At 35.4% G+C, this 57,671-nt stretch carries 32 protein-coding genes, 48 tRNA genes, 9 rRNA genes, 1 other RNA gene and 1 other annotated feature (1 of these 91 running past the window's edge); of the genes, 88 read left to right on the plus strand and 2 right to left on the minus strand.

From position 1 onward, the window contains the following. The 30 genes from dnaA (at position 1) to ACTG44_RS00150 (ending at position 28,726) form a co-directional block, all read left to right on the plus strand. Entirely contained in the window at positions 1-1,320 is a 1,320-nt protein-coding gene (dnaA, locus tag ACTG44_RS00005; protein ID WP_021386592.1) for a chromosomal replication initiator protein DnaA, read from the plus strand. Between the two features lie 241 nt (positions 1,321-1,561). Next, positions 1,562-2,668: a DNA polymerase III subunit beta gene (gene dnaN, locus ACTG44_RS00010; protein WP_021386621.1), complete on the plus strand. Its 1,107-nt coding sequence runs from the start codon at positions 1,562-1,564 to the stop codon at positions 2,666-2,668. A gap of 137 nt (positions 2,669-2,805) precedes the next feature. Further along, positions 2,806-3,012, plus strand: a complete 207-nt coding sequence (gene yaaA / locus ACTG44_RS00015) for a S4 domain-containing protein YaaA (RefSeq protein WP_021386627.1) — start codon at positions 2,806-2,808, stop codon at positions 3,010-3,012. Positions 3,013-3,028: 16 nt separating this feature from the next. Beyond that, positions 3,029-4,144 carry a DNA replication/repair protein RecF gene (gene recF, locus ACTG44_RS00020; RefSeq protein WP_021386574.1) on the plus strand — a complete coding sequence of 372 codons (1,116 nt, stop codon included), beginning with the start codon at positions 3,029-3,031 and terminating at the stop codon, positions 4,142-4,144. After that, on the plus strand, positions 4,145-6,046 hold the full coding sequence (gene gyrB / locus ACTG44_RS00025; protein WP_479917847.1) for a DNA topoisomerase (ATP-hydrolyzing) subunit B: 1,902 nt from the start codon (positions 4,145-4,147) through the stop codon (positions 6,044-6,046). It abuts the gene before it with no gap. A 19-nt stretch (positions 6,047-6,065) separates the two neighbouring features. Next, entirely contained in the window at positions 6,066-8,492 is a 2,427-nt protein-coding gene (gyrA, locus tag ACTG44_RS00030) for a DNA gyrase subunit A (RefSeq protein ID WP_021386572.1), read from the plus strand. Between the two features lie 68 nt (positions 8,493-8,560). After that, positions 8,561-8,857 (plus strand): YtxH domain-containing protein, encoded by a 297-nt coding sequence (locus ACTG44_RS00035; RefSeq protein ID WP_021386570.1) that lies wholly within the window; start codon positions 8,561-8,563, stop codon positions 8,855-8,857. After that, positions 8,857-9,117 (plus strand): hypothetical protein, encoded by a 261-nt coding sequence (locus ACTG44_RS00040; protein WP_021386594.1) that lies wholly within the window; start codon positions 8,857-8,859, stop codon positions 9,115-9,117. The genes ACTG44_RS00035 and ACTG44_RS00040 overlap by 1 nt, the downstream gene beginning before the upstream one ends. An 11-nt stretch (positions 9,118-9,128) precedes the next feature. After that, positions 9,129-9,446, plus strand: a complete 318-nt coding sequence (locus ACTG44_RS00045) for an STAS domain-containing protein (protein ID WP_054268631.1) — start codon at positions 9,129-9,131, stop codon at positions 9,444-9,446. Positions 9,447-9,449: 3 nt separating this feature from the next. Further along, a complete protein-coding gene (locus tag ACTG44_RS00050) occupies positions 9,450-9,857 on the plus strand; it encodes an ATP-binding protein (RefSeq protein ID WP_021386612.1) in 408 nt (135 codons plus the stop codon). Continuing rightward, positions 9,857-10,630, plus strand: coding sequence for a SigB/SigF/SigG family RNA polymerase sigma factor (locus ACTG44_RS00055; protein ID WP_021386626.1), 774 nt, complete (start codon positions 9,857-9,859; stop codon positions 10,628-10,630). Before ACTG44_RS00050 ends, ACTG44_RS00055 begins: the two co-directional genes overlap by 1 nt. Before the next feature lie 180 nt (positions 10,631-10,810). After that, a 16S ribosomal RNA gene (locus ACTG44_RS00060) occupies positions 10,811-12,313 on the plus strand. Positions 12,314-12,657: 344 nt separating this feature from the next. Beyond that, positions 12,658-15,554, plus strand: a 23S ribosomal RNA gene (locus ACTG44_RS00065). 200 nt (positions 15,555-15,754) lie between these two features. After that, a 5S ribosomal RNA gene (gene rrf / locus ACTG44_RS00070) occupies positions 15,755-15,871 on the plus strand. Between the two features lie 5 nt (positions 15,872-15,876). Continuing rightward, a tRNA-Leu gene (locus ACTG44_RS00075) sits at positions 15,877-15,965 on the plus strand. An 11-nt stretch (positions 15,966-15,976) separates the two neighbouring features. Further along, positions 15,977-16,053 (plus strand) — tRNA-Ile (locus tag ACTG44_RS00080). A 110-nt stretch (positions 16,054-16,163) separates the two neighbouring features. Next, positions 16,164-17,666, plus strand: a 16S ribosomal RNA gene (locus ACTG44_RS00085). 55 nt (positions 17,667-17,721) lie between these two features. After that, positions 17,722-17,797, plus strand: a tRNA-Ala gene (locus ACTG44_RS00090). Between the two features lie 269 nt (positions 17,798-18,066). Further along, a 23S ribosomal RNA gene (locus ACTG44_RS00095) occupies positions 18,067-20,963 on the plus strand. 114 nt (positions 20,964-21,077) lie between these two features. Beyond that, positions 21,078-21,194 (plus strand): 5S ribosomal RNA (gene rrf / locus ACTG44_RS00100). The 16S, 23S and 5S rRNA genes sit together here with 3 tRNA genes alongside, the layout of an rRNA operon. Positions 21,195-21,320: 126 nt before the next feature. After that, complete coding sequence (locus tag ACTG44_RS00105) at positions 21,321-21,830, plus strand: 3H domain-containing protein (RefSeq protein ID WP_479917848.1); 510 nt, start codon at positions 21,321-21,323, stop codon at positions 21,828-21,830. An 11-nt stretch (positions 21,831-21,841) separates the two neighbouring features. Next, on the plus strand, positions 21,842-22,723 hold the full coding sequence (locus ACTG44_RS00110) for a mechanosensitive ion channel family protein (RefSeq protein ID WP_479917849.1): 882 nt from the start codon (positions 21,842-21,844) through the stop codon (positions 22,721-22,723). Between the two features lie 127 nt (positions 22,724-22,850). Further along, positions 22,851-23,056, plus strand: a binding site (T-box leader). 124 nt (positions 23,057-23,180) lie between these two features. After that, entirely contained in the window at positions 23,181-24,452 is a 1,272-nt protein-coding gene (gene serS, locus ACTG44_RS00115; RefSeq protein WP_479917850.1) for a serine--tRNA ligase, read from the plus strand. Between the two features lie 326 nt (positions 24,453-24,778). Next, positions 24,779-25,234: a nucleoside deaminase gene (locus tag ACTG44_RS00120; RefSeq protein WP_479917851.1), complete on the plus strand. Its 456-nt coding sequence runs from the start codon at positions 24,779-24,781 to the stop codon at positions 25,232-25,234. Then, positions 25,235-25,326: transfer RNA gene (locus ACTG44_RS00125), tRNA-Ser, on the plus strand. It abuts the gene before it with no gap. A gap of 37 nt (positions 25,327-25,363) precedes the next feature. Next, positions 25,364-25,628: signal recognition particle sRNA large type (ffs, locus tag ACTG44_RS00130), an RNA gene on the plus strand. A gap of 76 nt (positions 25,629-25,704) precedes the next feature. Next, positions 25,705-27,342 carry a DNA polymerase III subunit gamma/tau gene (dnaX, locus tag ACTG44_RS00135; protein ID WP_479917852.1) on the plus strand — a complete coding sequence of 546 codons (1,638 nt, stop codon included), beginning with the start codon at positions 25,705-25,707 and terminating at the stop codon, positions 27,340-27,342. 58 nt (positions 27,343-27,400) lie between these two features. After that, positions 27,401-27,751 (plus strand): YbaB/EbfC family nucleoid-associated protein, encoded by a 351-nt coding sequence (locus ACTG44_RS00140; RefSeq protein WP_021382454.1) that lies wholly within the window; start codon positions 27,401-27,403, stop codon positions 27,749-27,751. A 12-nt stretch (positions 27,752-27,763) separates the two neighbouring features. Beyond that, positions 27,764-28,363 (plus strand): recombination mediator RecR, encoded by a 600-nt coding sequence (gene recR, locus ACTG44_RS00145; RefSeq protein WP_479917853.1) that lies wholly within the window; start codon positions 27,764-27,766, stop codon positions 28,361-28,363. Positions 28,364-28,504: 141 nt separating this feature from the next. After that, positions 28,505-28,726, plus strand: a complete 222-nt coding sequence (locus tag ACTG44_RS00150) for a hypothetical protein (protein ID WP_021382448.1) — start codon at positions 28,505-28,507, stop codon at positions 28,724-28,726. Between the two features lie 68 nt (positions 28,727-28,794). On the opposite strand, the gene ugtA is transcribed toward ACTG44_RS00150, so the two are convergent. Beyond that, positions 28,795-30,000 (minus strand): glycolipid MHDRG biosynthesis glycosyltransferase UgtA, encoded by a 1,206-nt coding sequence (ugtA, locus tag ACTG44_RS00155; protein ID WP_021382451.1) that lies wholly within the window; start codon positions 29,998-30,000, stop codon positions 28,795-28,797. Between the two features lie 508 nt (positions 30,001-30,508). On the opposite strand from ugtA, the gene ACTG44_RS00160 reads away from it, so the two are divergent. The 58 genes from ACTG44_RS00160 (at position 30,509) to ACTG44_RS00445 (ending at position 56,689) form a co-directional block, all read left to right on the plus strand. Next, a 16S ribosomal RNA gene (locus ACTG44_RS00160) occupies positions 30,509-32,011 on the plus strand. A gap of 282 nt (positions 32,012-32,293) precedes the next feature. Beyond that, positions 32,294-35,190, plus strand: a 23S ribosomal RNA gene (locus tag ACTG44_RS00165). Between the two features lie 182 nt (positions 35,191-35,372). Continuing rightward, a 5S ribosomal RNA gene (gene rrf, locus ACTG44_RS00170) occupies positions 35,373-35,489 on the plus strand. Between the two features lie 6 nt (positions 35,490-35,495). After that, positions 35,496-35,570 (plus strand) — tRNA-Asn (locus tag ACTG44_RS00175). 5 nt (positions 35,571-35,575) lie between these two features. Then, positions 35,576-35,661 (plus strand) — tRNA-Leu (locus ACTG44_RS00180). Positions 35,662-35,676: 15 nt separating this feature from the next. Further along, positions 35,677-35,752 (plus strand) — tRNA-Met (locus ACTG44_RS00185). Positions 35,753-35,767: 15 nt separating this feature from the next. Further along, positions 35,768-35,842 (plus strand) — tRNA-Glu (locus ACTG44_RS00190). 9 nt (positions 35,843-35,851) lie between these two features. After that, a tRNA-Gly gene (locus ACTG44_RS00195) sits at positions 35,852-35,925 on the plus strand. 5 nt (positions 35,926-35,930) lie between these two features. Beyond that, a tRNA-Val gene (locus tag ACTG44_RS00200) sits at positions 35,931-36,006 on the plus strand. A 5-nt stretch (positions 36,007-36,011) separates the two neighbouring features. After that, positions 36,012-36,088 (plus strand) — tRNA-Asp (locus ACTG44_RS00205). An 11-nt stretch (positions 36,089-36,099) separates the two neighbouring features. Further along, positions 36,100-36,174, plus strand: a tRNA-Thr gene (locus ACTG44_RS00210). Positions 36,175-36,188: 14 nt separating this feature from the next. Continuing rightward, positions 36,189-36,273, plus strand: a tRNA-Tyr gene (locus ACTG44_RS00215). Between the two features lie 10 nt (positions 36,274-36,283). Next, a tRNA-Leu gene (locus ACTG44_RS00220) sits at positions 36,284-36,367 on the plus strand. Between the two features lie 30 nt (positions 36,368-36,397). Beyond that, a tRNA-Arg gene (locus ACTG44_RS00225) sits at positions 36,398-36,474 on the plus strand. A 7-nt stretch (positions 36,475-36,481) separates the two neighbouring features. Further along, a tRNA-Gln gene (locus ACTG44_RS00230) sits at positions 36,482-36,557 on the plus strand. A gap of 9 nt (positions 36,558-36,566) precedes the next feature. Then, a tRNA-Lys gene (locus ACTG44_RS00235) sits at positions 36,567-36,639 on the plus strand. 16 nt (positions 36,640-36,655) lie between these two features. Then, positions 36,656-36,744, plus strand: a tRNA-Ser gene (locus tag ACTG44_RS00240). 3 nt (positions 36,745-36,747) lie between these two features. Beyond that, a tRNA-Phe gene (locus ACTG44_RS00245) sits at positions 36,748-36,823 on the plus strand. Positions 36,824-36,829: 6 nt separating this feature from the next. Continuing rightward, positions 36,830-36,903, plus strand: a tRNA-Met gene (locus tag ACTG44_RS00250). 14 nt (positions 36,904-36,917) lie between these two features. Further along, positions 36,918-36,994: transfer RNA gene (locus tag ACTG44_RS00255), tRNA-Ile, on the plus strand. A 22-nt stretch (positions 36,995-37,016) separates the two neighbouring features. Further along, a tRNA-Pro gene (locus ACTG44_RS00260) sits at positions 37,017-37,093 on the plus strand. Between the two features lie 6 nt (positions 37,094-37,099). Further along, a tRNA-His gene (locus ACTG44_RS00265) sits at positions 37,100-37,176 on the plus strand. An 8-nt stretch (positions 37,177-37,184) separates the two neighbouring features. Next, a tRNA-Lys gene (locus tag ACTG44_RS00270) sits at positions 37,185-37,260 on the plus strand. A gap of 6 nt (positions 37,261-37,266) precedes the next feature. Further along, positions 37,267-37,340: transfer RNA gene (locus ACTG44_RS00275), tRNA-Cys, on the plus strand. A gap of 6 nt (positions 37,341-37,346) precedes the next feature. Then, positions 37,347-37,421, plus strand: a tRNA-Asn gene (locus tag ACTG44_RS00280). 5 nt (positions 37,422-37,426) lie between these two features. Beyond that, positions 37,427-37,512 (plus strand) — tRNA-Leu (locus ACTG44_RS00285). A 15-nt stretch (positions 37,513-37,527) separates the two neighbouring features. Further along, positions 37,528-37,603: transfer RNA gene (locus ACTG44_RS00290), tRNA-Met, on the plus strand. A 15-nt stretch (positions 37,604-37,618) separates the two neighbouring features. Then, positions 37,619-37,693 (plus strand) — tRNA-Glu (locus ACTG44_RS00295). Between the two features lie 9 nt (positions 37,694-37,702). Further along, positions 37,703-37,776: transfer RNA gene (locus ACTG44_RS00300), tRNA-Gly, on the plus strand. Positions 37,777-37,781: 5 nt separating this feature from the next. After that, a tRNA-Val gene (locus ACTG44_RS00305) sits at positions 37,782-37,857 on the plus strand. A gap of 5 nt (positions 37,858-37,862) precedes the next feature. Further along, positions 37,863-37,939: transfer RNA gene (locus ACTG44_RS00310), tRNA-Asp, on the plus strand. Positions 37,940-37,950: 11 nt separating this feature from the next. After that, positions 37,951-38,025: transfer RNA gene (locus tag ACTG44_RS00315), tRNA-Thr, on the plus strand. Positions 38,026-38,039: 14 nt separating this feature from the next. Beyond that, positions 38,040-38,124: transfer RNA gene (locus ACTG44_RS00320), tRNA-Tyr, on the plus strand. A 9-nt stretch (positions 38,125-38,133) separates the two neighbouring features. Further along, positions 38,134-38,217 (plus strand) — tRNA-Leu (locus ACTG44_RS00325). Between the two features lie 24 nt (positions 38,218-38,241). After that, a tRNA-Gly gene (locus ACTG44_RS00330) sits at positions 38,242-38,316 on the plus strand. A gap of 24 nt (positions 38,317-38,340) precedes the next feature. Beyond that, positions 38,341-38,417, plus strand: a tRNA-Arg gene (locus ACTG44_RS00335). 9 nt (positions 38,418-38,426) lie between these two features. After that, a tRNA-Gln gene (locus ACTG44_RS00340) sits at positions 38,427-38,502 on the plus strand. Positions 38,503-38,510: 8 nt separating this feature from the next. Next, positions 38,511-38,586 (plus strand) — tRNA-Lys (locus ACTG44_RS00345). Between the two features lie 2 nt (positions 38,587-38,588). Beyond that, a tRNA-Ser gene (locus ACTG44_RS00350) sits at positions 38,589-38,677 on the plus strand. Positions 38,678-38,680: 3 nt separating this feature from the next. Then, a tRNA-Phe gene (locus ACTG44_RS00355) sits at positions 38,681-38,756 on the plus strand. A 6-nt stretch (positions 38,757-38,762) separates the two neighbouring features. Further along, positions 38,763-38,836, plus strand: a tRNA-Met gene (locus tag ACTG44_RS00360). Between the two features lie 14 nt (positions 38,837-38,850). Further along, positions 38,851-38,927, plus strand: a tRNA-Ile gene (locus tag ACTG44_RS00365). Between the two features lie 20 nt (positions 38,928-38,947). Beyond that, positions 38,948-39,024: transfer RNA gene (locus tag ACTG44_RS00370), tRNA-His, on the plus strand. Positions 39,025-39,032: 8 nt separating this feature from the next. Continuing rightward, positions 39,033-39,108: transfer RNA gene (locus tag ACTG44_RS00375), tRNA-Lys, on the plus strand. A 7-nt stretch (positions 39,109-39,115) separates the two neighbouring features. Then, a tRNA-Cys gene (locus ACTG44_RS00380) sits at positions 39,116-39,189 on the plus strand. 9 nt (positions 39,190-39,198) lie between these two features. Continuing rightward, positions 39,199-39,275 (plus strand) — tRNA-Arg (locus tag ACTG44_RS00385). Between the two features lie 12 nt (positions 39,276-39,287). Next, positions 39,288-39,363: transfer RNA gene (locus ACTG44_RS00390), tRNA-Val, on the plus strand. A gap of 75 nt (positions 39,364-39,438) precedes the next feature. Continuing rightward, complete coding sequence (locus tag ACTG44_RS00395; RefSeq protein ID WP_021382496.1) at positions 39,439-39,852, plus strand: hypothetical protein; 414 nt, start codon at positions 39,439-39,441, stop codon at positions 39,850-39,852. 302 nt (positions 39,853-40,154) lie between these two features. Continuing rightward, positions 40,155-43,586: a pyruvate carboxylase gene (locus ACTG44_RS00400; RefSeq protein WP_479921105.1), complete on the plus strand. Its 3,432-nt coding sequence runs from the start codon at positions 40,155-40,157 to the stop codon at positions 43,584-43,586. Positions 43,587-43,827: 241 nt separating this feature from the next. Beyond that, complete coding sequence (locus ACTG44_RS00405) at positions 43,828-45,756, plus strand: elongation factor G (protein WP_021382497.1); 1,929 nt, start codon at positions 43,828-43,830, stop codon at positions 45,754-45,756. Between the two features lie 377 nt (positions 45,757-46,133). Next, a complete protein-coding gene (locus ACTG44_RS00410) occupies positions 46,134-46,598 on the plus strand; it encodes a CtsR family transcriptional regulator (protein ID WP_479917856.1) in 465 nt (154 codons plus the stop codon). Positions 46,599-46,604: 6 nt separating this feature from the next. Further along, a complete protein-coding gene (locus ACTG44_RS00415; protein ID WP_044211945.1) occupies positions 46,605-47,099 on the plus strand; it encodes a UvrB/UvrC motif-containing protein in 495 nt (164 codons plus the stop codon). A gap of 15 nt (positions 47,100-47,114) precedes the next feature. Further along, a complete protein-coding gene (locus ACTG44_RS00420; protein ID WP_479921106.1) occupies positions 47,115-48,140 on the plus strand; it encodes a protein arginine kinase in 1,026 nt (341 codons plus the stop codon). Further along, positions 48,127-50,574 (plus strand): ATP-dependent Clp protease ATP-binding subunit, encoded by a 2,448-nt coding sequence (locus ACTG44_RS00425; RefSeq protein ID WP_021382474.1) that lies wholly within the window; start codon positions 48,127-48,129, stop codon positions 50,572-50,574. Before ACTG44_RS00420 ends, ACTG44_RS00425 begins: the two co-directional genes overlap by 14 nt. 179 nt (positions 50,575-50,753) lie before the next feature. Then, a complete protein-coding gene (radA, locus tag ACTG44_RS00430) occupies positions 50,754-52,127 on the plus strand; it encodes a DNA repair protein RadA (RefSeq protein WP_021382493.1) in 1,374 nt (457 codons plus the stop codon). Positions 52,128-52,129: 2 nt separating this feature from the next. Beyond that, positions 52,130-53,200, plus strand: a complete 1,071-nt coding sequence (gene disA / locus ACTG44_RS00435) for a DNA integrity scanning diadenylate cyclase DisA (protein WP_021382461.1) — start codon at positions 52,130-52,132, stop codon at positions 53,198-53,200. 88 nt (positions 53,201-53,288) lie between these two features. Next, the gene (locus ACTG44_RS00440; RefSeq protein WP_021382466.1) at positions 53,289-54,383 is read left to right on the plus strand and encodes a PIN/TRAM domain-containing protein; all 1,095 of its coding nucleotides are present in this window, start codon (positions 53,289-53,291) and stop codon (positions 54,381-54,383) included. A gap of 128 nt (positions 54,384-54,511) precedes the next feature. Further along, positions 54,512-56,689 (plus strand): hypothetical protein, encoded by a 2,178-nt coding sequence (locus ACTG44_RS00445; RefSeq protein ID WP_479917859.1) that lies wholly within the window; start codon positions 54,512-54,514, stop codon positions 56,687-56,689. 143 nt (positions 56,690-56,832) lie between these two features. On the opposite strand, the gene ACTG44_RS00450 is transcribed toward ACTG44_RS00445, so the two are convergent. Continuing rightward, positions 56,833-57,671, minus strand: partial view of a sensor histidine kinase gene (locus tag ACTG44_RS00450; protein ID WP_479921107.1) — the 3' portion only. 259 nt of this gene lie beyond the right edge of the window; the window shows 839 of its 1,098 coding nt (coding positions 260-1,098); its start codon lies beyond the right edge, outside the window; the stop codon is at positions 56,833-56,835.

Raw genomic sequence — 57,671 nt, forward strand, 5'->3', positions numbered from 1 at the left:
ATGGATATAGTTTCTTTATGGGACAAAACCCTACAATTAATAAAAGGTGACTTAACTTCAGTAAGTTTTAATACCTTTTTTAAAAACATCGTACCATTAAAAATACATCTTAATGACTTAATACTCTTGGCTCCTAGTGATTTTAATAAAGATATCTTAGAAAATAGATATTTGCATTTAATTGAAGATGCCATCAGTCAGCTGTCACTAAAAAAATATAATATTAAATTTGTATTGAGCGAAAAAGAGGTTGCTGACCTAAATTCTGATAGTACAGATTTAAATTATAGAGTACTTTACCCTAACCTAAATCCAAAATACACATTTGATACGTTCGTTATTGGTAATAGCAATAGATTTGCTCACGCTGCATGTGTTGCAGTTGCTGAATCTCCAGCTAAAGCTTACAACCCGCTTTTTTTGTATGGAGGAGTTGGGCTAGGTAAAACTCACTTGATGCATGCTATAGGACATCACATTGTTAGTCAAAAAAAAGACTCAAAAGTTGTTTATGTTTCTTCAGAAAAATTTACTAATGAACTTATAAACTCTATAAAAGATGATAAAAACGAAGAATTTAGAAATAAGTATAGAAATGTAGATGTATTATTAATTGATGATATTCAATTTATAGCAGGAAAAGAAAGAACTCAAGAGGAGTTCTTCCATACGTTTAACACTCTTCATGAGGCAAATAAACAAATAATTATATCTAGTGATAGACCACCAAAAGACATACCTACACTAGAAGATAGACTAAGATCGAGATTTGAAATGGGACTTATAACTGATATTCAAGCACCAGACTTTGAAACAAGAATTGCTATACTTAGAAAAAAAGCTCAATTAGAACGCATCGAAGTACCAAATGAAGTTATGTCATATATAGCAAAAAATATCAAGTCAAATATAAGAGAACTAGAAGGTGCCTTAACTAGAGTAGTTGCTTATTCTTCTCTTAGTAATAGAGTGATATCTTTTGATCTTGCTACAGAAGCTTTGAAAGATATTATAACAACGTCTAAAAATGAAGAAATAAATGTTCTTAGAATAAAAGAAAAAGTATCTTCTGTATTTAATATAAAAATGGAAGACTTCAATTCTAAAAAAAGGACACGCTCAATAGCTTATCCTAGACAAATAGCTATGTATTTAACGCGCGAACTTACTGATTTATCCCTTCCTAAAATAGGAGAAGAGTTTGGGGGTAGAGACCATACAACAGTAATTCATGCTCATGATAAGGTATCTAAAGATATAGCAGAAAGCGAAGAAATTAAGACTAAAATAGACAAAATCATATCAGATTTAAAGGGATAATTTATACACAATTGTCTGTTTATATCTATTGGATAACTTGTTTATATCTTTTTTGAATAAAAATTATTAACAAATAATTAAGTCTCTAATAACAAAGATATTAACATATTATACACATGTTGATATCTTTGTATTTATAACGTTATACGTACTTATTAACATTATCAACAACACCTACTACTATTACTACTATGATTTTAACTTATTTTTTTATATAAAAGGCCAAAGGAGGTTATCCACATTGAAAATAATTTGTAATCAAAAAATCCTAGCAAATAGAATTGGGATTGCTCAAAAAGCTATTAATGGAAAAACAACTATAGAACTATTAAAAGGTATACTTATATCTACAGAAGAAGGTCAATTAAAACTTACAGGGTATGATGCTGAGATAGGAATAGAAACTTATGTACAAGCAGAGATTATAGAAAAAGGTGATGTTGTTGTAGATGCAAGATTATTTGGAGATATAATTAGAAAATTACCAGATTCTTTTGTTGAAATAGAAACAGATTCAGAAAATAATATTTACATAAATTGTGTAAATTCTAGATTCAAAATTAAAGGATATGCAGCTAAAGAATTTCCTAAACTACCAGAATTAAACGAAGAAGATTTATATAGCATACCTCAAGAAATTCTAAAAAATATGATTAAACAAACCGTATTTGCTATTTCCCAGGACCAAACAAAACCTATTTTGATGGGAGAACTTTTAGAAATTGTGGATAGAAATTTAAATTTAGTGGCTATTGATGGATATAGATTGGCTGTAAAAAGTTGTTCAGTGGATAGTTTAACTGAAAATATAAAAGTCATAATTCCTGGAAAGACGCTTATAGATGTAAATAGCTTACTTTCTGGAGAAGATAATGTTAAAGTTGGATTTAATGAAAAAAATGCTATTTTTATAATCAATGATACAAAGATTATTACAAGGTTACTTGAAGGAGATTTTATTGATTATAAAAAATTATTACCAAGAGAACATAATAGCAGAGTTAAATTAAACACTAAAGAACTTTTAAATAGTATAGAAAGAGCATCTTTATTGTCTCAATCAGAAAAAAATAATCTTATAAAATTATCTATAAGAGATAAAGTAATGGCAATTACTTCTAATACAGAAAAAGGAAATGTATATGAAGAAGTTGAAATAGATTTAGATGGAGATTATCTAGATATAGCTTTCAATTCTAGATACTTTATTGAAGGTTTGAAAAATATAGATAATGAGGAAATATTTATAGAATTTACTACAAATGTAAATCCTTGTATAATTAAACCAATAGATGATGTTAATTATATTTATTTACTACTTCCAGTAAGAATATCATCAAATATATAGCAGACATGAAGGAGTTGTCTTTTGTAGAAAAATTTTTCTAATATTAGACAACTCCTTTTATAAGTACATTTATGGTATAATATACTTTTAGTGTATCAATAGGAATTTGCCTAAAATAGTGACAAGGAGGAACTATTATGACTGAAATAACTATAGAATCAGAATATATAAAGTTGGACCAATTTCTTAAATTAGCAGACATTGCATCAACTGGAGGTCATGCAAAATTTTTAATTCAAGAAGGTTTAGTGACAGTAAATGATGAAATAGAACTAAGAAGAGGAAAAAAGATAAAATCAGGAGATATAGTTGAAATAGAAGGAACTAAAATAAAAGTATTGTAAAAAAGGAGAACTTTTTGTGAAACTTAAAAGTTTGCAACTTGTTAATTTTAGAAATTATGAAAAGTTGCATCTGGAATTTAATGGAAAAGTAAATCTTCTTGTTGGGAAAAATGGTCAAGGAAAGACAAATATAGTAGAATCTATTTATATGCTCTCTTTTGGGAAATCATTCAGAACCAACAAAGATAAAGAAATGGTTAGATTTAATAGTGAAAATTTATATATTGGAGGAAGTTTTTCAAAATATAATAAATATAGTCTAATAGAGCTAATTATTGGAAAAGATAAAAAGGGGATACGAATAAATAAAGTCCCTTTACAAAAAATACAGGAATTACTTGGCAACTTAAATGTTGTCATATTCTCTCCTGAAGATTTGAGACTGGTTAAAGAAGGACCTAAAGAGAGAAGGACATTTATAGATAAAGAGATTAGTCAGATTATGCCTAAATATTATAAATATCTTACCAATTATAATAAAACACTTTCTCAAAGAAGCAGAGTGCTTAAAAGCATGCATGTTGATGAGGCTTTATTAGATGTATATGATGATACATTAGCAAAGTATGGAAGTTATATTTATATTTTGCGTAGAGATTTTATAAAAAAGATAGCCAATATATCTGAGAATATGCATATGAATTTGACTAATGGAATTGAAAAATTGTCAATTAGATATAAGAATCAAATAAATATAACTGATGAAGATACTATAGAGACAGTATATAATAAATTTTTAGCCAAGTTGTCATCGAATAGACCTAATGATATAGAATCTAAGACTACCAGATATGGTATACACAAAGATGACTTAAATATATTCATAAATGATTTAGATGCAAGACTTTTTGGTTCACAAGGTCAACAAAGAACAGCTTCAATATCACTAAAGCTATCAGAAATAGAATTAATAAAAAATGAAGTTGAAGAATATCCAATATTAATTTTAGATGATGTTTTTAGTGAGTTAGATGAAGCACGACAAAAACTTTTAGTAAACAATTTAAGCAATGTTCAAATGTTTATAACAAGTGCTGAGGTTTCACATAAAAAAATATTTGATGAAAAGGATGTTACAATATTTAATATTGAAAATGGCGATGTTATTAGCATAGAGAATGGAGGAAATTAAATGAAACAAGAATACGGTGCAAGTCAGATACAAGTATTAGAGGGATTAGAAGCCGTTAGAAAAAGACCAGGTATGTATATTGGTAGTACAAGCCCTAGAGGTTTACATCACTTAGTTTATGAAGTTGTAGATAATAGTATAGATGAGGCTTTACAAGGATATTGTTCAGACATATATGTATCTATTAATGAAGATGGCAGTGTTTTAGTAAAGGACAATGGAAGAGGGATACCTGTTGAAATACATCCTAAGACTGGTAAATCGACTTTAGAAACAGTACTAACTAATCTTCATGCAGGAGGAAAGTTTGGAGGCGGAGGATACAAAGTATCTGGAGGTCTTCATGGAGTTGGTGTTTCTGTAGTTAATGCACTGTCAAAATGGATGCTAGCAGAGGTTTATTTAAATGGAAAAGTATACAAGCAGACATATGAGAAAGGATTACCAACATCTAAACTTGAAGTAGTTGGAGAATCACAAGACAAAGGAACCATGATTCAGTTCATGCCAGATGAGACAATATTTGATGAAATAGAATTCAAATATGAAACATTGGAGTATAGACTTAGAGAACTTTCTTTTTTGAATAAAGGGATAAAAATAGTATTTGAAGACAAAAGGGAAGGTCAACAAAAAAGAAAAGAATTCCACTATACAGGTGGTTTGGTAGAATATATTAAGTATTTAAATAAATCTAGAACTGGTATACATGACGACATAGTTTATATAGATAAAAAGGTTGACGATTGTTTTGTCGAACTAGCTATGCAATATACAGATGGTTACACAGAGAACATATATTCTTTTGCAAATAATATAAATACACATGAAGGTGGTTCTCATTTAAGTGGATTTAAAGCGGCTCTTACCAAAACTGTAAATGATTATGCTAAAAGAAATAAATTTTTAAAAGAAAATGATGTTAACTTACTTGGTGAAGATATAAGAGAAGGTCTTACAGCAGTAGTATCAGTTAAATTACCAGAACCTCAATTTGAAGGTCAAACTAAAACAAAACTAGGTAATAGTTTTATGAGAGGTCTAGTTGATAGTGTAACAGTTGATGAACTTGGTTCCTTCCTAGAAGAAAATCCAGCAACAGCAAGAATCATAGTTGATAAAGCTTTAAGAGCACAAAGAGCTAGAGAAGCCGCAAAAAAAGCAAGAGAGTTAACAAGAAGAAAAAGTGTATTAGAAAGCACATCTTTACCTGGAAAACTTGCAGATTGTGCAGAAAAAGACCCTGCTAAAAGTGAAATATTCTTAGTCGAAGGGGATTCAGCGGGAGGTTCAGCTAAACAAGGTAGAGATAGAAATAGTCAAGCTATACTTCCATTAAGAGGGAAGATACTTAATGTTGAAAAATCAAGACTAGATAGAATATTATCTTCAGATGAAATAAAAAATATGATAACAGCTTATGGTTGTGGTATTGGAGAAGATTTTGATATAGATAAGGCTAGATACCATAAAATTATAATTATGACCGATGCCGATGTAGATGGAGCTCATATAAGAACTTTATTATTAACATTCTTCTTTAGATATATGAGACCTCTTATAGATGAAGGATATGTTTATGCAGCACAACCACCTTTATATAAAGTTACAAAGCAAAAAAAGGAACATTATGTTTATTCAGATAAAGAACTAAATATCTTATTAGATGAAATTGGAAGAAATGGTGCAGAGCTTCAAAGATACAAAGGTCTTGGAGAGATGAATGCAGAGCAATTATGGGATACAACTATGAATCCTGATACAAGAACTTTATTACAAGTAACTGTAGAAGATGCTGCAATTGCAGATGAAGTATTTTCAATGCTTATGGGTGATAAAGTAGCTCCAAGAAAAGAATTTATAGAAGAAAATGCAAGATTTGTTAGAAACTTAGATATATAGAGAGAGGGGATTAGTATACATGGAAGAAAATAACAAAATACTCCCTATTGAAATAGCGGAAGAAATGAAAAAGTCATATATTGATTATTCGATGAGTGTTATAGCTGGACGTGCTCTTCCTGATGTTAGAGATGGTTTAAAGCCAGTTCATAGAAGAATATTATACTCAATGAGTGAATTAAATTTAACTCCAGATAAACCTTACAGAAAATCAGCTCGTATTGTTGGGGACGTTTTAGGTAAGTACCACCCTCATGGAGATACTGCTGTTTATTATGCAATGGTAAGAATGGCTCAAGACTTTTCAACTAGAGCACTTTTAGTAGATGGTCATGGTAACTTTGGTTCTGTTGATGGAGATTCACCAGCAGCTATGCGTTATACAGAAGCTAAAATGAGTAAATTATCATTAGAGTTATTGAGAGATATAGAAAAGGAAACTGTAGACTTTAAACCAAACTTTGACGAATCATTAAAAGAGCCTTCAGTATTACCAGCAAGATATCCTAATTTATTAGTAAATGGCTCTAATGGGATAGCTGTTGGTATGGCAACTTCAATACCTCCACATAACTTAGCTGAGGTAATTGATGCAACTATATATTTAATTGATAATCCAGAGTGTAGTGTAGATGATTTAATAAAATTTGTGCAAGGTCCAGATTTTCCTACAGCTGCAATTATAATGGGAAAAGAGAGTATAGCGGAAGCATATAGAACTGGAAGAGGAAAAGTTAAAGTTAGATCTAGGGCTTTTATTGAAGAACTTCCAAAAGGAAAACAACAAATAATAGTTACAGAAATACCTTATCAAGTAAATAAAGCTAAATTAGTTGAGAGAATAGCTGAGTTAGTTAAAGAAAAAAGAATAGAAGGTATATCAGATTTAAGAGACGAAAGTAATAGAAATGGTATGAGAATTGTTATAGAATTAAAGAGAGATGCTAATGCTAATATAGTATTAAATAATCTGTATAAACATTCTCAAATGGAAGATACTTTTAGTATAATAATGCTTGCACTTGTAGATGGGCAACCAAGAGTTTTAAATCTTAAGCAAATATTATTTCATTATATTAAACATCAAGAAGATGTTGTTACAAGAAGAACTAAATTTGAATTAAATAAAGCTGAAGCAAGAGCACATATTTTAGAAGGATTAAAAATTGCTTTAGATAATATAGATGCAGTTATAAGCCTGATAAGAGCTTCAAAAACAGGTCAAGAAGCTAAACAAGGCTTAATAGAAAAATTCAAGTTAACTGAAATTCAAGCTCAAGCTATATTAGATATGAGACTTCAAAGACTTACAGGTTTAGAAAGAGATAAGATAGATGCTGAATATGAAGAGTTAATTAAGAAGATAAATAGATTAAAAGAAATTCTAGCTGATGAAAGATTACTTTTAAATGTAATAAAAGATGAAATTACAATAATAAAAGAGAATTATTCTGATGAGAGAAGAACAGAGATAAGACATGCTGAAGGCGAAATAGATATGAGAGACCTTATAAGCGATGAAGAAATAGCAATAACTCTTACTCACTTTGGTTATATAAAGAGACTTCCATCGGACACTTACAAGAGTCAAAAAAGAGGTGGAAGAGGTATTTCAGCACTTACAACTAGAGAAGAAGATTTTGTAAGACATTTAATAACTACAACTACTCATAGTAGACTGTTATTCTTTACAAATAAAGGTAGAGTGTTTAAACTAAATGCATATGAAATACCTGAAGGTAAAAGACAAGCTAAAGGTACTGCTATAGTGAATTTACTTCAATTATCAGCAGATGAAAAAATTGCTACATTGATACCTATAGATGGCAATGATGAAAATGAATACTTACTACTTACAACAAAAAAAGGTATTGTTAAAAAGACTAAGAGAGAAGAGTTTAGAAATATAAATAAATCTGGTCTTATTGCTATAGGTTTAAGAGATGATGATGAACTTATTGGAGTAGAACTTACAGATGGAAAACAAGAAGTACTTTTAGTTACTAAAGATGGTATGTCTATAAGATTTGATGAAAATGATATAAGATATATGGGTAGAACAGCAATGGGTGTAAAAGGTATAACTTTAAGTAAAGACGATTTTGTTGTGTCTATGAACCTTTGTAGTAAAGGTACAGATGTATTAGTTGTAAGTAAAAATGGTTTTGGAAAAAGAACAAATATAGAAGAATATAGAAGCCAAATAAGAGCTGGTAAAGGAATTAAAACTTATAATATCTCTGAGAAGACTGGCACAATTGTAGGTGCAGATATGGTTAATGAAGATGATGAGATAATGATTATAAATTCTGATGGAGTTCTTATTAGAATAAGAGTTAATGAGATATCACTGTTTGGAAGGGTCACAAGTGGTGTTAAATTAATGAAAACTAATGATGAAGTCAATGTAGTTTCGATTGCCAAAATAAATATTGAAGAAGAATAGGATAAATATCCTATTCTTTTTGTATAATGTACTTAGATAAAAATTTAAAATTGAAAGGAGTAGTTGTTATGTGTAATAAAAAAAGTTGTAAAAAAGGTGGATTTTTATTAATAGGAGCTATTTTAGGTTTTGTATTTGGTCTGTTTTTTGCACCAAAAAAAGGTTCTGAATTAAGAAAAGAAACAAAAGAGAAGTTTAATGATGTGAAAGAAAATCCAAAAGAAGTTCTACATGAAACATTTAATGATGTCAAAGAGAGAATAATAAATTTAGTAGATGATGATAATAATGAAGAAGATATAAAGATTTCTGAAGAAGATATAGTAATAAGTAAAAGCTTTGATGACGAGGGAGATGTTAACTAATGAATGCATGGGGGTGGCAGATTGGAGCAGTGTTAGTAGGTAGTTCTGCTCTTATAGTAGCAATTTATTTAGCTAAAACTCTAAATAGCCTAAATAAGGTTGTTGAAAAGGCTTATAAGATTGTAGATTATAACGAAAGACACATACAGGATATTGTTGAAAATGCATCATCAATATCAAAGGGAATAGATGATATAGTTTATGTAATTAATAAAATAATGAGTATAGGAAATATATTTAAAATTATTAAGAGGAAATAGGAGGTTTTTACATGTCTATGAATATAGATTCAAATTTAGATTCTCAAAATAAATTTTGGAATGTTTGTCTTGATGGAGAACTTGATGTTTCTACTGCAGATAAACTAAAGGAACATTTGCATAACTTGATAGAAAAAAATATGTTAGATGTAAAAATTAATCTTAAAGATTTAGATTATATAGATTCAACAGGTTTAGGAGCTATGATAGGTGTATTAAAAAAATTAAAAATAAACGAAAAAGAGATATACATAGTAAATCCTAAGAGTAATGTCAGAAAGATTTTTACTATAACAGGTCTAGATAAAATATTTAAAGTGGAGGGATAGACTTTGGCTTGTGAGACTATAAAGATGGAAATTACTACAAATCCGGATTATGTTAGTATAATAAGATTAACAGCGTCTGGAATTGCTAATAAGATGGGATTTCCAATAGATGATATAGAAGATATAAAGGTAGCAGTATCAGAAGCGTGTACAAACGCAATAAAGCACAGTAAAGATGATGTGTTCAATATAGTATTTAATATCTTAGATAATGCAATTAATATAGAAATTCAGGATAATGGAAAAGGATATGATGTTAGCTCAATAAGTACACCAGATTTAGAGAATCCAAAAGAGAGTGGTCTTGGACTATTTATAATTAGAACTTTAATGGATGATGTAGATATTGAATCAGAACATAATCAAGGAACAAAAATAAAAATGACTAAATATTTAGGAGTTGATATTTAATGAAAAATGTAGCTAATGCTACACATTACCTAAATATGGATACAAAAGAGCTATTTAATTTATATAATAAAAATAAAAATGTAGATATTAGGAATATTCTTATTGAAAGGCATCTGTATTTAGCAAGATTGTTAGCTAAGAAGTATATAAATAAAGGTGTTGATTTTGAAGATATATATCAAGTTGCTTCATTAGCGTTAATTTATGCTATTGATAGATATGATGTTGAAAAAGGATTTGAATTCTCCAGTTTCGCGACACCAACTATAGTAGGAGAAATAAAAAAATATTTTAGAGATAAAGTGTGGACACTTAGAGTACCAAGAAGAATACAGGAACTAAGTAAAAAGATAAGTGATGCAAAGATTAAATTGGAACAAGAAAATAAAAAGCATCCGAAAGTAAAAGATATAGCTGATTATATAGGAGTTAGTGAAGAAGATGTTCTAGAGGCTATGGAAGCTTCTTACGGGTATCAACCTATGTCTTTAGATTCATCAAGTAATGATGATTCAGAAGATAAAGATATAACTCTTATTGACAAGATAGGAAAAGAAGAAGGTAATTTTGGAAGTATAGAGTATGAAGATTTTATTAATAAGTTTATTAAAACTTTGAATGAATTGGAAGTAAAAATATTTAAAGATAGATTTTTCTTTGATAAAACACAATCTAGTATAGCTAAGGAATTAGAGATATCTCAGATGACTGTTTCTAGACTGGAGAAAAAAGTAGTAGAAAAGCTAAAAAAAGAATATGAAAAGAATTTATAAAAAAATATAAAAAAGTATTGACCTACTGTTTTAAAGATGGTATAGTATTACTTGTCCTTGAAAAAAGGAAAAAGAAATAAACACGAACATTGAAAATTAAACAGTAGGTTAATTTATATTAAGAAACAAACCATAAAGCCAGATATTTTGATAACAATAGTATCTGAGCCTGATAAACTTTTATTTGAGAGTTTGATCCTGGCTCAGGATGAACGCTGGCGGCGTGCCTAACACATGCAAGTTGAGCGATTTACTTCGGTAAAGAGCGGCGGACGGGTGAGTAACGCGTGGGTAACCTACCCTGTACACACGGATAACATACCGAAAGGTATGCTAATACGGGATAACATATTTGAGAGGCATCTCTTAAATATCAAAGGTGAGCCAGTACAGGATGGACCCGCGTCTGATTAGCTAGTTGGTAAGGTAACGGCTTACCAAGGCGACGATCAGTAGCCGACCTGAGAGGGTGATCGGCCACATTGGAACTGAGACACGGTCCAAACTCCTACGGGAGGCAGCAGTGGGGAATATTGCACAATGGGCGAAAGCCTGATGCAGCAACGCCGCGTGAGTGATGAAGGCCTTCGGGTCGTAAAACTCTGTCCTCAAGGAAGATAATGACGGTACTTGAGGAGGAAGCCCCGGCTAACTACGTGCCAGCAGCCGCGGTAATACGTAGGGGGCTAGCGTTATCCGGATTTACTGGGCGTAAAGGGTGCGTAGGCGGTCTTTCAAGTCAGGAGTGAAAGGCTACGGCTCAACCGTAGTAAGCTCTTGAAACTGGGAGACTTGAGTGCAGGAGAGGAGAGTGGAATTCCTAGTGTAGCGGTGAAATGCGTAGATATTAGGAGGAACACCAGTTGCGAAGGCGGCTCTCTGGACTGTAACTGACGCTGAGGCACGAAAGCGTGGGGAGCAAACAGGATTAGATACCCTGGTAGTCCACGCTGTAAACGATGAGTACTAGGTGTCGGGGGTTACCCCCCTCGGTGCCGCAGCTAACGCATTAAGTACTCCGCCTGGGAAGTACGCTCGCAAGAGTGAAACTCAAAGGAATTGACGGGGACCCGCACAAGTAGCGGAGCATGTGGTTTAATTCGAAGCAACGCGAAGAACCTTACCTAAGCTTGACATCCCAATGACATCTCCTTAATCGGAGACTTCCCTTCGGGGACATTGGTGACAGGTGGTGCATGGTTGTCGTCAGCTCGTGTCGTGAGATGTTGGGTTAAGTCCCGCAACGAGCGCAACCCTTGTCTTTAGTTGCCATCATTAAGTTGGGCACTCTAGAGAGACTGCCAGGGATAACCTGGAGGAAGGTGGGGATGACGTCAAATCATCATGCCCCTTATGCTTAGGGCTACACACGTGCTACAATGGGTAGTACAGAGGGTTGCCAAGCCGTAAGGTGGAGCTAATCCCTTAAAGCTACTCTCAGTTCGGATTGTAGGCTGAAACTCGCCTACATGAAGCTGGAGTTACTAGTAATCGCAGATCAGAATGCTGCGGTGAATGCGTTCCCGGGTCTTGTACACACCGCCCGTCACACCACGGGAGTTGGAGACGCCCGAAGCCGATTATCTAACCTTTTGGAAGAAGTCGTCGAAGGTGGAATCAATAACTGGGGTGAAGTCGTAACAAGGTAGCCGTATCGGAAGGTGCGGCTGGATCACCTCCTTTCTAAGGAGAATTACCTACTGTTTAATTTTGAGGGTTCGTTTTTACGAATACTCAAAATTAGCACTTTAAGCAACAGAATAAACTGAACGAATGTGAAGTTTGTTTGTTGGCGCTGTGCCTTAGCACTTTAAGCAACAGAATAAACTAAGCGCATGCGAAGTTTGTTTGTTGGCGACGTGCGTTAGCACTTTAAGCAACGGGATTTATCCGTTGGCGCTGTGCCTTAGCACTTTGAAAACTGCATATATATTTAGTGATATGACATCTAATTTGTAATATATAAAGCTGATAACTTTTAAAAATTATCAAGTTGATAGACTTTAATCTATCAAACCTTTTTAACTGGTCAAGTTATTAAGGGTGCAGGGCGGATGCCTTGGCACTAGGAGCCGATGAAGGACGTGATAAGCTGCGATAAGCTTCGGGGAGTTGCACGTAAACTTTGATCCGAAGATTTCCGAATGAGGAAACTCACTTAGAGTAATGTCTAAGTATCATTAAGTGAATACATAGCTTAATGAGGGGAACTCAGGGAACTGAAACATCTAAGTACCTGAAGGAAGAGAAAGAAATTCGATTCCGTAAGTAGCGGCGAGCGAACGCGGAATAGCCCAAACCAATAAAGTTTTCTTTATTGGGGTTGCGGACATATCATAACGAAGAGGTATCGTAATTGAAGAGGTTTGGAAAGACCCACCACAGAAGGTAATAGTCCTGTATGTTAAACGAGAAGACTTCAGATATGATCCAGAGTACCACGGGACACGTGAAACCCTGTGGGAAGCAGGAGGGACCACCCTCCAAGGCTAAATACTACCTAGTGACCGATAGCGTATAGTACCGTGAGGGAAAGGTGAAAAGAACCCCGGGAGGGGAGTGAAATAGAACCTGAAACCCTGCACTTACAAGCTGTGGAAGCACATTTCTTGTGTGACCGCGTACTTTTTGTAGAACGGGCCAACGAGTTACGTTAAGTAGCAAGGTTAAGCACTTAAGGTGTGGAGCCGTAGCGAAAGCGAGTTTTAACTGAGCGTTCAGTTACTTGATGTAGACCCGAAACCGGGCGACCTACCCATGAGCAGGATGAAGCGAAAGTAAAATTTCGTGGAGGTCCGAACCCACGAGCGTTGAAAAGCTCGGGGATGACTTGTGGGTAGCGGTGAAATTCCAATCGAGCCCGGAGATAGCTGGTTCTCCCCGAAATAGCTTTAGGGCTAGCCTCAAGGTGAGAGATACGGAGGTAGAGCACTGAATGTCCTAGGGGGTATTGCACCTACCGAAGACTATCAAACTCCGAATGCCGTCATCTTATACTTGGGAGTCAGACTGTGGGTGATAAGATTCATAGTCGAAAGGGCAACAGCCCAGATCGTCAGCTAAGGTCCCTAAATGTAAGTTAAGTGGTAAAGGATGTGGGATTGCACAGACAACCAGGATGTTGGCTTAGAAGCAGCCACTCATTCAAAGAGTGCGTAATAGCTCACTGGTCGAGTGATCCTGCGCCGAAGATTTCCGGGGCTAAAACTTACTACCGAAGCTACGGCATCATTATGATGGGTAGGGGAGCTTCCCATACGGGTTGAAGCATGACCGTAAGGACATGTGGACAGTATGGGAGTGAGAATGTTGGCATGAGTAGCGAGATGTGGGTGAGAATCCCACAGGCCGTAAACCCAAGGTTTCCAGGGGAAGGTTCGTCCGCCCTGGGTTAGTCGGGACCTAAGCTGAGGCCGAAAGGCGTAGGTGATGGACAACAGGTTGATATTCCTGTACTACCGATAACCGTTTGAGAGATGGGATGACACAGTAGGATAAGCTAAGCACACTGTTGGTTATGTGTGCCCAAGCATTGAGGCAGTCAGAGTAGGTAAATCCGCTTTGATAATGCTGGGATGTGATGGGGAGCGAAATTTAGTAGCGAAGTAGCTGATTTCACACTGTCAAGAAAAGTCTCTATCGAGGTTAAAGGTACCCGTACCGCAAACCGACACAGGTGGGTGAGGAGAGTATCCTAAGGCCCGCGAGAGAACTGTTGTTAAGGAACTCGGCAAAATGACCCCGTAACTTAGGGATAAGGGGTGCCACCATCCGGTGGCCGCAGAGAATAGGCCCAAGCGACTGTTTACCAAAAACATAGGTTTCTGCTAAGTCGCAAGACGATGTATAGGAGCTGACGCCTGCCCGGTGCTGGAAGGTTAAGGGGATCTGTTAGAGTAATCGAAGCAGTGAACTTAAGCCCCAGTAAACGGCGGCCGTAACTATAACGGTCCTAAGGTAGCGAAATTCCTTGTCGGGTAAGTTCCGACCCGCACGAAAGGCGTAACGATTTGGGCACTGTCTCAACAACAGACTCGGTGAAATTGTAATTCCGGTGAAGATGCCGGATACCTGCGACAGGACGGAAAGACCCCATGGAGCTTTACTGTAGCTTGACATTGGGTCTTGGTACTACATGTACAGGATAGGTGGGAGGCTTTGAAACCAGGACGCCAGTTTTGGCGGAGCCATCCTTGGGATACCACCCTTGTAGTACTGGGACTCTAACCATAGGCCATGAATCTGGTCTTGGGACACTGTCAGGTGGGCAGTTTGACTGGGGCGGTCGCCTCCCAAAAGGTAACGGAGGCGCTCAAAGGTTCTCTCAGTACGGTCGGAAATCGTACGTAGAGTGTAAAGGCAAAAGAGAGCTTGATTGCAAGACATACAGGTCGAGCAAGGATGAAAATCGGACTTAGTGATCCGGTGGTTCTGCGTGGAAGGGCCATCGCTCAACGGATAAAAGCTACCCTGGGGATAACAGGCTTATCTCCCCCAAGAGTCCACATCGACGGGGAGGTTTGGCACCTCGATGTCGGCTCATCACATCCTGGGGCTGTAGTAGGTCCCAAGGGTTGGGCTGTTCGCCCATTAAAGTGGTACGCGAGCTGGGTTCAGAACGTCGTGAGACAGTTCGGTCCCTATCCGTCGCAGGCGTAGGAAATTTGAGAAGACCTGTCCTTAGTACGAGAGGACCGGGATGGACGTACCTCTGGTGTACCAGTTGTTCTGCCAAGGGCATGGCTGGGTAGCTATGTACGGAATGGATAAGCGCTGAAAGCATCTAAGCGCGAAGCCAACTTCAAGATAAGATTTCCCACCGCAAGGGTAAGACCCCAGAAAGACTATCTGGTTGATAGGTCGAAGGTGTAAGTGCAGCAATGTATTTAGCTTATCGATACTAATAGGTCGAGGACTTGACCAAATTATTTGATGTTCATTCAGTAAAATATATGTGTAGTTTTTAGAGTGCTAACTCTATATGTTTAAACTTGTCAAAAATTATAGATTTTTAGTAGTTTTATAAACTAAAAAATCGAATAAAAAAAGTATTGACATAATAAGACAAAGATGTTATTATAATACTTGTCTTAGAAAAAAGTTAAATGAAAATTTAGACAATAATCTGGTTATAATAGCAGAGAGGATACACCTGTTCCCATTCCGAACACAGAAGTTAAGCTCTCTAGCGCTGATGGTACTTGGTGGGAAACTGCCTGGGAGAGTAGGACATAGCCAGGTGATGTGCCGAAGTGGCGGAACTGGCAGACGCACAGGACTTAAAATCCTGCGGGACTTACCTCTCGTACCGGTTCGATTCCGGTCTTCGGCACCACAAATTATTGTGGGCCATTAGCTCAGTTGGTTAGAGCGCCCGGCTCATAACCGGTAGGTCTGGGGTTCGAGTCCCTGATGGCCCACCACAATAATTTAAAGAACTTTGAAAATTAAACAGTAGGTTAATTTATAAAACAAGAAACAAACCATAAAGCCAGATATTTTGATAACAATAGTATCTGAGCCTGATAAACTTTTATTTGAGAGTTTGATCCTGGCTCAGGATGAACGCTGGCGGCGTGCCTAACACATGCAAGTTGAGCGATTTACTTCGGTAAAGAGCGGCGGACGGGTGAGTAACGCGTGGGTAACCTACCCTGTACACACGGATAACATACCGAAAGGTATGCTAATACGGGATAACATATTTGAGAGGCATCTCTTAAATATCAAAGGTGAGCCAGTACAGGATGGACCCGCGTCTGATTAGCTAGTTGGTAAGGTAACGGCTTACCAAGGCGACGATCAGTAGCCGACCTGAGAGGGTGATCGGCCACATTGGAACTGAGACACGGTCCAAACTCCTACGGGAGGCAGCAGTGGGGAATATTGCACAATGGGCGAAAGCCTGATGCAGCAACGCCGCGTGAGTGATGAAGGCCTTCGGGTCGTAAAACTCTGTCCTCAAGGAAGATAATGACGGTACTTGAGGAGGAAGCCCCGGCTAACTACGTGCCAGCAGCCGCGGTAATACGTAGGGGGCTAGCGTTATCCGGATTTACTGGGCGTAAAGGGTGCGTAGGCGGTCTTTCAAGTCAGGAGTGAAAGGCTACGGCTCAACCGTAGTAAGCTCTTGAAACTGGGAGACTTGAGTGCAGGAGAGGAGAGTGGAATTCCTAGTGTAGCGGTGAAATGCGTAGATATTAGGAGGAACACCAGTTGCGAAGGCGGCTCTCTGGACTGTAACTGACGCTGAGGCACGAAAGCGTGGGGAGCAAACAGGATTAGATACCCTGGTAGTCCACGCTGTAAACGATGAGTACTAGGTGTCGGGGGTTACCCCCCTCGGTGCCGCAGCTAACGCATTAAGTACTCCGCCTGGGAAGTACGCTCGCAAGAGTGAAACTCAAAGGAATTGACGGGGACCCGCACAAGTAGCGGAGCATGTGGTTTAATTCGAAGCAACGCGAAGAACCTTACCTAAGCTTGACACCCCAATGACATCTCCTTAATCGGAGACTTCCCTTCGGGGACATTGGTGACAGGTGGTGCATGGTTGTCGTCAGCTCGTGTCGTGAGATGTTGGGTTAAGTCCCGCAACGAGCGCAACCCTTGTCTTTAGTTGCCATCATTAAGTTGGGCACTCTAGAGAGACTGCCAGGGATAACCTGGAGGAAGGTGGGGATGACGTCAAATCATCATGCCCCTTATGCTTAGGGCTACACACGTGCTACAATGGGTAGTACAGAGGGTTGCCAAGCCGTAAGGTGGAGCTAATCCCTTAAAGCTACTCTCAGTTCGGATTGTAGGCTGAAACTCGCCTACATGAAGCTGGAGTTACTAGTAATCGCAGATCAGAATGCTGCGGTGAATGCGTTCCCGGGTCTTGTACACACCGCCCGTCACACCACGGGAGTTGGAGACGCCCGAAGCCGATTATCTAACCTTTTGGAAGAAGTCGTCGAAGGTGGAATCAATAACTGGGGTGAAGTCGTAACAAGGTAGCCGTATCGGAAGGTGCGGCTGGATCACCTCCTTTCTAAGGAGAATTGCCTACTGTTTAATTTTGAAAGTTCTTTATGAACTTCATATTTGGGGGTGTAGCTCAGTTGGGAGAGCACTTGCCTTGCAAGCAAGGGGTCAGGAGTTCGACTCTCCTCATCTCCACCATTTAAGAGCATATTACTTAAATCTTTGATTTATCTAGTAGACTCTTACATTGCACTTTAAGCTTATTTTTATACAAGCCTTGTGCATTAGCACCTTAAGCAACAGAATAAACTGAACGAATGTGAAGTTTGTTTGTTGGCGACGTGCGTTAGCACCTTAAAAACTGCATATATATTTAGTGATATGACATCTAATTTGTAATATATAAAGTTGATAACTTTTAAAAATTATCAAGTTGATAGACTTTAATCTATCAAACCTTTTTAACTGGTCAAGTTATTAAGGGTGCAGGGCGGATGCCTTGGCACTAGGAGCCGATGAAGGACGTGATAAGCTGCGATAAGCTTCGGGGAGTTGCACGTAAACTTTGATCCGAAGATTTCCGAATGAGGAAACTCACTTAGAGTAATGTCTAAGTATCATTAAGTGAATACATAGCTTAATGAGGGGAACTCAGGGAACTGAAACATCTAAGTACCTGAAGGAAGAGAAAGAAATTCGATTCCGTAAGTAGCGGCGAGCGAACGCGGAATAGCCCAAACCAATAAAGTTTTCTTTATTGGGGTTGCGGACATATCATAACGAAGAGGTATCGTAATTGAAGAGGTTTGGAAAGACCCACCACAGAAGGTAATAGTCCTGTATGTTAAACGAGAAGACTTCAGATATGATCCAGAGTACCACGGGACACGTGAAACCCTGTGGGAAGCAGGAGGGACCACCCTCCAAGGCTAAATACTACCTAGTGACCGATAGCGTATAGTACCGTGAGGGAAAGGTGAAAAGAACCCCGGGAGGGGAGTGAAATAGAACCTGAAACCCTGCACTTACAAGCTGTGGAAGCACATTTCTTGTGTGACCGCGTACTTTTTGTAGAACGGGCCAACGAGTTACGTTAAGTAGCAAGGTTAAGCACTTAAGGTGTGGAGCCGTAGCGAAAGCGAGTTTTAACTGAGCGTTCAGTTACTTGATGTAGACCCGAAACCGGGCGACCTACCCATGAGCAGGATGAAGCGAAAGTAAAATTTCGTGGAGGTCCGAACCCACGAGCGTTGAAAAGCTCGGGGATGACTTGTGGGTAGCGGTGAAATTCCAATCGAGCCCGGAGATAGCTGGTTCTCCCCGAAATAGCTTTAGGGCTAGCCTCAAGGTGAGAGATACGGAGGTAGAGCACTGAATGTCCTAGGGGGTATTGCACCTACCGAAGACTATCAAACTCCGAATGCCGTCATCTTATACTTGGGAGTCAGACTGTGGGTGATAAGATTCATAGTCGAAAGGGCAACAGCCCAGATCGTCAGCTAAGGTCCCTAAATGTAAGTTAAGTGGTAAAGGATGTGGGATTGCACAGACAACCAGGATGTTGGCTTAGAAGCAGCCACTCATTCAAAGAGTGCGTAATAGCTCACTGGTCGAGTGATCCTGCGCCGAAGATTTCCGGGGCTAAAACTTACTACCGAAGCTACGGCATCATTATGATGGGTAGGGGAGCTTCCCATACGGGTTGAAGCATGACCGTAAGGACATGTGGACAGTATGGGAGTGAGAATGTTGGCATGAGTAGCGAGATGTGGGTGAGAATCCCACAGGCCGTAAACCCAAGGTTTCCAGGGGAAGGTTCGTCCGCCCTGGGTTAGTCGGGACCTAAGCTGAGGCCGAAAGGCGTAGGTGATGGACAACAGGTTGATATTCCTGTACTACCGATAACCGTTTGAGAGATGGGATGACACAGTAGGATAAGCTAAGCACACTGTTGGTTATGTGTGCCCAAGCATTGAGGCAGTCAGAGTAGGTAAATCCGCTTTGATAATGCTGGGATGTGATGGGGAGCGAAATTTAGTAGCGAAGTAGCTGATTTCACACTGTCAAGAAAAGTCTCTATCGAGGTTAAAGGTACCCGTACCGCAAACCGACACAGGTGGGTGAGGAGAGTATCCTAAGGCCCGCGAGAGAACTGTTGTTAAGGAACTCGGCAAAATGACCCCGTAACTTAGGGATAAGGGGTGCCACCATCCGGTGGCCGCAGAGAATAGGCCCAAGCGACTGTTTACCAAAAACATAGGTTTCTGCTAAGTCGCAAGACGATGTATAGGAGCTGACGCCTGCCCGGTGCTGGAAGGTTAAGGGGATCTGTTAGAGTAATCGAAGCAGTGAACTTAAGCCCCAGTAAACGGCGGCCGTAACTATAACGGTCCTAAGGTAGCGAAATTCCTTGTCGGGTAAGTTCCGACCCGCACGAAAGGCGTAACGATTTGGGCACTGTCTCAACAACAGACTCGGTGAAATTGTAATTCCGGTGAAGATGCCGGATACCTGCGACAGGACGGAAAGACCCCATGGAGCTTTACTGTAGCTTGACATTGGGTCTTGGTACTACATGTACAGGATAGGTGGGAGGCTTTGAAACCAGGACGCCAGTTTTGGCGGAGCCATCCTTGGGATACCACCCTTGTAGTACTGGGACTCTAACCATAGGCCATGAATCTGGTCTTGGGACACTGTCAGGTGGGCAGTTTGACTGGGGCGGTCGCCTCCCAAAAGGTAACGGAGGCGCTCAAAGGTTCTCTCAGTACGGTCGGAAATCGTACGTAGAGTGTAAAGGCAAAAGAGAGCTTGATTGCAAGACATACAGGTCGAGCAAGGATGAAAATCGGACTTAGTGATCCGGTGGTTCTGCGTGGAAGGGCCATCGCTCAACGGATAAAAGCTACCCTGGGGATAACAGGCTTATCTCCCCCAAGAGTCCACATCGACGGGGAGGTTTGGCACCTCGATGTCGGCTCATCACATCCTGGGGCTGTAGTAGGTCCCAAGGGTTGGGCTGTTCGCCCATTAAAGTGGTACGCGAGCTGGGTTCAGAACGTCGTGAGACAGTTCGGTCCCTATCCGTCGCAGGCGTAGGAAATTTGAGAAGACCTGTCCTTAGTACGAGAGGACCGGGATGGACGTACCTCTGGTGTACCAGTTGTTCTGCCAAGGGCATGGCTGGGTAGCTATGTACGGAATGGATAAGCGCTGAAAGCATCTAAGCGCGAAGCCAACTTCAAGATAAGATTTCCCACCGCAAGGGTAAGACCCCAGAAAGACTATCTGGTTGATAGGTCGAAGGTGTAAGTGCAGCAATGTATTTAGCTTATCGATACTAATAGGTCGAGGACTTGACCAAATTATTTGATGTTCATTCAGTAAAATATATGTGTAGTTTTTAGAGTGCTAACTCTAAAGAAACTAGTATTACTAGATTCTAATAACTTAATAGATATATTAAGCATAGAGATTATGTGGTTACAATAGCAGAGAGGATACACCTGTTCCCATTCCGAACACAGAAGTTAAGCTCTCTAGCGCTGATGGTACTTGGTGGGAAACTGCCTGGGAGAGTAGGACGTAGCCACGTAATCTTTTTTATTTGCAATAAAATTTAAGATTAAATAGAATATAAAGTCAATATTGATTTATAATAAGATAAAATATAGAATTATATAGTATAGGTAAAGTTTTTGATTTAGAAAGAAGGTGTAATATGAATTCTGATGAAAGAAGAAGCAAATTAATAGATATTTTAAAAGAATCTAAGTGCCCTGTAAAAGGTGGAATGCTAGCTGAGATATTAAATGTAAGTAGACAAGTAATAGTACAAGATATAGCCCTTATAAGAGCTAGAGGATTTGAAATAATAGCTACACCTCAAGGATATATAATATATAATCAACCATATTTTACAAAACAAATAAAATGTAAGAATCACAAGAACTCTAAAGAAATTTATGATGAATTAAAGATTATTGTAGATTTAGGTGGGATTGTAAAAGATGTCATTGTAAATCATCCAACATATGGTCAGATAACTGCAGAACTTAACATTTATTCTAAGATGGATATAGATAATTTCATGAAGAAGGTTGAGACAAATGAATTTAAGCAGTTATCAGTTCTGACAGAATGTAGTCATATTCATACAGTTGAGGCGCTAAAAGAAGAGACTATAGAAGCTATAACAAAAGAATTAGAGGACAGAGGAATATTATCATAAGGAGGAGTTAAATGAATTTTTTATCATTGGCTAAGACTGCTTCAACAAATAGTAATATAACTAAGAGAACTTTAGAAAATATGCTTAATAACTTTAGTGATAATATACCAAATATTATATATGCAATAATTGTATTTGTAATAGGTATCTATATATCTAAGATAGTAAGAAAGATGGTTTCAAAGTTTTTAATCAAATATGGAATGAGTAAAGGTGTAAATAATTTCATTGTATATGGAATATATATATCTATGCTATCTATTATATCATTGATAAGTTTGGGAATTATAGGAATACAAACTACTTCAGTTGTAGCTGTATTAGGAGCTGCTGGATTTAGTATAGGTTTAGCATTTAAAGAAATATTATCAAACCTAGGCTCAGGTATGATTATTTTATTTTTTAAGCCATTTAACATAGGTGATTATATTCAAGGTTCAGGTGTAGAAGGTACAGTTTCTGATATACAGATATTTAGTACTGTTCTAAAAACTCCAGATAATAAAACCATAATTATACCAAATTTTCAATTGACAAGTAATAATATAATTAATTACACACATCAAAATAAAAGAAGAATAGATTTTTCTTATAATATTTCCTATGATAGTGATATAGATGTAGTTAAGTCTATATTGAATGAAATTTTTACAAATGAAAAAAGAATATTAGATGACCCAAAACCTATAATAGGTTTAAACTCTATAGGAAATAATACCATGCAAATAGTTGCTAGACCATGGGTTAAAACTGATGATTACTGGGATGTATACTTTGATATAATGGAAAAAGTCAAAAATAAATTTGATGAAAATAATATAAAAGTTCCATTTGTTCCTTCTTCATTGTTATTTAATAATATAAGCAATTTAAATACAATGGATAAAAGATAGAATTTTAATTAAATAAAAAAAATGAATTTAATATAAAAAATTAAAGAAAATTCTAAAAAAATTTGAATAATAGTATTGAAAGATGTTAATATATATAATATAATGATTATCAAATAAAACAATTAGTTAAAAAGCGGTGAAGGAAAATAGTAAAAAACAGATTGTATTCAGAGAATGAGTGGATGGTGAGAACTCATTACAATGGTTTTTGAATCTACTCTAGAGCTTCTAGTTAAAGCTAGACGTTTACCTACGTTATAGGTCTGAGAGGATTATACACTTTAGTATAATCAATTAGGGTGGCAACGCGGATAAAAGATTTTCGTCCCTTTTATAGGGTAAACGGAGGTCTTTTTTTATTTCTCAAATTTGTTTAAACTAAAGGTTTATAGCTATAATACTTGTAAATTAATTGGAATTATAATTTAGATTATCAAAATTATTAGGAGGAATTAATATGTTAGATATTAAAAGAATAAGAGAAAATTTAGATGATATCAAGAAAGCTATGGATAGAAGAGGTGAAAAAGAATTTGACCTTGATGCTGTAGTGGAATTAGATAATAAAAGAAGAGAAATACTTCAAGAAGTTGAAGTTATGAAAAATGAATTAAATGTAAATTCTAAAAATATACCACAATTAATAAAAGAAGGAAAAGATGTAACAGAAGAAAAAGCAAGATTAAAAGAGTTATCAGACAAGATAAAAGGTATTGATGAAAAAGTAAAAGAAGTAGAAGCAAAAATGGAATACACATTGATGAGAATACCAAATGTTCCTCATCCTGAGGTACCACAAGGCGAAACAGATGAAGATAATGTTCAAGTAAGAACTTGGGGAGAACCTACTAAATTTGATTTCGAGCATAAAGCACATTGGGATATTGGTACTGGTCTAGGTATATTAGATTTTGAAAGAGCTGGAAAAATAACTGGTTCAAGGTTTACTCTATATAGAGGTCTAGGTGCTAGACTAGAAAGATCTTTAATGAATTTCTTTTTAAATACTCATACAGCTAAACATGGATATACAGAAGTTTTACCTCCATTTATGGCTAATAGAAATAGTTTTATAGGTACAGGTCAACTTCCTAAATTTGAAGAAGATATGTTTAAGATAGAAGGACTAGAGTATTTCTTAATACCAACAGCTGAAGTACCTGTTACTAATATACATGCTAATGAAATATTAGATGTCGCAGAACTTCCAATTAAATATTGTGCATATACTCCTTGTTTTAGATCTGAAGCAGGTTCAGCAGGAAGAGATACAAGAGGTTTAGTTAGACAACATCAATTTAATAAAGTTGAGTTAGTTAAATTTGTTAAACCAGAAGATTCTTATGATGAATTAGAATCATTAACTCATGATGCTGAAACTATGCTACAAATGTTAGGTCTTCCATATAGAGTTGTAAAAATATGTACAGGAGATTTAGGATTCACAGCTGCATTTAAATATGATTTAGAAGTTTGGATGCCAAGTTACAATAGATATGTAGAAATATCTTCTTGTTCAAACTTTGAAGACTTCCAAGCTAGAAGAGCTGGAATAAGATTTAAAAGAGATAAAAAATCAAAAGCAGAATATGTTCATACTTTAAATGGTTCTGGATTAGCTATAGGAAGATGTTTAGCTGCTATATTAGAAAATTATCAGCAAGCAGATGGTTCTGTAGTAGTTCCAGAAGAATTAAGACCTTATATGGGTGTTGATGTTATAAGATAATTCTATTTAATATCATATGTAGAAAGATATTTTAATATAAAAGATATACTATGAATGAACAATAAATTAAAAAGGCTATGAAATTATTAATATAATTATTAAATTTCATAGCTTTTTTATGTCAATTTATATAACAGAATGTTTATCATAAAATACTAAATATCTTTATAAATCAACACTTATGTAAATGAATAAAGATTATTTTAGAACTAATTTAAATAAAATATAGCTATATCTATTAATAATTAAATAAACAAAATAAAATTAAGTTGAATTATAAAATGAATTATGATAAGATAAGTTTGTTATAAGTTTTGGGAGGAATTATGGAAAGTTCATTTTATATGAAAGAAGCATTAAAGGAAGCATATAAAGCATATAATAAAAGAGAAACACCAATAGGTGCTATTATAGTTAAAGATAATGAAATAATAGCTAGAGCCCATAACCTTACAGAAACATTAAAAGATTCTACAGCTCATGCAGAAATGTTGGCGATAAAACAAGCATCAGAAAAAATAGGTGGCTGGAGGTTGACTGATTGTGATTTATATGTTACAATGGAACCTTGCATAATGTGTAGTGGTGCAATAGTTAATTCTAGAATAAAAAAGCTTATAATAGGGACAAGACATGTAAAAAATTCATATATAGAAAAACAGCATGAGTTTAAATTAGATTATTTTAATAATAATAATGTAAAAGTGGCTTTTGATGTTTTGCAAGAAGAATGCTCGATCATATTGCAAGAATTTTTTAAGGCATTAAGAAAAAGAGATTAAGGAGAGATGGTCGAGTGGTCGAAGGCGCTCGCCTGGAAAGCGAGTATATGGGTAAAACTGTATCGTGGGTTCAAATCCCACTCTCTCCGCCAGAAACAATAAAAGTAATTAAATATGGTTGTAATTTTGCTGTACTAGATGGGGAGGTAGCGGTGCCCTGTAACCTGCAATCCGCTATAGCAGGATTGAATTCCATCTAAAGGCTTATTTTCTGTAGGGCCGCCCTAAATAAGTGGTGTTGATGCTTAGGTCCTGCGCAATGAAAGCTCATGAACCCCGTCAGATCCGGAAGGAAGCAGCGGTAAGTGATCACTTTTGTGTGCCGCGGGGGTGCCTAAGTTGAGCTAACTGTTTTGGTAACGCCTATGGAATTAAGTCGATAGATGGTGTACAGCATTTAATATATAAAAGACTAATCCCTTAGATAATGAGGGATTTTTTTATTAATTTTACTAAAGAGAGGTAAAAAGATGCATAAAGCATTATATAGAGCATATAGACCACAAAAGTTTGAGGACGTTATTGGTCAAGATCATATTATTAAGACTTTAAAAAATCAAATATACAATGATAATATAGGACATGCTTATTTGTTTTGCGGTACAAGAGGTACTGGTAAGACATCTACTGCAAAGATTTTTTCTAGAGCAGTTAACTGTTTAAATAAAATAAATGAAGAACCTTGTAATGAGTGTGAGATATGTGAATCTATATTAAAGGACAATACAATGGATGTTGTAGAAATAGATGCAGCATCAAATAACAGTGTAGATGATATAAGAGAACTTAGAGAAAGTGTGAAATATTCTCCAGCTAATGCTAAATATAAAGTATATATAATAGATGAGGTTCATATGTTGTCTCAAGGAGCTTTTAATGCACTATTAAAAACATTAGAGGAGCCTCCCTCATATGTAATCTTTATATTGGCTACTACTGAACCTCACAAGATACCTGCAACTATTTTATCGAGATGCCAAAGATACGATTTCAAAAGAGTTACAGTTAAGGACATGACTCTTAGAATGAAAAGGATTTGTGAAGATGAAGGAATTGATATAGATGATAAAGCTCTTAACTTAATATCTAGGAATTCTCAAGGAGCACTTAGAGATGCTCTTAGTATATTAGACCAATGTATGTCATTTGGAGAGAATAAAATAGATTATAAAGATGTTGTTGAATTGATGGGAAGCGTCAATATAGAACAATTATTTGAATTGTCTCAATGTATTGTAGAACAAAATACTAAAAAATCTCTTGAGATATTAAATGAATTTGTTTTATGGGGAAAAGATATAAGAAACCTTATAAATGATTTGATTGATCATTTTAGAAATTTAATGGTATGTAAAGTATCATCAGAATTAGATGAAATAATTTCATTACCAGAAGAAACTATAGAACAACTTAAATTTCAATCTGAAGATATAGATATAAATGATTTAATAAGAATTTTAAATGTGTTATCAGCAACTCAAGATGATATAAAGTCATCTTCAAATCCAAGGGTCTTGGTGGAAATAACTATGATGAAGATTGCTCAACCAATGTTTGATGAAAGTAAAGAAGCTCTTATTAAAAGAGTTGAAAACTTAGAAAAAATGATTGAATTGGGTAGCTTTAAAGTTTCAAAACAGGATAATAGTAAAGAAAAAGAATATGATGTAGATAGAGACATAAATGTAAAAAAAGAAAATGTAGTTTATGAAGAGGTAAAAAATGAGGATGTTATACTTATAGAGTCATCTTGGAAGAATATACTTAAACAAATTAAAAAAGATAAAAAAATGCCAATATATGCACTTTTAAGTGAGGTAAAAAGTTTTAATGTATATTCTAATATGTTATACGTTATATTTGATGATAAATTTGATTTTGCAAAAACTAGACTAAGCTCCCAAGATACAATAAATTATCTAGAAAAAATAATAAGAGATGTTTTAAATAGAAGTTTTAATGTGAAAATAGTGTTGACATCAGAAGTTAAAGATATAAATCTTGAAGTTAAAGAGAAAAAAGACATTGGTGAAGAGATTTTAAAGAACATAGTAAATGAAGAGATACTAGAAATAAAAGATAGTATTGATGAAAATGAAAGTAAATAATAAAATATTATTATGATATAATAATAAAATGAAAATAAGTTTAGGAGGAATAGTATTTATGGCTAAAAAAGGTTTTGGAGGCGGAATGATGCCTGGTGGTGGAAATATGAACAATTTATTAAAACAGGCTCAAAAGATGCAAGAAAATATGCAAAAAGCTCAACAAGAGTTAGAAAATAAAGAAGTAGAAGCTTCAGTTGGCGGAGGAGCAGTTACTGTAAAAGTTAATGGTAAGAAAGAAGTTTTGGATATAACTATTAAACCAGAAGTAGTTGACCCAGATGATATAGAAATGCTACAAGATTTAGTTTTAAGTGCAATAAATCAAGCATTGAGAAATATTGATGATATACAAGCAAATCAAATGAATAAGGTAACTGGAGGTATGAATATACCAGGGTTATTCTAGTAGGTGATATTTATGCAAGTTTATACAGGTCCAATAACGAGACTTATAGAAGAATTTTCAAAGCTTCCCGGAGTGGGGAGAAAGACTGCTCAAAGATTGGCATTTCATATTATTAGTATGAATACTAATGATGTAGAAGCTTTATCTAAAGCGATTATAGATGCAAAAAGAGAAATAAGATATTGTTCAATTTGTTGTAATATAACAGATACAGATCCATGTAGTATGTGTTCAAATAAAAATAGGGACTCTAGTGTCATATGTGTTGTAGAAGATCCAAGAGATGTAGCAGCTATGGAGAGAACGAGAGAGTTTAAGGGTCATTATCATGTATTAAATGGAGTAATTTCTCCAATGGATGGAATTGGTCCAGATATGCTAAAAATAAAGGAACTTATACAAAGGCTTGGAAATCAAGAAGTTAAAGAAATAATAATGGCAACAAATCCTACTATTGAAGGAGAAGCCACAGCTATGTATATTGCTAGATTAGTAAAGCCAATGGGAATTAAAGTTACTAGGATAGCTCATGGTCTTCCTGTTGGAGGAGATTTAGAGTATGCAGATGAAGTTACAATATCAAAAGCATTAGAAGGTAGAAGAGAGATATAAAAATCGAGGTTAATACCTCGATTTTTGTAATTTTTTGGTGTTAATTTCAAATTAATTTTGATTTAGATTTGTTGAATAAATTTCTTCTGTATTGTATAATTTGTTGTATAAATCATTTAAAAATTTTGATAGGGGTGCAACATGAAACCAATTATGAACTTAGAAGAACATAATGCAATGAAAGAAAAAAGAGTTAAAAAAATGAAATCAAAAGATAAACCTAAATATGATGATTTTGATGATATAAACTTTTCTAATAAGAAAAAAACCAAGAAAAGTGTACGAAACAAAAATACTGAATTCAGAAATAATTATAAAAACTATCAGTATGATTATGAAGAAGACTTTTATGAACCAATTTAATATTAAATAATTAGAAAATAAAAAATCCCTAATAGATAATATATACTATAGGGATTTTATTTATTTTATTAATTAGAAATTATACTTAAAATCAAATTAGCTATATTTTGGGCTGAATTTGATTTTCTTATTGATTTAATATTTCTTTTTAACATTTCTAACCTACTTGGGTCATCTATTAAAACTTTTAATAATATTGATAAATTATACTTTTTTGTAGTTCTAAGTGCTGCACCACAATTAGATAAAAAATCTAGATTCTCTTCTTCTTGACCAGGTATATAATATGGAACTATCATAGGCACATCTTTTAAGAGTGCTTCAGTTGTAGTAAGACCACCAGGTTTACTTACCAAGACATCTATAGAAGCTAAAATATCATTCATTTTATTAGTATATCCAAGAACACATACATTTTTATTATGAGAACGAGACATAAGTTTTTTTTCGATTTTTTCTTTTAAACTTTCATTTCTACCAGTTATTACAAGTATCTGAAAATCTCTATCAGTATCTAATAGTTCATCTAATGTTTCTTTTATATTTCCAGCTCCAAAACTACCACCCATAAGTAAAACAGTCAATTTATCAGGAGATAAATTCAACTCAGAAAGAACAATTTCTTTATCTCTGTGAGAAAGAAATGATTTTTCAACAGGAATTCCAAAAGTTCTAATTTTACTAGGTTCAACCCCATCAAATACCAATAATTCTTTTACATATTCATGACCAACTATATAATAATCAATTTCGTTTTGTATCCATGTAGAATGCGTAGTATAATCAGTTAATACAGAAATAAGTGGAGGTACATTGATAGTATTTGTATGATGTTTATAAAAATACTCTGTATAAGTATTGGATTCATTATTATGTAAGTTAAAGTTTTTTTTCAATGTACTAAGTGCAATCATTGGAAAAGGATGCGTTCCTATAATCAAATCTGGCTTTGTGCTTCTAATAAGTTTTTTAAATTTTTTTGCCATAAATGTTATTATTAAATTGTCTTTAAATTCATTTTTTGATAAAAGATTCGTTTCAGATAATCTATATACACTTCCATATGCTTTGGGGGTATATATAGCAGACTTTTCATATCCTCTTGAAATTATCTTATCCATTGTGTTATTAACTAATTTTAAACTATCTATTATTTCACATTCAATTGGCTCTCCATCAAGTGTTTTGGAAGTAAGTTCTTCTTTAATAGCTAGAGCAGCTCTATTATGTCCACCACCAGTGGAAGCAGACATTATTAATACTTTTTTGCTCATAATAAAATCCTCCTAAAATGTAGCATAGTATTTGTATGATATTATATTTTGATATATATAAATTGTCATTGTAAATCAAATTATTAATAAATTATTTTTTAATATTAATCTAATACAAGATTACAAAAATTACAAGTGAAAGAAATGTAAATTAATCTTATAAAATATGTGCTATTATAAATATCCATTATAAATAAAAAATTTAATTATAGAATAAAAAGGAAAATTGAGCATAGAATATATATTAGTTTTATGAAATAAACACTTCTAAACAGTATTAAATTTAAAAATTTGAATATAAAAAATATATGATAAATAAAAAATTAAAAAAAATGAAAAATTATATTGACTTAGATAAATAAAGGTGATATAGTATTACTTGTCCTTGAAAAAAGGAAAAAGAAATAAACACGAACATTGAAAATTAAACAGTAGGTTAATTTATATTAAGAAACAAACCATAAAGCCAGATATTTTGATAACAATAGTATCTGAGCCTGATAAACTTTTATTTGAGAGTTTGATCCTGGCTCAGGATGAACGCTGGCGGCGTGCCTAACACATGCAAGTTGAGCGATTTACTTCGGTAAAGAGCGGCGGACGGGTGAGTAACGCGTGGGTAACCTACCCTGTACACACGGATAACATACCGAAAGGTATGCTAATACGGGATAACATATTTGAGAGGCATCTCTTAAATATCAAAGGTGAGCCAGTACAGGATGGACCCGCGTCTGATTAGCTAGTTGGTAAGGTAACGGCTTACCAAGGCGACGATCAGTAGCCGACCTGAGAGGGTGATCGGCCACATTGGAACTGAGACACGGTCCAAACTCCTACGGGAGGCAGCAGTGGGGAATATTGCACAATGGGCGAAAGCCTGATGCAGCAACGCCGCGTGAGTGATGAAGGCCTTCGGGTCGTAAAACTCTGTCCTCAAGGAAGATAATGACGGTACTTGAGGAGGAAGCCCCGGCTAACTACGTGCCAGCAGCCGCGGTAATACGTAGGGGGCTAGCGTTATCCGGATTTACTGGGCGTAAAGGGTGCGTAGGCGGTCTTTCAAGTCAGGAGTGAAAGGCTACGGCTCAACCGTAGTAAGCTCTTGAAACTGGGAGACTTGAGTGCAGGAGAGGAGAGTGGAATTCCTAGTGTAGCGGTGAAATGCGTAGATATTAGGAGGAACACCAGTTGCGAAGGCGGCTCTCTGGACTGTAACTGACGCTGAGGCACGAAAGCGTGGGGAGCAAACAGGATTAGATACCCTGGTAGTCCACGCTGTAAACGATGAGTACTAGGTGTCGGGGGTTACCCCCCTCGGTGCCGCAGCTAACGCATTAAGTACTCCGCCTGGGAAGTACGCTCGCAAGAGTGAAACTCAAAGGAATTGACGGGGACCCGCACAAGTAGCGGAGCATGTGGTTTAATTCGAAGCAACGCGAAGAACCTTACCTAAGCTTGACATCCCAATGACATCTCCTTAATCGGAGACTTCCCTTCGGGGACATTGGTGACAGGTGGTGCATGGTTGTCGTCAGCTCGTGTCGTGAGATGTTGGGTTAAGTCCCGCAACGAGCGCAACCCTTGTCTTTAGTTGCCATCATTAAGTTGGGCACTCTAGAGAGACTGCCAGGGATAACCTGGAGGAAGGTGGGGATGACGTCAAATCATCATGCCCCTTATGCTTAGGGCTACACACGTGCTACAATGGGTAGTACAGAGGGTTGCCAAGCCGTAAGGTGGAGCTAATCCCTTAAAGCTACTCTCAGTTCGGATTGTAGGCTGAAACTCGCCTACATGAAGCTGGAGTTACTAGTAATCGCAGATCAGAATGCTGCGGTGAATGCGTTCCCGGGTCTTGTACACACCGCCCGTCACACCACGGGAGTTGGAGACGCCCGAAGCCGATTATCTAACCTTTTGGAAGAAGTCGTCGAAGGTGGAATCAATAACTGGGGTGAAGTCGTAACAAGGTAGCCGTATCGGAAGGTGCGGCTGGATCACCTCCTTTCTAAGGAGAATTACCTACTGTTTAATTTTGAGGGTTCGTTTTTACGAATACTCAAAATTAGCACTTTAAGCAACAGAATAAACTGAGCGCATGCGAAGTTTGTTTGTTGGCGACGTGCGTTAGCACTTTAAGCAACGGGATTTATCCGTTGGCGCTGTGCGTTAGCACTTTGAAAACTGCATATATATTTAGTGATATGACATCTAATTTGTAATATATAAAGCTGATAACTTTTTAAAATTATCAAGTTGATAGACTTTAATCTATCAAACCTTTTTAACTGGTCAAGTTATTAAGGGTGCAGGGCGGATGCCTTGGCACTAGGAGCCGATGAAGGACGTGATAAGCTGCGATAAGCTTCGGGGAGTTGCACGTAAACTTTGATCCGAAGATTTCCGAATGAGGAAACTCACTTAGAGTAATGTCTAAGTATCATTAAGTGAATACATAGCTTAATGAGGGGAACTCAGGGAACTGAAACATCTAAGTACCTGAAGGAAGAGAAAGAAATTCGATTCCGTAAGTAGCGGCGAGCGAACGCGGAATAGCCCAAACCAATAAAGTTTTCTTTATTGGGGTTGCGGACATATCATAACGAAGAGGTATCGTAATTGAAGAGGTTTGGAAAGACCCACCACAGAAGGTAATAGTCCTGTATGTTAAACGAGAAGACTTCAGATATGATCCAGAGTACCACGGGACACGTGAAACCCTGTGGGAAGCAGGAGGGACCACCCTCCAAGGCTAAATACTACCTAGTGACCGATAGCGTATAGTACCGTGAGGGAAAGGTGAAAAGAACCCCGGGAGGGGAGTGAAATAGAACCTGAAACCCTGCACTTACAAGCTGTGGAAGCACATTTCTTGTGTGACCGCGTACTTTTTGTAGAACGGGCCAACGAGTTACGTTAAGTAGCAAGGTTAAGCACTTAAGGTGTGGAGCCGTAGCGAAAGCGAGTTTTAACTGAGCGTTCAGTTACTTGACGTAGACCCGAAACCGGGCGACCTACCCATGAGCAGGATGAAGCGAAAGTAAAATTTCGTGGAGGTCCGAACCCACGAGCGTTGAAAAGCTCGGGGATGACTTGTGGGTAGCGGTGAAATTCCAATCGAGCCCGGAGATAGCTGGTTCTCCCCGAAATAGCTTTAGGGCTAGCCTCAAGGTGAGAGATACGGAGGTAGAGCACTGAATGTCCTAGGGGGTATTGCACCTACCGAAGACTATCAAACTCCGAATGCCGTCATCTTATACTTGGGAGTCAGACTGTGGGTGATAAGATTCATAGTCGAAAGGGCAACAGCCCAGATCGTCAGCTAAGGTCCCTAAATGTAAGTTAAGTGGTAAAGGATGTGGGATTGCACAGACAACCAGGATGTTGGCTTAGAAGCAGCCACTCATTCAAAGAGTGCGTAATAGCTCACTGGTCGAGTGATCCTGCGCCGAAGATTTCCGGGGCTAAAACTTACTACCGAAGCTACGGCATCATTATGATGGGTAGGGGAGCTTCCCATACGGGTTGAAGCATGACCGTAAGGACATGTGGACAGTATGGGAGTGAGAATGTTGGCATGAGTAGCGAGATGTGGGTGAGAATCCCACAGGCCGTAAACCCAAGGTTTCCAGGGGAAGGTTCGTCCGCCCTGGGTTAGTCGGGACCTAAGCTGAGGCCGAAAGGCGTAGGTGATGGACAACAGGTTGATATTCCTGTACTACCGATAACCGTTTGAGAGATGGGATGACACAGTAGGATAAGCTAAGCACACTGTTGGTTATGTGTGCCCAAGCATTGAGGCAGTCAGAGTAGGTAAATCCGCTTTGATAATGCTGGGATGTGATGGGGAGCGAAATTTAGTAGCGAAGTAGCTGATTTCACACTGTCAAGAAAAGTCTCTATCGAGGTTAAAGGTACCCGTACCGCAAACCGACACAGGTGGGTGAGGAGAGTATCCTAAGGCCCGCGAGAGAACTGTTGTTAAGGAACTCGGCAAAATGACCCCGTAACTTAGGGATAAGGGGTGCCACCATCCGGTGGCCGCAGAGAATAGGCCCAAGCGACTGTTTACCAAAAACATAGGTTTCTGCTAAGTCGCAAGACGATGTATAGGAGCTGACGCCTGCCCGGTGCTGGAAGGTTAAGGGGATCTGTTAGAGCAATCGAAGCAGTGAACTTAAGCCCCAGTAAACGGCGGCCGTAACTATAACGGTCCTAAGGTAGCGAAATTCCTTGTCGGGTAAGTTCCGACCCGCACGAAAGGCGTAACGATTTGGGCACTGTCTCAACAACAGACTCGGTGAAATTGTAATTCCGGTGAAGATGCCGGATACCTGCGACAGGACGGAAAGACCCCATGGAGCTTTACTGTAGCTTGACATTGGGTCTTGGTACTACATGTACAGGATAGGTGGGAGGCTTTGAAACCAGGACGCCAGTTTTGGCGGAGCCATCCTTGGGATACCACCCTTGTAGTACTGGGACTCTAACCATAGGCCATGAATCTGGTCTTGGGACACTGTCAGGTGGGCAGTTTGACTGGGGCGGTCGCCTCCCAAAAGGTAACGGAGGCGCTCAAAGGTTCTCTCAGTACGGTCGGAAATCGTACGTAGAGTGTAAAGGCAAAAGAGAGCTTGATTGCAAGACATACAGGTCGAGCAAGGATGAAAATCGGACTTAGTGATCCGGTGGTTCTGCGTGGAAGGGCCATCGCTCAACGGATAAAAGCTACCCTGGGGATAACAGGCTTATCTCCCCCAAGAGTCCACATCGACGGGGAGGTTTGGCACCTCGATGTCGGCTCATCACATCCTGGGGCTGTAGTAGGTCCCAAGGGTTGGGCTGTTCGCCCATTAAAGTGGTACGCGAGCTGGGTTCAGAACGTCGTGAGACAGTTCGGTCCCTATCCGTCGCAGGCGTAGGAAATTTGAGAAGACCTGTCCTTAGTACGAGAGGACCGGGATGGACGTACCTCTGGTGTACCAGTTGTTCTGCCAAGGGCATGGCTGGGTAGCTATGTACGGAATGGATAAGCGCTGAAAGCATCTAAGCGCGAAGCCAACTTCAAGATAAGATTTCCCACCGCAAGGGTAAGACCCCAGAAAGACTATCTGGTTGATAGGTCGAAGGTGTAAGTGCAGCAATGTATTTAGCTTATCGATACTAATAGGTCGAGGACTTGACCAAATTATTTGATGTTCATTCAGTAAAATATATGTGTAGTTTTTAGAGTGTTAACTCTATGTAAAGTACTAACTTCAATTAATATGGTATATATCATAAAAAACAATTACTATTTAGTACTTTAAAACTATTGACATTTAAAAATAAAGATGTTAATATAATACTTGTCTTATAAATAGGCAATATGTGGTTATAATAGCAAAGAGGATACACCTGTTCCCATTCCGAACACAGAAGTTAAGCTCTTTAGCGCTGATGGTACTTGGTGGGAAACTGCCTGGGAGAGTAGGACATAGCCACGTGGATATTCCAAGGTAGCTCAACGGTGGAGCAACCGGCTGTTAACCGGTAGGCTGTGGGTTCGAGCCCCACCCTTGGAGCCAAAAAAGCCGAAGTGGCGGAACTGGCAGACGCACAGGACTTAAAATCCTGCGGGACTTACCTCTCGTACCGGTTCGATTCCGGTCTTCGGCACTTATAAAACAATATCGCGGAGTGGAGCAGTTGGCAGCTCGTCGGGCTCATAACCCGAAGGTCGTAGGTTCGAGTCCTGCCTCCGCAACCATTAAAATATTAAAATGGCTCGTTGGTCAAGAGGTTAAGACACCGCCCTTTCACGGCGGTAACAGGGGTTCAATTCCCCTACGAGTCACCAATTAAATATGCGGGTGTAGCTCAATGGTAGAGTTCTGGCCTTCCAAGCCAGCTGTGAGGGTTCGATCCCCTTCACCCGCTCCAAAAATGGGACCATAGCTCAGCTGGGAGAGCACCTGCCTTACAAGCAGGGGGTCACAGGTTCGAGCCCTGTTGGTCCCACCATTTGCGGCCTGGTAGTTCAGTTGGTTAGAATGCCAGCCTGTCACGCTGGAGGTCGAGGGTTCGAACCCCTTCCAGGTCGCCAAAACAAAAAATGCTGGTGTGGCTCAACGGTAGAGCAGCTGACTTGTAATCAGCAGGTTGTAGGTTCGATTCCTATCACCAGCTCCATGTAAAATTAATACGGAGGATTTCCCGAGCGGCCAAAGGGGGCAGACTGTAAATCTGTTGTCATCGACTTCGGTGGTTCGAATCCACCATCCTCCACCAAAAAAAATGCGCGGATGTGGCGGAATTGGCAGACGCACTAGACTTAGGATCTAGCGCCATTGGCGTGGGGGTTCGACTCCCTTCATCCGCACCATTTTTATTTAATTTGTACATATATAATTGTGGGTGCATAGCTCAGCTGGATAGAGCAACGCCCTTCTAAGGCGTGTGTCCGGGGTTCGAATCCCTGTGCGCTCACCACATATATTGGGGATTAGCCAAGTCGGTAAGGCACATGACTTTGACTCATGTATGCGTAGGTTCGAGTCCTGCATCCCCAGCCATTAAAATTAGGTTCATTAGCTCAGCTGGCAGAGCACCTGACTCTTAATCAGGGTGTCCCGAGTTCGATCCTCGGATGAATCATTGTGAAGTAGAATATGGAGAGGTGTCCGAGTGGTTTAAGGAGCTGGTCTTGAAAACCAGTGACTTCGAAAGGGGCCGTGGGTTCGAATCCCACCCTCTCCGCCAAATGCCCAGATAGCTCAGTCGGTAGAGCAGGGGACTGAAAATCCCCGTGTCGGTGGTTCGATTCCGCCTCTGGGCACCAAAATATGGCGGTATAGCTTAGTTGGCTAGAGCGTTCGGTTCATACCCGAAAGGTCATAGGTTCGACTCCTATTACCGCTACTAAAATTTAATGTGGGCCATTAGCTCAGTTGGTTAGAGCGCCCGGCTCATAACCGGTAGGTCTGGGGTTCGAGTCCCTGATGGCCCACCACATTAAATTAAGCAAATAACTTCGAGGTGTAGCGCAGTTTGGTAGCGCACATGGTTTGGGACCATGGGGCCGGGGGTTCGAGTCCCTTCACCTCGACCAATTAAGGTGGGTATAGCTCAGTTGGTTAGAGCGCCAGATTGTGGCTCTGGAGGTCGTGAGTTCGACTCTCATTATCCACCCCAACTAATATGGTCTATTAGCTCAGTCGGTAGAGCACCTGACTTTTAATCAGGGTGTCCCGCGTTCGAGTCGCGGATAGATCACCAAAAGGCGGCGACATAGCCAAGTGGTAAGGCAGTGGACTGCAACTCCTTGATCCCCAGTTCGAATCTGGGTGTCGCCTCCAATATATTCCAAGGTAGCTCAACGGTGGAGCAACCGGCTGTTAACCGGTAGGCTGTGGGTTCGAGCCCCACCCTTGGAGCCAAAAAAGCCGAAGTGGCGGAACTGGCAGACGCACAGGACTTAAAATCCTGCGGGACTTACCTCTCGTACCGGTTCGATTCCGGTCTTCGGCACTTATAAAACAATATCGCGGAGTGGAGCAGTTGGCAGCTCGTCGGGCTCATAACCCGAAGGTCGTAGGTTCGAGTCCTGCCTCCGCAACCATTAAAATATTAAAATGGCTCGTTGGTCAAGAGGTTAAGACACCGCCCTTTCACGGCGGTAACAGGGGTTCAATTCCCCTACGAGTCACCAATTAAATATGCGGGTGTAGCTCAATGGTAGAGTTCTGGCCTTCCAAGCCAGCTGTGAGGGTTCGATCCCCTTCACCCGCTCCAAAAATGGGACCATAGCTCAGCTGGGAGAGCACCTGCCTTACAAGCAGGGGGTCACAGGTTCGAGCCCTGTTGGTCCCACCATTTGCGGCCTGGTAGTTCAGTTGGTTAGAATGCCAGCCTGTCACGCTGGAGGTCGAGGGTTCGAACCCCTTCCAGGTCGCCAAAACAAAAAATGCTGGTGTGGCTCAACGGTAGAGCAGCTGACTTGTAATCAGCAGGTTGTAGGTTCGATTCCTATCACCAGCTCCATGTAAAATTAATACGGAGGATTTCCCGAGCGGCCAAAGGGGGCAGACTGTAAATCTGTTGTCATCGACTTCGGTGGTTCGAATCCACCATCCTCCACCAAAAAAATGCGCGGATGTGGCGGAATTGGCAGACGCACTAGACTTAGGATCTAGCGCCATTGGCGTGGGGGTTCGACTCCCTTCATCCGCACCATTTTTTATTCAATTTAATAAACGAGCGGGAATAGTTCAGTGGTAGAGCGCAACCTTGCCAAGGTTGAAGTCGCGAGTTCGAATCTCGTTTCCCGCTCCAAATTTTGTGTTTATATTGTAATGTGGGTGCATAGCTCAGCTGGATAGAGCAACGCCCTTCTAAGGCGTGTGTCCGGGGTTCGAATCCCTGTGCGCTCACCACATATATATTGGGGATTAGCCAAGTCGGTAAGGCACATGACTTTGACTCATGTATGCGTAGGTTCGAGTCCTGCATCCCCAGCCAAATAACATGGTCTATTAGCTCAGTCGGTAGAGCACCTGACTTTTAATCAGGGTGTCCCGCGTTCGAGTCGCGGATAGATCACCAATGGAGAGGTGTCCGAGTGGTTTAAGGAGCTGGTCTTGAAAACCAGTGACTTCGAAAGGGGCCGTGGGTTCGAATCCCACCCTCTCCGCCAGATGCCCAGATAGCTCAGTCGGTAGAGCAGGGGACTGAAAATCCCCGTGTCGGTGGTTCGATTCCGCCTCTGGGCACCAAAGTATGGCGGTATAGCTTAGTTGGCTAGAGCGTTCGGTTCATACCCGAAAGGTCATAGGTTCGACTCCTATTACCGCTACTAAAATTTAATGTGGGCCATTAGCTCAGTTGGTTAGAGCGCCCGGCTCATAACCGGTAGGTCTGGGGTTCGAGTCCCTGATGGCCCACCACATTAAATTATGAATACATGGTGGGTATAGCTCAGTTGGTTAGAGCGCCAGATTGTGGCTCTGGAGGTCGTGAGTTCGACTCTCATTATCCACCCCAACTAATATGGTCTATTAGCTCAGTCGGTAGAGCACCTGACTTTTAATCAGGGTGTCCCGCGTTCGAGTCGCGGATAGATCACCAAAAAGGTGGCGACATAGCCAAGTGGTAAGGCAGTGGACTGCAACTCCTTGATCCCCAGTTCGAATCTGGGTGTCGCCTCCAATAAAACATGCGCTCATAGCTCAACTGGATAGAGTGTCTGACTACGAATCAGAAGGTTAGGGGTTCGAGTCCCTTTGGGCGCACCATATAAACATCGAGGGATTATAGCTCAGCTGGGAGAGCACCTGCCTTACAAGCAGGGGGTCACAGGTTCGAGCCCTGTTAATCCCACCAGTGCAAACCTCTAGTAATTTTACTAGAGGTTTTATTTTTGATTAAAAAAGTTTTTATATTTAGGAGGTAAGAAACTTGTATATAATAATAGGAAATGAAATAGTTGATAGCGAAGAACTAAAATTAACTATAGATAAAAATAGCAAATTTAAAGTTGAAAAAGATTTAAGTAAAAGTACAAAAAGGGAAGATGTAATTGCATATCAGTTGAGTATAGATTTGAATTACTTAGATACTATTATAAGCGAACAATATGATTCTGTTAACTTATCTGATGAAGAAAAATTTGATGAATATATGACTTTATCTGATGAACTTGCACTAGATTTAGAAGAATTTATGCCAAAATACACAATAATAAATGCTAGAGCATATAAATTAGATGAGGTAGATGGAGTCGTAAAAATAATCTTGGCTATAGCTTATGCGGATTTAGGTCATTTAAAACTTTCAGATGTAGTGAAGAGGGTATCTAGACAAATAGATTAGGGTATGAACGATATTAAAAAAATATATAAAATCTTACGTAAAGATGAAAATAATTATGTAAACATAAGAAAAAACAGTATAAAATCAAGTCAATTGTAGAAATTTTCACATAAATTTGCCTGAAATTCCATAAAAAATGCCTTAATTTTAGTGAGGTAAATTGAGTTTACACAGTCTAAAAATTACTTATATTTATAAATTTATCTTATTAATTAAGGAACTTGCTTAAACATCTTCAAAAATAAAGTATTTTAGTCTATAATCTTTAATATTACACAAACAATAAAGGAGAAGAATAGAGTATGCTTAAAAAGTTTAATAAAATACTAGTAGCTAATAGAGGCGAAATAGCTATAAGAATATTTAGAGCCTGTTCAGAATTGGGGATAAAAAGTGTTGGTATATATAGTAAAGAAGATAAATATGGATTATTTAGAACAAAAGCAGACGAATCATATTTGATAGGGGAAGGCAAAGGGCCAATAGATGCGTATCTAGACATGGATGGGATAATTGACTTGGCGAAGAGAAAAAAAGTTGACGCGATACATCCAGGATATGGTTTTCTAGCAGAGAATGCAGAGTTTGCTCGTAAATGTGAAGAGAATGGAATTACTTTTATAGGGCCATCATCTAAAGTAATGAATATGATGGGAGATAAGATAAACTCTAAGAAAATCGCAAAAGAAGTTAATGTTCAAACTATACCAGGTGTAGAAAAAGCAATAAAGAGTACTGAAGAAGCAAAAGAAGTTGCAAATAAAATAGGTTATCCTGTTATGATAAAAGCATCTAATGGTGGTGGCGGTAGAGGGATGAGAATTGTACACCGCGAAGAAGACTTAGAGATTGAATATGAAACTGCTTGTAGCGAATCAAGAAAAGCTTTTGGAGAGGATATCATATTTATAGAAAAATATATAGCTGATCCAAAACATATAGAAGTTCAAATATTAGGAGATAACTATGGAAATATAGTTCACTTGTACGAAAGAGACTGTTCAGTTCAAAGAAGACATCAAAAAATAATAGAATATGCACCAGCTTTTTCATTAGATGATAAAGTAAGACAAGAAATATGTGAAGATGCAGTCAAATTATCAAAGCATGTAGGCTATGCTAATGCAGGAACATTAGAATTCTTAGTAGATGCAAATGGCGGACATTATTTTATAGAGATGAACACAAGAGTACAGGTTGAACATACTGTAACAGAGATGGTTACAGGAATAGATATAGTTCAAAGTCAAATACTAATAGCTCAAGGTTATAGTTTAGATAGTGAAGAAATCAATATAAAATCACAAGATGATGTAGAAATAAGAGGGTATTCTATTCAATGTAGAATAACTACAGAAGACCCTAAGAATAAATTCATGCCTGATACAGGGAAAATTCAAGTGTATAGAACTGGTTCAGGATTTGGTATAAGACTAGATGGTGGAAATGGATTTACAGGTGCAAATATAAGTCCTCACTATGATAGTTTACTAGTTAAAACAATTTCTTGGGATAGAACATTCCAAGGAGCAATAAATAAAACTATAAGATCAGTAAAAGAGCTTAGAGTTAGAGGAGTTAAAACTAATGTAGGATTCTTAGTTAATGTTTTAAATAATCCTATATTCTCAAATGGTAAATGTAGCACTAAGTTTATAGATGAAAATCCAGATTTATTTGAAATAACAGAAAGTAAAGACAGAGGAACAAAATTACTTCAATTCATAGGGGATGTAATTGTAAATGATAATGCTTGTAAAGAAAAACCATTATTTGATGCATTACATGACCCAAGAATGGATAAAGATGGCTCAAAGGCAGAAGGAAGTAAAATACTTTTTGATAAGTTAGGTAAATCTGCATATATAGAAAAGATAAAAAATGATAAGAAATTATTGCTAACAGATACAACAATGAGAGATGCACATCAATCATTATTAGCAACAAGAATAAGAACATATGATTTATTAAAAGCTGCTCAGCCAACAGAAAAATATCAAAAAGATTTATTCTCACTTGAAATGTGGGGTGGAGCTACTTATGATGTTGCATATAGATTTTTAAAAGAATCACCTTGGCGTAGATTACAAAAGCTAAGAGAAGAAATACCAAGTATAATGTTCCAAATGTTGCTTAGAGCATCAAATGGAGTTGGATATAAAAATTATCCAGATAATGTAATAGAAGAATTTACAAAAGAATCTGCTAAACAAGGTATAGATGTATTTAGAATATTTGACTCATTAAACTGGGTTGAAAATATGAAGCCATCTATAAATACAGCTTTAGAAACTGGAAAAATTGTTGAAGCAACTATGTGTTATACAGGTGATATACTAGATAAAACTAAAACTAAATATAATCTAGAATATTATATTAAGATGGCACAAGAATTAGAAAGTTTAGGAGCAGATATAATAGCAATAAAAGATATGTCAGGACTTCTTAAACCATATTCAGCTTACACTCTAGTTAAAGAGTTAAAGAAAAATATAAAAGCACCAATACATTTACACACTCATGATACAAGTGGAAATGGTGTAGCAACTTGTTTAATGGCATCAGAAGCTGGAGTAGATATAATTGATGCTGCATTAGAATCTATGGCAGGACTTACAAGTCAACCATCACTTAATGCTATAGTAGAGGCTCTTAAAAATACAGAAAGAGATACAGGTATAGATTTATTTGGATATGATGAGTTAGGAAAATATTATAAGGACTTAAGAAAAGTTTATAGCAAATTTGAAAGTGACTTAACTAACTCTTGTGCAGAAATATATAATTTTGAAATACCAGGTGGTCAATATACAAACTTAAAACCTCAAGCTGATAGTTTAGGATTAGTTAATAGATTTGACGAAGTTAAAGAAAAATATAAAGAAGCTAATGAAGTTGTAGGGGATATAATAAAAGTAACTCCATCTTCAAAGGTTGTAGGAGACTTAGCTATCTTTATGACTAAAAATAAATTAGATAAAGACAATATAATTGAAGAAGGTAAAAACTTATCATTCCCAGATTCTGTTGTGGACTACTGTAAAGGTATGATTGGTCAACCAGAAGGTGGAATACCAAAAGATTTACAAGAAGTAGTTTTAAAAGGCGAAGAAGCTATTACAGTAAGACCTGGTTCATTATTACCAGCAGAAGATTTTGATGAAATAGCTAAATATCTAGATGAAAAATATGACATAAATGCTAATATAAGAAATGTTATAAGTTATGCTTTATATCCAAAAGTTTATGAGGATTATATCAAACATTTACAACACTATAATGATATATCTAAACTTGAAAGTGATGTATTCTTCTATGGCTTAAATAAAAATGAAGAATGTGAAGTAGAGATAGAAGAAGGTAAAGTATTAACAATAAGATTAGTTGAAATCGGTGAAGTTAAGGAAAATGGATTTAGAACTATAGGATTTGAATTGAATGGAATGGTTAGAGAAGTAGAAATAAAAGATAGAAACTTCTCTGGTAAAATTCATAATGTTGAGAAAGCTGATATGAATGACCCTCTTCAAATTGGAGCAAGTATACCAGGAAAAGTTATAAAAATAATGGTTAAAGAAGAAGATGAAGTAAAAGCTAATCAACCACTAATAGTTATAGAAGCTATGAAAATGGAGACTATAATAGTTGCTAAGACTGATGGAGTAATTAAGTCAATCAAAGTAAAAGAAGATGATATGGTTGAAGATAAACAATTATTAATGATAATGAAATAATTGAATTAAGATAATTAAAAAAACACTCTAAAACATTTAATAAAAAATGTTTTAGAGTGTTTTTATTTATTTAAATTAAATTTTTGTTAAAAAAAAGAGGAAAATTACATCCATATGTAGAAATAAAGCTAGTAAGGAAAATGTTATCTAAAAATTCTAAAAATAATAAACATTTTCTGGACTATTTCTTAGGAAATAACAGCTAAGAGAAAATACATAAATTTAAAAGGTGGGTGCTTATATGAAGGTTTATGATAGTAAAATGTTGAGAAATGTAGCGGTATTAGGACATAGCGGATGTGGAAAAACAAATCTAATCGAAACTATAGCTTACACAGCAAACACTAATAAGATACCTAAATTAACAGACAAGGTAAATATGACTTATAGTATGGGATTAATACCTATAGAGTATAATGATTATAAGTTTAACTTATTGGATACCCCAGGATATTTTGACTTTAGCGGAGACGTTGTATCATCTCTTAGAGCAAGTGATGCAGCAATAATAGTAATAGATGCAACAGCACCTATTCAAGTTGGTACAGAGAAATCATTGGAACTAACTGAGAGTATTCCTAAGATAATGTTTATAAATAAAATAGATAATGAAAAAGCAAGATATAAAGACGCAATAGCAATGTTAAGAGAAAAGTACAACAATAAGATAGTTCCTATGATAAGTCCTATATATAAAGATAAAAACTTTGTAAAGTTACATAATGTATTTGAAAACATAGATGATTTAGAAGGTGAATTCAAGGAACAAGCTATGAGTGTTAAAGAAGCATTAATGGAACTTATAGCAGAAACAGATGACCAAATATTAGATAAATATTTTAATGGTGAAGAGTTAACTACAGAAGAAATACAAAAAGGTATTGTTATAGGGATACAAAGAGGTGATATTATACCTGTAATATGTGGTTCAACTATAAATAATATAGGAACAAAAGAAATATTAGATACTATATCAAATTACCTAGAACCTATTTTTACAGAAGAAAGCAAACCATTTAGAGGATTAGTATTTAAGACTATGGTTGACCCATTTGTTGGTAAAATGTCATATATAAAGATTACTGAAGGTGTACTTTCTAAAGATAAAGATGTCTTTAATATAAATAAAAGTGTAAAGGAAAAGATAGCTAATATATATACATTAAAAAATAGTGAATTAGTGGAAGTAGAAAAAGCTAAAGCTGGAGATATAGTAGTTGTAACTAAAATTAATTCTCTAAAAACAGGAGACACTATATCTACAGATAAAGATGCAGAAGCTTTAGAAAATATAGATTTCCCTAAACCACAGATATACTATGCAGTAACACCTAAGAATAAAGGTGATGAAGAAAAAGTAGCATCTGTATTAAATAAACTAGTAGAAGAAGACCCTACATTACATTCTTATAGAAATACAGAGACAAAACAAGCCCTTTTAGGAGGACAAGGAGAACTTCATATAAAAACAATTAAAAATAAAATGAAAGATAAATTTGGTGTTGATGTTGAATTAAATGACCTTAAAGTTCCTTATAGAGAAACTATAAAAGGAACAGCAGATGTACAAGGAAAACATAAAAAGCAATCAGGTGGTCATGGTCAATATGGAGATGTAAAAATAAGATTTGAAAGATGTGAATCTGATTTTGAATTTACAGAAGAAATATTTGGTGGGTCTGTACCAAAACAATATATACCTGCAGTTGAAAAAGGTCTAAAAGACTCTATGCAAAAAGGTGTATTAGCTGGTTATCCTGTTACAAATATAAAGGCTACACTTTATGATGGTTCATATCATGATGTAGACTCTTCTGAAATGGCTTTCAAGATGGCAGCGAGTGCCGCCTTTAAAAAAGGTATGGAAGAAGCACATCCAATACTACTAGAACCTATAATGAAGCTGAAGATAACTGTACCAGAAGAATATATGGGAGATGTTATGGGTGATATAAATAAGAGAAGAGGCAAAATATTTGGAATGGAGCCAGATAATAAAGGGAAACAAATAATATTTGCAGAAGCTCCACAGGCAGAGACATTTAAATATGCAATAGATTTAAGAGCAATGACACAAGGTAGAGGATACTTTGAAATGGAATTAGCAAAATATGGAGAGGTACCATCACAATTTGCAGAAAAAATAATTGGGTTAGCTACTGCAAAATAATAGGTAAAATAGAATAATAAATAATTAATAGTATACTATTAAAAATATTTTTAGGATTTGAACTAGGTATAAGTTTATTTTAGGTAAGCATATACCTAGTTTTTGTATTTTATTATTATTATTTTTTAGAAATGTTTAATAATAAAGGTGAGAAGGTATATCTAAAATATAAAATATTTAATAATAAATCAAAATTTTAATGTTTGGTTATCATAAATGTAATGAATAAAACTTTATGATTGATAAAGAGATAAATTCATATTTAAATTGTTATAAAAAATATAAAATTATGTAATTTAGGGCTTTAAAAATTTAAATAATAGGTGTAAAATAGTAGTCAAAGAAAGTCAAAAATTTAAAGGCGTGTGGTGATATTAATGGCAACTATGACAGATATAATTGAAAAATTTATTAAAGATTTGATGGAAGAGGATAATAGCATACAAATTCAAAGAAATGAACTAGCAAACTTGTTTAGTTGTGCACCATCACAAATAAATTATGTCTTAACAACAAGATTTACAATAGATAAAGGGTATTATATTGAAAGTAAAAAAGGTGGCGGAGGATATGTTCAAATAGAAAAAATACGAAAAAGTAAAGATGGACATATTAGAGAATTATTAAATGAAAAAATAGGAAGTCAAATATCATATAAAAAAGCAAAAGAATTATTGGAAAGTTTGAGAGAGTCAGGCTTAATTAGTGAAAGAGAACTAAAATTAATATTATATGCAATAGATGATAAATCATTATGTATGCCAGTATATGAATTAAAAGAGAAGGTAAGGTCTAATATTCTAAAGAATATAATAATAGGATTATTTAGTATAGAGGAGTGATAATTTATGCTATGTCAAAAATGTAATAAGAATAAAGCATCCGTATATTATAATAAGATAGTCAATGGAGAAAAGACAGAAATGTACCTATGTAGTGAATGTGCAAAAGAGAACACAGAAATGAATTTTAATTTAGATATGCCTTTTTCAATGATGGATATATTTTCTAACTTAGGATTTCAACCTAAAAAAGAACTTGAAGAGAAGTTAGTTTGTCCAAATTGTAATATGACTTATAGCGAATTTAAGAATAATGGAAGGTTTGGATGCAGTGAATGCTACAATGCATTCAGTAGCCAAGTAAATCCAATGCTCCAAAATATACATGGACACATAGAGCATACAGGTAAGGCACCTAAAAAATCTTTTTACAAGATAAGTGTAGAAAATGAGATTAAAGAATTAAAAGAAGATTTAGATAGAGCTATAAAAAATGAAGAGTATGAATTGGCTGCTCAATTTAGAGATAAAATTAAATATTTAAAAGGTTCTATTGACTAAGATTGGAGTGATATTATGAGAGAGAACATAGTCATGAAATCAAGAGTTAGGCTAGCTAGAAACCTAAATAATTATCCTTTTCCAAATAGATTAGATAAAGAAAGTGCTATGGAAATAATAGAAAAAGTAAAAAATGTATTTATGAATTCTAGTTTAGAGCAAAAAGAAGAATTTGATTTTTATAAAATTGAAGATTTAGATAAATCTAAGAAAATGCTTATGGTTGAAGAACATATAATAAGCCCAGATTTAGCAGAGAATGATAAAAGTGCAGTTATAGTAAAAAAAGATAAAACTGTAAGCATAATGATAAATGAAGAAGACCATATAAGAATACAAACTATGTGTGATGATTTAAATTTAGAATGTGTATATAACATAGCAAATGAGATAGATGATTTGTTAGAATCAAGTTTAGAATATGCATTCAGCACAAAGTTAGGTTATCTTACATCTTGCCCAACTAATACAGGAACAGGAATGAGAGCTTCTGTGATGATGCATTTACCAGCATTAAGTCAATTGGGATATATGGATGAACTTTATAAAATATCCTCACAAATAGGCATAGCTATAAGAGGTATATATGGAGAACGAACAGAAGCATTAGGAAACATATATCAAATATCCAATCAACTTACACTTGGAAGAACAGAGTCTAATATTATAGAGAATGTAAGTGGTCTTACAAAAGATGCAATATCAAAAGAAATAAAAGCCAGAGAAATATTGCAAAAAAAATTGGGTATAAAATTAGAAGATAAAATATTTAGGTCAATAGGAACACTTGAGAACTCAAGAGTAATGAGTAGTTCAGAGGCTATGAGCCATCTATCAAATATAAAAATGGGGATAGAAATGAACTATATAGATAAACTAGATTTAAAGGCGATAGAACAACTTATGATAGGTATACAACCAGCACATCAGTCAATAATGTATAAGAGTGATGATGTTGAGAATAGAGATATAAATAGAGCAACATACATTAGAGAAACTTTGGAGAAATTAAGAGGAGGGATGAATTATGAACTTCAATAGATTTACACAAAGAGCTAAGAAGGCAATTGATTTAGCATTTGAATCTGCCAAAGCCTTAGGGCATAATATTGTTGGGAGTGAACATATACTTTTAGGTCTTTTAAGAGAAGAAGAAGGTATAGCTGCTAAAGTTCTAAGTAAAGTTGGATTTACAGAGGCTTATTTAGAAGGTAAAATAATTGATATGGAAGGTAAAGGAGACGGAATTCCAGAAGACATAGTATTAAGCCCAAGAAGTAAACAGATACTTGAACTGTCAGGTATGTTTGCAAACAAATTAAAAACAAATTATATTGGGACTGAACATATACTATTATCTATTATTCAAGAAGGAGAAGGAATTGCTAATAAGATTTTAAATTATGCAGGAGTAAATGATAGAACTCTTGCCCAATTAACAATTGATATGATGGGTATTAGTGATAAAAATCAATATAAACCAGAAAATAGTTACACGGGCAACCAGAATCAAGTAGAGTCAAAGGTGCTTGATAAGTATGGAAGAAATCTTACACTATATGCAAAACAGAATAAAATAGACCCTGTAATAGGTAGAGAGAAAGAAATACAAAGAGTAATACAAATACTAAGTAGAAGAACAAAAAATAATCCAGTATTAATAGGAGACCCAGGAGTAGGTAAAACAGCTATAGCTGAAGGTTTAGCAACAAATATAGCCCTAGGAAATGTTCCAGAAACGTTAAAAAATAAAACTTTATATTCTTTAGAGATGGGTTCATTATTAGCTGGTGCTAAGTATAGAGGAGAATTTGAAGAGAGAATCAAAGAAGTTGTAGATGAAGTTATTAAAAATGGAAATATAATTTTATTTATAGATGAAATGCATACAATAATAGGAGCTGGCTCTACAGGAGAAGGTTCTATAGATGCATCAAATATATTAAAGCCAGCTTTAGCAAGAGGAGAAATACAAGTTATAGGTGCAACAACAATTGATGAATATAGAAAGCACGTTGAAAAAGATTCTGCATTAGAAAGAAGATTCCAACCAGTTATGGTGGATGAACCAAGTAAAGAAGACTCAATAAAAATATTAGAAGGATTAAGAGATAAATATGAAGCTCATCACAAAGTTAAAATAACTGACGATGCTATAAAATCAGCTGTAGAATTATCAACTAGATATATATCAGACAGATATCTACCAGATAAAGCGATAGACTTGATTGATGAAGCTGCATCAAAAGTAAGATTAAAGGAAAATACACCTCCTTCAGAAATAAAGAAATTAGAACTAGAAATAGAAAACATAGACAAAGAAAAAGAAGAAGCAGTGAGATGTCAAGACTTTGAGAAAGCAGCAAAAATAAGAGATGAACAAGGTCTACTTAAAAAACAATTAGAAGACGTAAGAGAAAGATGGAATAAATCATCTAAACATTCTGATTTAGTTGATGGAGAAGTTATTGCTGAAGTAGTTGGCTTATGGACAGGGATACCTGTTAATAAAATTCTTGAAGAAGAAGCTGATAGACTTCTAAGACTTGAAGAAATATTACACAATAGAGTAATAGGGCAAGAACAAGCAGTAAAATCTATCTCAAAGGCAATAAGAAGGTCAAGAGCAGGTCTTAAAGACCCTAATAGACCAATTGGTTCATTTTTATTTTTAGGTCCTACAGGAGTCGGTAAAACAGAATTATCTAAGGCATTGGCAGAAGTACAGTTTGGAGATGAAAATCAAATAATAAGAATAGATATGTCTGAATATATGGAAAAACATGCTGTATCAAGAATGATAGGTTCGCCTCCAGGTTATGTTGGTCATGATGAAGGTGGTCAATTAACTGAGAAAGTAAGAAGAAATCCATATTCAGTTATTTTATTTGATGAGATAGAAAAAGCTCACCCAGATGTATTTAATATTTTGTTACAAATTTTAGATGATGGTAGATTGACTGACTCAAAAGGAAGAACTGTAGATTTTAAGAATACTATCATAATAATGACATCAAATGTCGGAGCATCTACGATTGGCAGACAAAAAACTTTAGGTTTTAGTATTGCTAAAGGAGACGAAGAAGAAAAGTCTCAATATGAAAAAATGAAAGAAAATATAATGGGTGAATTAAAACAGAGATTCAGACCCGAGTTTTTGAACAGAATAGATGATATAATTGTTTTCCATTCATTAAATGAAAATCACATATCAAAAATAATACTTTTAATGGTGGCTAAATTACAAGAAAGACTAAAAGAAATGGATATAAAATTAGAAATGAGTGACGAAGCTGTTAAATTAATTTCTAAATCTGGATTTGATTTAGAATATGGAGCAAGACCTCTTAAAAGAGCTTTACAAAAAGATTTAGAAGATGAATTATCTGAAGCAATCTTAAAGGGTGATGTTAAAAAGGGAAGCACTGTAGTAGCAAAGGTAAAAGATGACAAAATAGTTTTTGAAACTAAATAATTTAATAGAGTTGCATTTTAAAATCTTGCATATACAAGTTTTAGAGATTAAACAGAATTTTAAGGGCAATGAATCTATAATAATTCATTGCCCTTAATTATTTTATTTAATCTTTACATATTGTCTTTCACATATGCTAAAATTATAGTATAGAATAATAAATTAAGGATGATAAAAGTATGGCAAAAATAAAAACAAAATATGTATGTCAATCTTGTGGATATGAAACAGCTAAATGGCTGGGAAAATGTCCTGAGTGTACAAAGTGGAACACATTTGTAGAAGAAGTAGACCAAAAAAGCACCAAAAAAGAGGTCTTTATAATAGATAAATCTTCATCTAAACCAGTTAGCATAAATTCAATAGAAAGCAAAGAAGAAGAGAGATTTACAACAGATATAAATGAATTAGATAGAGTACTAGGAGGCGGTATAGTTAAAGGCTCTTTAGTACTTGTTGGTGGAGACCCTGGTATAGGTAAGTCAACACTTTTAATACAAGTTTCTAGTAATGTTGCGAATTTAGGAAAAACTGTTTTATATATAACTGGGGAAGAATCAGAATCTCAAATAAAAATGAGAGCTAAAAGATTAGGAATTAACTCAGAAAATTTATATATATTTGCTGAAAACAATTTAAGTATAATTGAATCTTATTTAGAAAGTGTAAATCCAGAATTAATAATTCTAGACTCAATTCAAACTGTCTTTAGTCCAGAAATATCCTCGGCACCAGGAACTGTCAGCCAAATTAAAGAAGGTACTTCAAAATTCATGAAAATTTCTAAGAAAATGGGTATTTCAACATTCATAGTTGGTCATGTGACAAAAGAAGGTTCACTAGCAGGACCAAAATTATTAGAGCATATGGTTGATACTGTTCTATATTTTGAAGGTGAAAGATATAATACTTATAGATTAGTAAGAGCTGTTAAAAATAGATTTGGCTCAACAAATGAACTTGGAGTATTTGAAATGAGAGATTTAGGATTAGTAGAGCTTGATAATCCATCTAAAATTTTGATATCTGAAAAACCAAAAGATGTAGCAGGTTCAGTAATAATATCTACTGTAGAAGGTACGAGACCAATGTTACTTGAATTACAGGCACTAGTTTCGCCTACAAGTTTTGGTATACCAAAAAGAACCTCTACAGGAGTAGACTATAATAGAGTAGGTATGTTATTAGCAGTATTAGAAAAACGTGTTGGATTGCAAATACAAAATCAAGATGTCTATATAAACATAGTTGGAGGAATAAAGATAAATGAACCTTCAATTGATTTAGGCATAGCTATTTCTGTAGCATCTAGTTTTAGAAATATACCTATAGATGAAGATATAGCTGTTACAGGAGAAGTGGGTCTTACAGGAGAAGTTAGGGCAGTAAGCTTTATAGAAAAGAGAATAGCTGAATGTAAAAAACTTGGATTTAAAAAGATAGTAGTTCCTAGAAGTAATTATGATGTTGTAAAAGACACCAAAGGTATAGAAATATGGCCAGTAGATAACTTAAGACAAGCTATAAATATAGTACTTGGGAGGAATCAATAAATATGGAGAATTTTCTAGATAATAAAAATATGCTATATGCATTAAAAATGATATCTCCTGGAACTCCGCTTAGATTAGGTCTAAACAATGTACTAAGAGCTAAGACAGGTGGATTGATTGTAATTGCAACTAACGAAGATGTAATGAAAATAGTAGATGGTGGATTTGCTATAAATGCAGAATATTCACCATCATATCTATATGAATTAGCTAAAATGGACGGAGCTATAGTTTTAAGTAGCGATATAAAAAAAATACTATTTGCTAATGCGCAACTTATACCAGATTATTTTATAGAAACATCAGAAACAGGAACAAGACATAGAACAGCAGAAAGAGTGGCAAAACAGACGGGTGCTATAGTCATAGGAATTTCACAAAGAAGAAATGTTATAACAGTTTATAGAGGAAATGAGAAGTATGTGGTCGAAGATATATCTAAGATATTTACTAAGGCAAATCAGGCAATACAAACTCTAGAAAAATATAAGACAGTATTAGACCAAGCTATAACAAATTTAAATGCTTTAGAGTTTAATGATTTAGTAACTATTTATGATGTTGCATTAGTCATGCAGAAGATGGAAATGGTAATGAGAGTTACCAGTATAATTGAAAAATATGTAATAGAATTGGGTGATGAAGGAACTTTAGTAAGCATGCAATTAGAAGAGTTAATGGGTACAACTAGAATAGATCAGAAATTAATATTCAAAGATTATAATAAAGAAAATACAGAAATAAAAGAACTTATGAAAAAAGTTAAAAATTTAAATTCAGAAGAACTAATAGAATTGGTTAATATGGCAAAACTATTAGGGTATAGTGGTTTTTCAGAAAGTATGGATATGCCTATAAAAACAAGAGGCTATAGAATTCTTAGTAAAATACATAGACTACCAACAGCAATAATAGAAAACTTAGTAAATTATTTTGAAAACTTCCAACAAATATTAGATGCGTCTATTGAAGAATTAGATGAAGTTGAAGGAATAGGTGAAATAAGGGCAACATATATAAAAAATGGACTCATAAAAATGAAACAATTAGTATTATTAGATAGACACATATGATGAATTTTAAATGAATTTTACTACTTTTTTCTTGAATATAATATACACTTTGGTCTATAATAGATAAGTATAACTAGGGGGTGAAGCATTGATAAGGAAAGTAACAAGGATATTGTTTATTTTACTTGGATTTACGATAGGTATAACGACCTATTTAACATTAATGAAAGATTTTGAAATATTAACATTTGGGAAAGAAACATATGGTTATATCGCAGCTGTAGTAGCAGGTATAATAATAGCCATTTTAGGATATCTTATAGAGCCATGGGTTGTAAATAGAGTAAAAGAAATTGCTAAAATAGTGGATAAAGAGTTATCAAAATATCCTCAGACTGATATATTGTTAGGGTCTATGGGTCTTATAGTAGGATTTGTGATTGCATATTTATTAAGTGGCTTAGTAAATAGAATACCAATAGTAGGTGGAATACTATCTTTACTATTATATTTATTCCTAGGATATCTTGGAATGAAAGTTGCGCTTAAAAGTAAAAATGATTTATTTAATATTGGAAAATTAGGAAGATTAGCAAATCCTATTAAAGATAAAGATAAGGACAAAGAGAACAAAAAAGATATAAAAGCAATTCCTCCAAAAGTATTAGATACGAGTGTAATAATTGATGGAAGGATAGCAGATATTTGTAAAACAGGCTTTATAGAGGGAAAACTTATTATTCCTGCTTTTGTTTTAGAAGAACTGAGACATATTGCAGATTCTTCAGATGATTTAAAAAGAGTGAGAGGTAGAAGAGGTCTGGATATATTAAATATAATTCAGAAAGAATTAAATATAGAAGTTGAAATAAGTGAGAGAGACTTTGATGAAATAGCTGAAGTTGATAGTAAATTATTAAAGCTTGCTCAGGTTTTAAATGGAAAAGTTGTTACTAATGATTATAATTTAAATAAAGTTGCTCAATTCCAAGGTGTTGAAGTATTAAATATAAATGAGTTAGCTAATGCTATAAAACCAGTTGCAATACCAGGTGAAGATATGGTTGTTCAAGTGGTGAAAGAAGGAAAAGAGGCTCAACAAGGTGTTGCATATCTAGATGATGGAACTATGATAGTTGTTGATGGAGGAAGAAAACATATGAACGAGACTATAAAAGTACTTGTAACTTCTGTTCTTCAAACTCCTGCAGGTAGAATGATATTCGCAAAACCTAAAAATTAATATATTCAAAAAAACCTATAGTTTGGGCTGTTTATTTTAAATAGATGGTCCAAATTTATTTATTTATAACGACAATGTTTAATGTATTCTTAAAGATGAGGATTTAAATCAGAAAGCAGGGAGAATTTATGAGAAAAAAGATTATATCTTTCTTAGCAACATTTATCATAATATTAACATCGATTAGTCAATATAGTTTTGCAGATGATATACCGACATATGGAAAAGTAATATTTATAGATATGAATAGAACTAGTATGAGCAATATGTTAAGAATAAAATCATTGAAAGAAGAACTAGATAGTAGAGGATATATCGGTCTAATGAACATAAGAGGCGATAAAGGTAGTGATGACAGAAGGTCATATGCTAGTATGGGTGCTGGTGGAAGAGCTAATGTAGCTAATGAAGAAGATATTAATTTTGAGAGCTCAAGTAAAGATAGGGATATAGTTTTTAAATCAGCTACAGGAAAAAGCGCAAAAGGTATAAATAATTTAACCATAAATAAGTCTATAAATGAAAATTTAAACTTTGGGGAGTATGGTTCTGTATTAGGGTCATTAGGTCAAAGTTTATCTGATAATGGATTAAGAACATCTGTGTTGGGAAATGCAGATATAATTGAAAATGGTCAGCTTATAAAAAATAGAAACTTATGTCTAGTTGCAATGGATGAGTATGGAAGAATTCCTAATGGAAACGTAGATAATATAAATAAGAAAGATTTATCTATGCCTTATGGAATATCAACTGATTATAATAAATTGATTAAAGAGACTAAAGAAGCTTACAAAAATGATGATGTAGTTTTTGTAGAGCTTGGAGATACATATAGATTAGATTTATATAAACCAAACCTAACTGAAAAAACATATGGTAACATGAAAAATAGCATAGAAAAAAATATAGATGTATACTTAAAAAATGTATTTTCTATGGTTGGAGAAAATGACACTGTTTATATATCAAGTGCATTTCCAAGTGACTTAGATTATAAAAACAAAAGAAGGCTTTCTCCAATAATAAAATTAAGTGGTAATGGAAAAGGGCTATTATCATCTTCAACCACGAGAAGAGAAGGGATTGTGACTAATCTAGATGTTGGAGCTGAAATATTAAATAACTTTGATATAAAAAATCAAAATATGGTTGGAAAGAAGTATGAACTTATTAACAGAGATGATAATAAAGAATATCTGCTGGATGAATACCAAAAGATAGTATCTGTTTCAAGCATAAGGTCTACAATACTCAATGGATTTGTAAGTATAGTATTCTTGTCTTGGATAGTTGCTATGGTTCTAATTTTATTTAGAAAGCATATATCAAAAAATCATAAAGAAACAACATTTTTTATATTAAAAGAACTTTTAAAAGTAGGAATAGTCATGCCATTGTCATTTATGATAACTCCAATAATGAATTTTAAAACACCAGTAGCAATATCTTTAGGAATAATTATAATAACACTTACTATATACTTGATAAGCAAAGTTTTAATAAAGAATGATTTAAAAAATATGTTATTTTTTACTGGATTAACTATATTGATTATGGTTATTGATTCTGGATTTGGTTCATATCTAATGAAAAGCAATGTAATGAGTTACGATTGTATAATTGGAGCTAGATACTATGGAGTAGGCAATGAATATCAAGGAGTAGCAATAGGTAGTGCAATATTTACGTTTGCAATTTTACTTACATATAAAAAGATACCAAAGTGGTCTGTAATAGTATTTTCTTTAGTTATCTTAATTACGAGTGCATCTCCAGCTATGGGGGCAAATGTTGGAACTGCTATTTCTGAATGTGTTGCATTTTTACTATTTATACTATTAATATATAATGTAAAAATAGACTTCAAAAAAGTTGTTTTATTAGGTATATCAGTATTACTTGTTTTAGGAGTTTTTGTAGCTATAGATATGATTTCAGGAAGTAACTCACATCTAGGTATGTTTGTAAAAGAAGTTTACTTTAATGGACCAGGAGAAATAATACAAACATTTAGTAGAAAGATAGAGATGAACTTAAAACTAGCTCAAACTAGTGCATGGGTAAATATACTATTAACTGGAATAGGAGTAATCTTGGTTCTTATGATTAATCAGATTAGGTATTTCAAACAATTGATTGATGAATATCCAATTGTATTTAAAGGCTTTATCGCATCAATAGCAGGATGTTTTGTAACTCTTTTAGTAAATGATTCTGGAATTGTGTCATCAGCTACAGCTTTTATTTATGTAATTGTACCTATGATTATATTAAGTATAAATCTGGTAGCATTAAAAGAATAAGTTGCATAGAGGCTATATATAAATATTGATATGTTAATTTAAATTTATTTTGTCAAAATAAATTTAAAGAAGAAATTTTATAAAAATTAGTTATTATATAAAAATCCCAAGTTTATTTTAACTTGGGATTTTTATATAATAATTTAAATTTTATCTTGTTTCAATATAATTTGAAAGGATGTACTTTTCCCTAAAATGCTTGAAACCGAAATATTCCCTCCATGTGCATCAATAATCTGCTTAACAATAAACAATCCTAATCCTTTGTTTTGTGTATTATGATTTTTGCTACTATAATATTTGTCAAAAATATCATCTGCTTTTTCCGCATTTATCCCAACACCATTGTCAGTAGTATTAATGTAAATTTGTTCAGAACTCTGTTTTAAGCAAATTTTTATTTCTGTACCATCAGGATTATGTTCAACACAATTCATTAAAAGGTTATAAAGAGCTCTATACATTAATGTCTCATCTATGGCTAAATACAAACATTCTAAATCTGTATAAAATCCAAATATCTGTTTTTTAGATTTTGGATTATTAGCTACATCAGCAATAAGGTTTTGAAGAAATGCAACCATTTCAACCTGTGTGTGTTTAAGTAGTATTTTTCCAGACGAATCTATAAAAAATGTCAGACTTAAATTGTCTATTAATTTTTCAATATATACTCCTTTTTTATATATGTTATCTAAAAATATCGTTCTCTCTTCTTCACTAAAACTGTGGTTTTTGTTAAGCATTAGAGATGAATATCCTGTGATGTATGATAATGGCGTTTTCAAATCATGTGATACACCAGCAAGCCAATCAGTTTTTGCAACTTCAAGTTTTTCTCGTTCCATTTCAGTTTCTTGAAGCTTATTGCCTAAAGATTTTATATTTACAATGACTTCTTTATACATAAAATAGTACCATTTTAATTTCCCATTATTGGTAAAGGCTTTTTTGACTATTGCATAATATCCTTTAGATAAAT

This window comes from Clostridioides sp. LIBA-2809, assembly GCF_056688965.1.

Coding starts and splice junctions, on each gene's coding strand:
- dnaA (WP_021386592.1), top strand. CDS start 1: ATGGATATAGTTTCTTTATGGGACAAAACCCTACAATTAATAAAAGGT.
- yaaA (WP_021386627.1), top strand. CDS start 2,806: ATGACTGAAATAACTATAGAATCAGAATATATAAAGTTGGACCAATTT.
- gyrB (WP_479917847.1), top strand. CDS start 4,145: ATGAAACAAGAATACGGTGCAAGTCAGATACAAGTATTAGAGGGATTA.
- gyrA (WP_021386572.1), top strand. CDS start 6,066: ATGGAAGAAAATAACAAAATACTCCCTATTGAAATAGCGGAAGAAATG.
- ACTG44_RS00035 (WP_021386570.1), top strand. CDS start 8,561: ATGTGTAATAAAAAAAGTTGTAAAAAAGGTGGATTTTTATTAATAGGA.
- ACTG44_RS00040 (WP_021386594.1), top strand. CDS start 8,857: ATGAATGCATGGGGGTGGCAGATTGGAGCAGTGTTAGTAGGTAGTTCT.
- ACTG44_RS00045 (WP_054268631.1), top strand. CDS start 9,129: ATGTCTATGAATATAGATTCAAATTTAGATTCTCAAAATAAATTTTGG.
- ACTG44_RS00055 (WP_021386626.1), top strand. CDS start 9,857: ATGAAAAATGTAGCTAATGCTACACATTACCTAAATATGGATACAAAA.
- ACTG44_RS00105 (WP_479917848.1), top strand. CDS start 21,321: ATGAATTCTGATGAAAGAAGAAGCAAATTAATAGATATTTTAAAAGAA.
- ACTG44_RS00110 (WP_479917849.1), top strand. CDS start 21,842: ATGAATTTTTTATCATTGGCTAAGACTGCTTCAACAAATAGTAATATA.
- serS (WP_479917850.1), top strand. CDS start 23,181: ATGTTAGATATTAAAAGAATAAGAGAAAATTTAGATGATATCAAGAAA.
- ACTG44_RS00120 (WP_479917851.1), top strand. CDS start 24,779: ATGGAAAGTTCATTTTATATGAAAGAAGCATTAAAGGAAGCATATAAA.
- dnaX (WP_479917852.1), top strand. CDS start 25,705: ATGCATAAAGCATTATATAGAGCATATAGACCACAAAAGTTTGAGGAC.
- ACTG44_RS00140 (WP_021382454.1), top strand. CDS start 27,401: ATGGCTAAAAAAGGTTTTGGAGGCGGAATGATGCCTGGTGGTGGAAAT.
- recR (WP_479917853.1), top strand. CDS start 27,764: ATGCAAGTTTATACAGGTCCAATAACGAGACTTATAGAAGAATTTTCA.
- ACTG44_RS00150 (WP_021382448.1), top strand. CDS start 28,505: ATGAAACCAATTATGAACTTAGAAGAACATAATGCAATGAAAGAAAAA.
- ugtA (WP_021382451.1), bottom strand. CDS start 30,000: ATGAGCAAAAAAGTATTAATAATGTCTGCTTCCACTGGTGGTGGACAT.
- ACTG44_RS00400 (WP_479921105.1), top strand. CDS start 40,155: ATGCTTAAAAAGTTTAATAAAATACTAGTAGCTAATAGAGGCGAAATA.
- ACTG44_RS00405 (WP_021382497.1), top strand. CDS start 43,828: ATGAAGGTTTATGATAGTAAAATGTTGAGAAATGTAGCGGTATTAGGA.
- ACTG44_RS00410 (WP_479917856.1), top strand. CDS start 46,134: ATGGCAACTATGACAGATATAATTGAAAAATTTATTAAAGATTTGATG.
- ACTG44_RS00415 (WP_044211945.1), top strand. CDS start 46,605: ATGCTATGTCAAAAATGTAATAAGAATAAAGCATCCGTATATTATAAT.
- ACTG44_RS00420 (WP_479921106.1), top strand. CDS start 47,115: ATGAGAGAGAACATAGTCATGAAATCAAGAGTTAGGCTAGCTAGAAAC.
- ACTG44_RS00425 (WP_021382474.1), top strand. CDS start 48,127: ATGAACTTCAATAGATTTACACAAAGAGCTAAGAAGGCAATTGATTTA.
- radA (WP_021382493.1), top strand. CDS start 50,754: ATGGCAAAAATAAAAACAAAATATGTATGTCAATCTTGTGGATATGAA.
- disA (WP_021382461.1), top strand. CDS start 52,130: ATGGAGAATTTTCTAGATAATAAAAATATGCTATATGCATTAAAAATG.
- ACTG44_RS00445 (WP_479917859.1), top strand. CDS start 54,512: ATGAGAAAAAAGATTATATCTTTCTTAGCAACATTTATCATAATATTA.